Raw genomic sequence first — 57,671 nt, 5'->3', positions numbered from 1 at the left:
AAAGAAGAGGGCAAGAACAAAAATAACAGCCCTTATTTTTTACCAAGTTACTGCTATACTCCCGCCATCGCACGTCCTCCTGATCTGCTCCCTATCGAGACCTATTTTATGTCATTCGCTAAACTTGGACTAAGCACCCCTATTCTTAATGCGGTTGCTGAGTTGGGTTACACCCAACCTACGTCTATCCAAAAACAAGCCATCCCAGCCATTTTACAGGATAGAAACCTGTTAGCAGCGTCTCAAACAGGGACAGGTAAAACCGCCAGTTTTGTCTTACCACTATTAGAAAAGCTTTTCCGTAATCGTCGTTATGCAGGCCAAACTAAGGTCAGAGGAAAACGTGTTCGCATCTTGGTATTAACGCCTACACGAGAACTGGCTACCCAGGTTGAAGAAAGCATCGCTGAGTATGGCAAAGAGTTAGATTTTACCTCAATGGCACTTTATGGCGGTGTTGATGAAGCGCCTCAAAAAGAACGTTTAATTGAAGGTGTCGACTTTTTGGTTGCAACACCTGGCCGCTTGGTTGATATGGTCCACCAGCGCGCACTACATTTTGATGAAATTGAAACCTTAGTACTAGACGAAGCCGATAGAATGCTCGATATGGGCTTTATTGATGACATCTATAATATTATCGATCGTTTACCTGACGATAGACAAAACCTGTTATTTTCCGCGACCTTAAATGACCATGTTCGCAATTTATCTACCACCTTTTCAGGTGTGGGCATGGAAAACAAAGAATTTTATGATGACCTTTTAGAGATCAGCATATCTCCTAAAGAAACCTCAGCATCAAGCATAGATCAATGGTTGATTACCGTAGATAAAGATACCAAGTCTGCCCTTTTGAGCCATTTAATCAAAGAGCAAGAATGGGATCAGGCCCTTATCTTTATTGAGAAAAAACACGGTGCGGCTAAGTTGGTTAGCCAGTTAGAAAAACGCGGTATTAAAGCAGATTGTATCCATGGGGATAGAAGCCAATCAATGCGTGAAAAAGTTCTTGCTGAGTTTAAGTCGGGTGAGCTTAAGTACCTTGTGGCAACCGGTGTTGCAGCACGAGGCATAGACATTGGCGATCTAACTCGCGTGGTTAACTATGATCTACCTTTCAAGCCAGAAGAATACATCCACAGAATTGGCCGTACTGGCCGTGCTGGCGCTGCGGGTGAGGCGATCTCCTTCGTCGCTATGGGAGACTTTAAGAACCTATGTGCGATTGAAAGCCGTTTAGGCCATATTGTGAAGCGTAAAGAAATCGAAGGCTTCCCTGTGCGTAAAACTGTGCCAGTTTCTATCTTGAATTATGTGCGTAAAGCGAACCGTCCTGATGCTGAAGGTAAACAAGCACCTAGCAAGGATACGTCACCAAAAAGAAGCAAAGGTAACAAACTTGTTGGCGACAAAACTGCTAATGCTAAACCTGAGAAAAAAAGAGCCCCAAGGCATAAATAGTTTGTCATGAAAAAAACAGACAAGAAACATGAAAAAGCCATAGTCACAGCCCTTACTAAGGTCTGTGACCAAGCCATGGAGACCTTTGACGGTTTCCAGTGGCTAACGCATCAAGTGGATTTCAATGATATGTCTCGTTCTATCAAGGTGACTTGTGTCTTTGAAACTCGCGCTCAGGTAAGCCGCTTTATAGGCAGCCCGACAGGTGGAGAAAAGCGAAAAGAAATGAGCCAGCTGATTCAGTCTGAATTAAAACCACTCGGTATCCAGTTGCAAGATAGCTTTAAGCAAATTAAATTTGATAGTGAAGAGGCCTGTCTTGAAGAACACCAAGGTAAATGGAACCATAGGCTAGGACCCCTTTAAACGGCTAACAATGGGAGGAACATATGAGTCACGTCACAGATGTTTGGTCAGCCCACTCTCATTTGGATGGCAGTCTGTTAATTTTGCCTGATGGCTGTCGCGATCTCATTATCAAAACCCACCAAGCGAATAATCAAGCTGAGCCAGCTTTGTGGTTTGTTTCCCCTCTATTTGAGCATACTCAAGCGGTTCAAACTCAAGCAAACACTCATAGTCTTGGCTTTCGTTTAAAGCCTGGTATGCAGATAGAGCAAGAGAAGCTCGTCAAATACATGCCACTTTTTAAGTTTGATAATGAAGCCATTAGCCACGATAAAAAAGCCATTAGTCAACTCGAGGACATACTCAATGAAGTCACGTCTATTAAGCCCTGTGTCGAAGAAGCGCTAACATCGTTAGCCAGCGATTTAACCAATATCACTCAAGTAGCAAAACAGCTCGGCATGAGCTCTCGCAGCTTACAACGTATGCTCATCAAGGAAACAGATAAAAGCCCTAGCTATTGGTTTCAGCTAGCCAGAGCACGCAAGGCTGCCAAGCATTTAGGCCAAACAAACGCCATGGCTGACACCGCTGATTTATATGGTTATTCGGATCAATCCCATATGTGTCGAGAGTTTCAACGCTGGTTTAAGCTCAGTCCAACACAACTGCTCAATGACGCTATGCTAATGGCTCAACTAGACAGTACTGGTTATGGTTTTGACCCTTTCTAAACTTATCAGCCAAAATGCACTAAAGAGTAATTGGCGAGCACAACTCCACCAAGAAACCATTTAAATCTTTCACATAAGCGGTCGTTTGACCCCAAGGCATGGTTTCCACATCTTGAACCATACTCGCTCCAGCCGCTAACGCCTTCGTTAAAGCCGCTGGTACATCTGTGGTTTCAAACGCAATTTCAAAACACGCATTTAAGTCTACTTGTGTCCCCGGTTTTTTACCCAGAGAAGTCATCAAGGCTATTGATGAAAATGACAGTTTAGTATTGCCTGTCACTAGCTCGCCATAATCACCGCTTTCATGCAGCATCCCTTTATTAAACCCAAATGCAGCCTCATAAAAAGCCAAGGTTTGCGCCACATTTTGCACATATAAAATCGTATATTTAAAAGTTAGATCTACCATATTCCCACTCCATTAATTTGCTTGATAATTAAGACTCAGCGCTAACAAAATTACAAAAAAATCAGTGTGTTAGTACCTCTTCTTGCCTTTCACTTTTTCTTTAAAGAGTACAGCTTAGCTTGGTGTATTAAGGCTGTCTTGAAGATATGCGACACAGATTATTTTTCATCAGCCTCTTGTTTTTCATTTTAGTTTGCATGTAAACTATTTTTAGTTCATATGCGTACTATTTAATTATTAAGGGTATTTTTAGTTTTGGATAAGCGTCTCTTTTTTCTACTTAACATGGCTCAACGCAAACTTTTTAATCATGTGGATAAGGTCTGTGAGCAAGAGCTTGATACCCCTGTGACTCAGTTAGCCGCACTGCTCTACATAGTGAAACATGAAGGCTGTGTGCAAAAAGAGTTAGCGAAAGCCATATGCCTCAATAAGTCTGCCATTACTGGACTGATTGCCCGTATGGAAAAAAATGATCTAGTCGAACGTATTGTCGACGCTGAGGATGCGAGAGCCATTAGGCTTTATCCAACCTCAAGTGGCTCACAAAAATCTCGAGATCTACTGCCCTATATTGAGCAGTTAAATAACACCTTTAATGATGAATTCAGTGAAGAAGAAATCCAAACCGTGCTGAAGTTTTTAAACTTTATTATCCAGCGCTTTTAACCAATATCGAAAGGAGCAGGCTTTGCTCTGATGAGAGGTCATGATGGAAACAAGAATCTTAGAAACAACGGCAGGACACACAATTACCGCCCAAATATTCTCCCCACTAGGAGAAAGTAAAGGCGTTTGTATTATTGCCACAGCTACGGGTGTAGCTCAGCATTTATATAATGATTTTGCCAACTGGTTAACCGAGCATAATTATACCGCAGTGACCTTTGATTATGATGGTATTGGCCAGTCGATTGACCGCCATGTTAAGTATTCAAAAAGCGATAAGTTAAGTTGGGCCAAACATGATTGCCCTACGGTTTTAAACTTTGTGAAACAAGCCTACCCAGAGCAGAAGATCACTTGGATAGGTCATAGTGTTGGCGCTCATATGCTAGGTTTTATGGAAGATACCAATGCCATAGATAAAGCAATTACTGTTGGTGCAGGTACCGGAACATGGTGGTATAACGCTAAGCCAACTAAACGTGCCGTTTGGTTTTTATGGTATTTTCTTGTGCCAATTGTTGTGCCTCTCATGGGCTACTTCCCTGGAGATAAGCTCAAGGTGATGTGTGACTTACCTAAAGGTGTCATCATGCAATGGCGTCGTTGGTGTTTAAAAGAAGATTACGCCATTGGCTATGAAGGTGATTGGCTAAGAGAGCGTTTTGCCAATACCAAGATGCCAATTACTGCGTTTGCTTTTAGTGATGACGATATGATGTCGATGAAAAACATCACCATGCTACACAGCTTTTTTACTGGCTCGAAACAAAGCATGGTAAAAATCACACCCTCTGATGTCGGGCAAAAACGCATTGGTCATATTGGCTGGCACAAAGAGAGATACCGCACCCTATGGGATAAGTACTTTTTAAATGCGCTAGAGTCTTAGATAAATAATCTCATGCTAATTTGAAAGCGGCTTCAAGAGACTGAGCTGGTCTTGGCTTAAATTCTCTTGAAGTGCTTTTAATCTCTCTAATAAAACACTTTTCTCTATTCTAGACTTTCCAAACTGAGCTTCATTTAATAAGACATAGGTTTCAATTTCTCTGATCAAGAGTTTTGCCTCTAACCCTGTTGCTATTTCTTTGGCGTGGGATAGATACATGGCAGCCTTGTTATTCTGCATTGCCATGGCCAAACGTCCACGAATCAACCAAGCAATGGCAAGGTCATAGGGTTGTTCTAACTCACTGATAATATCGATCGTACGAGCTGCTAAATTGTCTCTTACCACCCAGGTTAAACTAGGTTTGAGACTTTGCTTTAACAAAAGTCGAAACAAGACAGGCTTGTGTCCTTTTAACGTAAGTTCTCTGCTTAAAGCTTCGAACTCAGCATATTCTAGGCTGGTCTGAGGTTTATCTGCTAACAGAGCAATCAGCTTGTCATGATTAAAGAGTGGCACATCTAATAAAGGCCCTTTTAATGATGAAACATCTTCATCAGAAGCGCTCAAAACAATATTGTCTTTGGCCATTAAGCGGTTTGATCGCAACTTATCAATTCTGTGCTGTAACTGGGATCTTAAGCTCTGTACAAGATCTTGCTGATTTGCCACATAAAAGCTCTGACTTGTATCTAGTTCGGCTTGCGCTTGCTCAAGTTCACCTTGTCGATAGTGAATAAGGGCTAACCAAAAATGAGCAGACTCTAAAATTGCGGCTTCTTTATTGTTATTCACAAGTTCTCTAAACACAGCTTCAGCCGCTTGCCATTCCCCTAGTTGGTATTGGCTAATCGCCTGATAAAGTACTGACCAAGTATGGCTTTTATCAATCTGCATTGAGGCTTTGAAATAATACTGAGCTAAAACATAGCCATCCGTTTGTAGTGCCTGAAGACCTCTGGCGAAGTCATGCATGGCACTAGGCACATAGGTATACGCATCTAGTTCGGTAAGTTGGCTATTCGGTCTTATCTCACGGAAGATCTCACTGGCGACATCCGGCATGGCCACCGCAAGATCTAGGCGTTTAATCTGCTTTCCTTCCTGCTCACCCTCTGCAGTAATCAGCTGATAGCTTAAAACTTGCTCTTCTTTCTCGAGTGAAATGGCGGCTGTTAGCACCATATCAGCTTGATACTTTGCCATTAAATCCGCAGACCAAGCGCTGTTGTCTTTAAGATTTAATGGTGTTCTGATTTGAGTCGGTGCGATCACTTCAATGGAATCAATCAAAGATAAATCATAGGTCAGCATCTCGCTTAAGCCATATTCAACCCAGTTCATTACCTGAGTGCCTGTCGCGTTTTTAAAAGGTAAAATGATGACTTTGGTTATGCCATTTCGACTCGCTTTGTACGGTTCCGCACTTGCCTGCAGTTTGGTCTCACCCCTTTTTTCAAACAATACAAAGTAAGCAGTTATCCCAAGCATCACAAGTAAAAGGAAAGCAACCAATATATGAGGGATTCGGATGAAACTAGAGAACCTTAGTGGCTCATCAGTGTCTAGCAAATTGTCTTCATTAGACGTTTCTTTGCTACTAGTAAGACTGACATCGAGTTCAGAGACATCTGCAGCAATCCATTGATAACCCTGATTCGGCAAAGTACGAATGTATTTAGGTTCGCTGGCAGAATCACCCAAGGCTTTGCGTAATTCAAGGATACTTTGAGAGAGGGACTTTTCTCGATATTGACCATGTTCCCACAGAGTGTCCAGCAACTCTTGTTTGGATACCACCCTTTGCTGGTGAGAGTGTAAATGAGCTAATAAGGCCACCAGCTTTTGTCTTAGGTGCACTTCTGTATCTTGTGTCAGATTCTTCAACCTACCCGATTTAGGGTCGAACTCAAAGCCTTCAAACTTCAACATGGTACAGATATCACCTAATTTTCAAAAAGCTTCACTATATAGCACAAGCCTTATAACTCAAGGGATTTGACTTTATTTGACTTGTCATTTGATAAGATTTTATTCCTAATCTGACTTATTTTGTGATGAGCGAAATTATTTGGAGCGATTTGGTTTGTTGCTCTCCCTCAAAGACGCCATGCTGCCGTCATTAATTAATCCATGAGGAAACAGATATGAAAAATATCATAACAAAATTGGCTGGCGCACTTACCTTAAGCATTGGCTTTTCTGGCGCTTTGATGGCGCAATCATCTCCTACGCTTGTCTTTGTACACGGTGCTCATTTTAGTGGTAATTCTTGGGCTAAAGTGCAACAAAAGCTTAATTCTAAAGTGACTAATATTGCTATTGATTTACCTGGGCGCAAGGATAATATCAGCCCAGATAAAGTTTCTCTTGAGCTTTCAGCAGCATCACTTTGTAATAGCTTAGATAAGATTAAAGGCGACAAAGTCATTGTATCTCATAGTCAGGGAGGAGCTGTTACTAATGCCTCTCTTGGTTTATGTCCAAGTGAAGAGATTAGCAAACTTATTTATGTCACTTCTGTTGCACCTCTAGAAGGTGAAGCAGCCTTTGATATGCTGTCAGACCTTGATGGCAAAAACTATTTTAATGGTGTGGTTTATGATGAAAGCAGCACTTTATTAAATATCAGTGATGCCACAAAATTTGCGGATACATTTGCGCCTAAAGCGAATAAAAATCAGCTTAAGTGGCTAAAAAAGCATGCTATTTCTGAGCCTTCTGTATTAGCAGAAAATAAACTGAGTCTAGACTCAGACCGCTATAATACTTTAGAAAAGTATTATGTTTTTGCTAAACAAGATCAGATTATTTCTTTAAGCACGCAAGAAGTCATTGCGAATAAACTTAATCTCACTCGCAGCTTTGAGATTGAAAGTGGCCATCTTCCTATGCTGACACATGCCGATAAATTAGCCATGATAATTGAAGAAATTGTTCAATAATCAACACTTTTCCTTGATGCCCTCTGGCAACGCTAGCAGGGCATCTTTTCACTTATCACGATAAAACTAGCCATTTAATTCGCCAATATTGCTCATACTGATTCTAGCCTTTTCCTCCAACTCAGATACCAATAGGTTCATTTTACGACCCTTTTTGATAGTTTAGATCCACCTTAGCTTTTCTCTATCATTTCTTTTTTCCGTTATGTTATATTGTAACGAATTGTTTAACGATTAAATTTATATCATGCTGACCTTGCCTTCTCATCTTAGAGCTTTTGCTATCCTTGCTCTTCTTTGCACGCTTTTTATAAGTGTGATGGCAGTTGCCCATGAAAGCAGTTTTGATGATGATTATCACCACGAACATCAATGTGAGATGTTTTCTGGTATTCATCAAGGCTTAGTGTCTGATCCTGCTTTACCTAGTATTATTCCAATGAAATCGCCTGCATTTAAGCAGGAAACCCTCATATTCCGTTCTTTTAACCCAGCTAACCTTAGAGCCCGTTCACCGCCATTATTCCTTAGTTAACTCACCTTTTATTACTTTGTTAATTTTAAACTGATGTTTTAGGAATAATTATGATTGTTAAATCTAAATGGGCTGCATTGGCAGGCCTATGTGTTTCTGCTGGCGCATTTGCTGACCACCACGGTGAAGAAGAAAAACGTGACCATAAAGCCCATGTACACGGTGAAGTAAGCTTCAATATCGCACAAGATGGGGAAGACCTTATCCTAGCCATTTCAGCACCAGGTGCTGACATTGTTGGCTTTGAACATGCACCAGAAACGGCGCAAGAAAAAGAAGCCCTAAAACAAGCAATCGCTCGCTTAGAAAACCCTGCAAGCTTATTTGTGTTTGATAAAGGCGCACAATGTAAATTAAGTGACCATTTGATTGAGCAATCCTTATCTGCCCATGATGAGCATGATGAGCATGATGAGCATGATGAAGATCATCACGATGAGCACGACAAAGACCATCATGATGAGCACGAAGAAGGCCATCACGATGAGCACGATGAGCACGATGAGCACGATGAGCACGATGAGCACGATGAGCACGATGAAGACCATCACGATGAGCACGGCGAAGACCATCACGACGAGCATGGTGAAGAAAGCCACGCTGCTTTTGAAATCTCTTACCAGTACGAATGTCACAATGTTGAAAAGTTAACTGAGATTCAAACTAACTGGTTTAAACACTTCCCTAATACGCAAGAAATTCATGTTAATTTGCTAACAGACAATAGCCAAAAAGTGCTTGAGCTGGATGCAAAACACGCTCACATAGACTTTTAATTAATTGCATGAACTCTCATCAAATGGGCTTAGGCCTATTTGGTGAGTATAGGGTAACAGCATGACAGATTTTCAAAGCCAAAATCACACAGACATAGGGGCACTTGAGCCTTCACGGGCAACCCAAGCGACCTTTGCCGTTGAACTTAATAATGTTCAATTTAGTTGGCCTAAAGCCAAACAAGCCATATTAGATATTGCTGACTTTAAGATTCAGGCTCAGCATCATTTGTTTGTTAAGGGACCAAGCGGTTCGGGCAAATCTACCCTATTGAGTTTATTAACGGCGATTAACACACCTCAGCAAGGTAGTATTAATCTGCTGGGAACAGATATCTGTCGTCTAAAACAGGGGCAAAGGGATCAATTTAGAGCGGATAATATTGGCTATATTTTCCAACAGTTTAATCTCTTACCTTACTTAAGCGTGATTGATAATGTATGCCTTGCCTGCGAATTCTCTAAGCAAAGAAAACAAAAGGTATTAGATGAAGGAGCTAGCCACAAAGACGCGGTGCGTATTGAAGCCAAGCGTTTATTAACGGCCCTGAACTTACCAGATGAAATTCAAGACAAAAAAGCCAGCCACTTGAGTATTGGACAACAACAAAGAGTCGCAGCAGCAAGAGCCCTAATGGGCAGCCCAGCGCTAGTCATTGCCGATGAGCCAACCTCTGCATTAGACCATGGTAACCGTGAAGCATTTATACAGTTGCTCATGCAAGAAGTGAGTCGTAATCAGGCCACTTTGATTTTCGTTAGCCATGATCCAACACTAGAACCTTTATTTGAACAAACCATAGACCTTGCCAAGCTTAATCAAAACCCACTAGAGCAAGCTCACTCTAATCAGCAAGGAGAGACGGTATGAAAAACCTCCTACGTCTCGCAATTAACAGCTTATTAAATCGTAAAGCTACCGTTCTACTGAGCTTGTTTACCATCGCCATTTCGGTGTTATTACTATTAGGCGTGGAGCAAGTTAGAACGCAAGCTAAAAATAGTTTTGCGAATACGATTTCGAGCACTGATCTGATTGTAGGCGCTCGCTCAGGTCAAATTAATTTACTGCTTTATTCTGTATTTCGAATAGGGAATGCCACCAATAATATTGATTGGAAAACCTACCAAGAATTTAAAGATCACAAGTCGGTCAAATGGACAGTCCCCTTTTCATTGGGTGACTCCCATCAGGGATTCCGTGTTTTAGGGACTAACCAAGATTATTTTAAACACTATAAGTTTGGTAAGAAGCAGCCCCTTTCTTTTGCTCAAGGCCAACCGTTTAATCAACTTTTTGAAGCGGTTATTGGTGCCGATGTGGCACAAACCTTAGGTTATGAACTAGATAGTCCTATGGTACTTGCCCATGGTATGAAGGACATCGGCTTTAGTAAGCATGATAACGCCCCCTTCAAAGTAATCGGTATTCTTGCTCCAACAGGCACTCCGGTCGATAAAACCATTCATGTGTCCTTAGAAGCCATTGAAGCAATTCATGTTGGTTGGGAGTCTGGCGCATTTTTAGGACATGCTCCCAGCGCAGATAGCTTAGAAGCAAGAGAGTTTGAACCTAAGCAAATTACTGCGTTTTTGATGGGGCTTAAATCTAAGATTCACACCTTTCATGTACAAAGAGAAATCAATGATTATCGCTTAGAGGCGCTCAGCGCCATCGTGCCTGGGATCGCCCTACACGAACTGTGGTCATTGATGTCTGTCGCTGAGCAAGCCCTATTAATTGTCTCAGTCTTTGTTGTGATAGCCGGTTTCTTAGGTATGTTAGCTAGCCTATTAACCAGTTTAAATGAACGTCGCCGTGAAATGGCGATTTTAAGAGCACTCGGGGCGAGACCTCATCATATTTTCAGCTTACTAGTAGTGGAAACCGGCATTATCTGTGGCCTTGGCATTATGCTTGGCATGGGTCTGCTCTATCTAATTCTCGCTATTGCTAGTCCCATCATTCAGCAGAATTTTGGCTTGGCGATTAATATCACAGCGCCGTCCCAGTATGAACTTATGTTAGTTGCTTGCATTCAGCTAAGCGGCCTACTGATCGGAATTATTCCTGCTATTTCAGCTTACCGCCAATCGTTAAGCGATGGCATGACTATAAGGATTTAATAATGAAAAACCGCTTATCGTTAACCCAAATAGGGAAAAACAGATTTCACTCTACCTTCATGGCACTCAGCTTATTGTTAGCTTCTTTTGCTTTTTCAAGCAATGCGACAGCCAGTATCTTAGAGCTTAAATGGCTGGATCTGGTACCTGAGTCTGAACGTATCGCTAGAGAAATGATGTCACAACAACTTGAATACGGTGACGATGCCTATGATGCTGATATGCAGTCAGAATTTGGGGCTGTAAGGCATGAACTCAGTGGCAAGCAAGTTAGAATACCAGGTTTTGTGATTCCTCTTGAAGGCGATGCTGATGAGGTCACTGAATTTTTGTTAGTACCTTATTACGGTTCTTGTATTCACACACCTCCACCACCACCGAACCAAATTATTCATGTCAGCTTTCCAGAGGGAGCACCTGATCAAGAGTTATGGGATGTAATTTATCTAGAAGGTAAGCTGATGACAGAGCAAAACATGGTCGGCATGATACAAACTGGCTATCACATCATAGGGTCGAACATCACTCCTTATGAATAAACCAGACTCAAAAACCTACGATTAGAAAGTTAAAAAGGGGATCAGATTACTGATCCCCTTTTTCGTTTGCCTGATTCGTCTTGAATCCGACTAGCCATGAACCACTTCTATGATACGTTTTTTCTCAGCTAGCTCTCTCACTTCAGCATGCATATGGGCTTTATTATAAATATCTAAACTGGCATCCCATTCATCTAGGTATAAGGTATCAATCTCTTTTACATGATGCAGAGAGTCAAATAACTTGCGCACACTTTCCCCATCTGACGAAGTGTTATCCCTTAAGTTTGAGAACTCAAGGTCTCTAAAGGCACTCGGCACAAAGACATACTTATCTCCTTCTACCAAACGTCTGAGTAAGGTTGATTTACCCGCACCATTCTTCCCTTGTATTGTGTAACGTCCATAGGGCTGGCGCTGAATATAGGCTTTTATCTCATCAATGCTATTAAACTGATTACCATTAATACTGATATCTTCAAGATTGATATATTGGCTTGTATCTTCATTTTTTAATTCAAGATGCTGATCAAGGTTTGACAGTTTGTGGGCGACGCCTTTCCACCTTAAATAATGATTAAAAAACATAAAGGTGTTTTGCATAATCTGCACTTGCCTTGGCAAGGTCACCAAGAATACGGCAACAGCATCAGCACTTGATAAACTCATTAGGTAAAGCGCATTGCCAGCGCAGATAAAAGCGAGTGCGAGCATGGCACTTACACTTGAAACCCCCATCAGAAATAATTCATTTTGAGCCGCTTTTTTCTTCCATACATAGGTGTTTTTTAAATAACTCTGTTGCCAGTTTTGAAACGTTTTAGGACTACCTGAAATCGTATTCACCCACATTCTGGATAGTACAGAAATTACGGCGTTTCGCTTACCTTGTACTAACTTAGCGTTAGCAGCGATTTTATCTTTTGAGAGTATTTTGATGCCTACCACTAAGAAAATAGCGAGGACATACCAGAGTAGGATACTGATATCTAAAATCATACTCACTATGATGATGGAAAGGAGAGTATTTAATACTGTGCCAAAAATACTATAGATAGACTCGGGGGCCTCTCCATAAAGCAACATAGATTCAGTGGTCACCCAGCCTTCATGCTCATCCTTATTTTTTTGCCTATCAAGAGAACGCTTGCCAAAGTTAAGCGAGGCGAAGCCAAGAATAAAACGTTTTTGGGCGCTTACTTTCCATTTTTCTAAATAAATCGATGAAATCGCACTGGGGAAATACACAAGAAACAACGAGACCACAAACAGCATCATATAAAAATAAGTCGTGTCTAAATCCGACTCAATATACTTCATACTTGTGGCAATCAAATAGGTTGATAAAGCAACAATAACTTGCATTATCAATAGCCAAAACAAAGAGATATAAGCATCTCTATTCCATAGAAACCGCATACTGCGTGTCATAATCCCCTCTCCTTCCTTGGTTCAGTCATACCCTATTTTTTAACATTCAAGCTAAAAAACAAGATAAGGGATGGGAATACTACAAACTAAACTGAACCCTGTTAAACAAAGCCATAACAGAATCAAAATCAAGAACTAAAGGTCTCAGTTTTTGAGACTAGATATGGTTTATTTGACACGAAAGTCTCATTTTCTGAGCTTAAGACACAAAAAAGCGAGACTAGGAAAACCTAATCTCGCTTTTTATCCCTTTTGAGTAGAATCAAAAGGCTATGTAAAGCTACTTAGTGAGGTAGTCTGTACCTGCACCTTTGTTAGCAGCCAAAACATATAAGTATTCAAGTGCAAGTGTCGCCCCTGCAAGAGACGTAATATCTGCATGGTCATAAGCGGGTGCGACTTCCACCACATCCATACCAATGAGGTCATGACCTCTTAAGCCTCGAATGACTTTCAAGCAAGTATCAACGGTCAAACCGGCCTGTACAGGCGTGCCTGTACCTGGCGCTACCGCTGGATCTAATCCATCAATATCAAAGCTCACGTAAACTTGCTTATCTCCCACTCGCTGATTAATACGCTCTAGAGTCGCTTTTGCTCCATGCTCATTTACCCAGGCGGCATCTAAGACTTCAAACGGATGGTTTTCATAATCGTAAGCGGTACGAATACCAATTTGAATACTGTGCTCAACGTCTATTAGGCCTTCAGTGACGGCATGGTGAAATAGAGTGCCATGGTCGTATTTAGTACCGCCAGAATAGGTATCCGTATGTGCATCAAAGTGCACCACTGCAAAAGGGCCATATTTTTTGGCGTAAGCACGAAGGATAGGCAAGGTAATAAAATGATCACCACCAAAAGTTAGCGCTGTTTTACCTGCGGCTAGCACCTTATCAATATGGGCTTCTAAATTGTCGACTAAGGTTTGCGGCTCACCATGTTTAAACAAAACATTGCCCGAATCTTCTACCTTAAGGTGATCATCAAGGGCAAACTGCCAAGGCCAACGCGCACCTTCCCACACAAGGTTAATAGAAGCGCTTCGCACACCTTCAGGACCAAAACGAGCACCTGAACGCCCAGAAGTAGACATATCATAAGGGACACCACTGACAATGACTTCAGCTTGGCTATTCTGCCAACTTGAAAGTAAAGGGAATTGCATAAAAGTCATTCCTAGACCGCCATAAATTGGCATATCGGCATCGGCAACCTTGCTTGCAGCTGGCTTATTGTCGGACATGGTGTCTTCCTCTAAATTGTTTTTGTAATTCATTAAGAGAAAGATTAACCTGACTAGCACAATTGTTGAAATGCATATTTCAGGTAAGTATATGCAGCGTATTCATATACTAAGTTTTAAACTTATCTTTTAAGGTGAAAGCCAACATGAGCGCTTTACGTCAATTCGACCTTAACCTTCTTATTATCTTTGAAGCATTGATCTCCGAATGCCATGTGAGCCGTGCAGCAGAGAAGGTTTTTCTGAGCCAATCCGCTATGAGCCACGCTCTCAATCGCCTAAGAACTCAGCTTGATGATCCCTTATTAGTCAAAACAGAGAATGGTTTAACTCCCACTCCTAGGGCATTGGCTATGCTGCCAGATGTTCGCCAAGCATTGAGCCTAGTAGAGCGAACCATAAGCCCAGCTGAAAGTTTTCAAGCCAGTTTGAGTGATAGAACCTTTCGTATTGCCAGCACGGATTTTTTCGAAACGGTCGTTTTTCCTGAATGGTTTAGTCAGCTGCAACTTAGTGCGCCCAATGTGAGAGTTGAGATAGATCTTATTTCAGAAGAAAGCGCTTTACTAAGATTGGAAAAAGGTGAGATAGATCTTATTGTTGGTATGGATAAAGAACAGAAGTTGCCATCACATCTTATCGTTCAAGATTGGCTCACTGAGAAGCAAGTTTGTTTGGCCAGTATTCAGAATCAAAACGCTAAAGGCTCTCTTAGCTTAGAGGCTTATTTGGCATTACCTCATATACGATTTTTTGATCTTGAAGGGAAAACTGATAGCAATGTTGATCGCTGGTTAGCTGATCAGACTTTAGAACGTAATCACATCGCCAGTACAACCAACTATATGGCCGCTGCACGCATTGTCGCAAACACTGAGGCGATTATTACGCTTCCCTATCATATGGCGAAGCTCTTCACCCAAATGATGCCTGTATCTATTGTCACGCCGCCTGATGGATTACCTGCCATTGATATGACCTTGGTTCAGCACCCGCTTTATGCCAAGGACTCAGGCATTATTTGGCTTAAGCAGGCTTTGTGTGAACATGTGCAGTCACTTTAGCGAGCCAAAAACTACTAAAAAAGTTACCAACAAGATCTCCCAGCAATAAAAACTCTCAGTAACAAAAAAGCATGGCCAGCACTTTTACCCAAAGATAAGAATGCCAGCCATGCTTTTTTGATGAGTATTTCTATCAATCATGCCTTAATAGGCAAGACTCGCCTCAAAGCATCATGTATTAGCCTATGCGTATCATGACGTTTTTCAGCTCAGTGTATTTCTCTAGTGCATGTAATGATTTATCACGACCATTACCTGATGCTTTAACGCCACCAAAAGGCACAGTAGTATCACCTTCACCCCAAGTATTAACCCAGACCATGCCGCTTTCTAATTGGCGACTAACTCTGTGCGCACGAGAAAGATTATCCGTCCAAAGAGCAGCACCTAGACCATATTTAGAGTCATTTGCCAATGCTAATGCTTCTTCTTCGGTCGTGAACTCGCTTACAGCTAAAACAGGACCAAAGATTTCCTCTCTTACAAACTCCATTTCGTTATTAGCTTTGTCAATTATGGTTGCTTGAGAAAAGTAACCTTGGCCTTCTTGGTAGTCTTTCACACCACCAAAAACTAGCTCTCCACCTTCTGCTTGTGCTGACTCAATAAAGCGTTTAACCGTATTCATCTGAACAGCATCAACCATAGGCCCCATCTTTGTATTTGGGTCCAGTGGATCACCTGCTTGATATTTGCCAGCCGCTTCAACCAAGGCAGTCATAAACTCAGCCTTGATGGTGTCTTGTACATACAGACGCGAGCATGCGATACACACTTCTCCCTGATTACTGAAAATAGAAGCCGCTGCTGAGGCGGCTGCTTTTTTCACATCGCAATCATCAAAAATCAACATAGGTGATTTACCGCCAGCTTCTAACCAAACTCGCTTCATATTAGATTTGCCTGCGTATTCCATCAGTAGCGCCGCAACACGAGTCGAGCCTGTAAACGCCAAAACGTTAACATCATTATGCATAGCCAAGGCTTTACCTGCCGTGTGTCCAAACCCAGGTAACACATTAAAAACACCGTCAGGTATACCCGCTTCTTTGGTCAATTCTGCTAAACGTAAAACACTTAACGGAGATTTTTCAGAAGGCTTCAAAATAACGCTATTGCCAGCAGCTAAAGCAGGTGCAAGCTTCCAGCTGGCCATCAACATAGGGTAATTCCATGGCGTGATACAAGCGACAACGCCCACTGGCTCATGGCTAATCAGCGCTAGAGTATCTGTCCCCGTTGGTGCAATCTCGCCATAGACCTTATCAATTGATTCAGCTGTCCACTGAAAACAATCTATGACATCTGGCATATCAATATTCACCATCTCACTGATGGATTTACCCATATCTAAGGTATCCAGCAATGCCAGCTCATCTTTATGCTGATCAATCAAAGAGGCTAACTTAAGTAAGATGTTCTTTCTTTTCTTTGGATGCATTTGCGACCAAACACCGGACTTAAATACAGTTTTAGCATTGGCAACAGCAATATCTACATCAGCTTGATCACAGCTGGCGACATTCGTTAAAAGCTGTTCAGTTGCTGGGTTAATACAAGCAAAGGTTTCACCATTTTGTGCTGCTTGGAATTCACCATTGATATAAGCTTGCCCATGAAAGGTCTGACTTTTACTTAACGCTTGCCACTCGGTATAGCTTTTCATTAATAAACTCCTGCTAGTTAATGCAATATTCCCTGATTCTAAAAGAACTAAACCATGAGCGGATATACACCTGAGTAGGTATAAAACGTGGATTTAATCTGTATAACGTTCAAAACAATCCACAGACGCAATGTTTTCATGCCAATCTCGACTGTCTTCCATGTAGATATGATTCTGTGGCCCTATGTTCGGTTCGCCATCTAAGGTACCTGCTGGCACAATTAAAGCGCGGCCACTGCCAGAAACATAAGGCACGGATGAACCGCATTGCGTACAAAAGACATTAGAAATTTGACGACCTGGTACATCAAATCGCTGAATCTTTTCTTCTCCTGATAGCCAGTTTATGGCTTCTTTATTTACAAATAGATTAGAAACATGGGCTGAACCAGAGATTTTCTGACATTGATGGCAATGACATAAATGAAACAATTTAAAATGGTTTTCTACTTCAAACGTCACTGTGCCACAAAGGCAACTACCATTAATTTTCTCAATTTGCTGACTTTCCATTCTTAACTCCTTTCAAAACTTGAAACGTTTCTTATAGTCACTAAAAGAATTCACCGTGACAAACAATATAATGGCCCTAGAGATAAGAAAAACTAATCTATAAATCATTGATTGATAAGAGAATAGGTTTCAAGCAATAATTCTAACCAGAATTCATCAGGCCCTTTGTTTATGCCATATCTCGTTCAAGTCATACTTCTTACCTTAGCTGCTGGTCTTGCCATGCCAGCGGGTGCTCTTATTGCACGTTTTGAACATATACAATCAGACTGGTTAGAACAAGAGTTACGACATTCAGTCGTTGCCTTTGGTGCCGGGACGCTATTATCAGCTGTTGCACTTGTATTAGTACCTGAAGCCATTAAAGAGCTTAGTATGACCAGCAGTGCTCTTTATTTTCTGATGGGAGGATTTGCTTTTATGCTGTTAGATATTCTTCTACAAAAGATAAACACTCCTGCAAGTCAATTAGCCGCCATGTTGACAGATTTTATCCCTGAATCAATAGCCTTGGGAGCCGCCTTTGCCTATGGCTCTAGTTCGGCTTTATTACTGGCATTATTGATTGCATTACAAAATCTGCCTGAAGGTTTTAATGCCTATCGAGAAATGCGAGTCAGTAAACGTCTCAGCAGTAAAATGATCATTTTGATGTTTGGTCTAATGGCCTTATTAGGGCCAATATCAGGCGTAGCTGGCTATTTATGGTTAGCACAGTCACCTATGGTAATTTCAGGCTTAATGATGTTTGCTGCAGGCGGGATTCTCTATTCCATTTTTCAGGACATTGCACCACAAGTGCCTCTGCAAAAACATTGGGCTCCACCTATGGGGGCTTTGTTAGGTTTTTTAATGGGGGTTTTAGGTAGTATGGCTTTGAGTCATTGACTCAAATTAAATTATGCTGATTCAAGCTAGTACCTAGTGTGAATAGAGCAAGCAACTAATCATGCTTACTCATATTCTCATTGCGCTTATGCCGTGGCGAGCGACTCTTGTCGACGATATTTATAAATCAGATAGACAATATAAAGCTGTAGGAGAGAAGTGAAAAGTAGCCCAATAATAGACTGCAACTCATCATATTTTTCGGTATAGGTAAACAAACACACATTACCTATGGCGAAAGACCCCCATGCACCAGGTGAAACACCACCTGCTGATTTTGATTTAAGTAAATGTACTAATTGGATTATGGTCGCTGCTGGAAACACAATAGCAGGCACAAAGCCGATTATTTCGATTAAACTCATATCATTCCTAAAACATTAACACCTAACATGGTTTTTTGAGATTCAAATAGTTATCTCTATTTGAACAACGTAAGCACTAGAAACGAAAAAACCAAAATTCTCTAATGCCAATCACCTAGACTCTTGTCAAAACATTTTCGACAGACGAAAAAAAGCCTGATCAGTGATCAGGCTTTTTGTATTTTAATCTTGATAACGACCTACTCTCACATGGGAACTCCCACACTACCATCGGCGATGCGACTTTTCACTTCTGAGTTCGGGATGGGATCAGGTGGTTCAGACGCTCTGTGATTATCAAGAAATTCTGTTTGTTGGATCTGTAAAATCAGAGACAACGAATTCTTTGAAATGCTCATACATCGATAAATTGATGTAGAATTTAACGCTTAAAATAATAATCTTGATAACGACCTACTCTCACATGGGAACTCCCACACTACCATCGGCGATGCGACTTTTCACTTCTGAGTTCGGGATGGGATCAGGTGGTTCAGACGCTCTGTGATTATCAAGAAATTCTGTTTGTCAGAACAAGCTCTGTTTGTGGCTTATTCATTGACGAATTTGCTTATGCTTTAACAATACTTTTTGAATAGTCTTCTCTTCATTAGAGAAGTTAACGATAACCAAGCCTCAAACCAGCTTGCGATGTTTTACCATCTTTTTAAATCGTAATATAACGCTAAACCATTTTGGCGTTATATGGTCAAGCCTCACGAGCAATTAGTACAGGTTAGCTCAATGCCTCACAGCACTTACACACCCTGCCTATCAACGTCGTAGTCTTCAACGGCTCTTTAGGGAACTTAAAGTTCCAGTGAGATCTCATCTTGAGGGAGGCTTCCCGCTTAGATGCTTTCAGCGGTTATCCCGTCCGAACGTAGCTACCCGGCAATGCCACTGGCGTGACAACCGGAACACCAGAGGTTCGTCCACTCCGGTCCTCTCGTACTAGGAGCAGCTCCTCTCAAATCTCAAACGTCCACGGCAGATAGGGACCGAACTGTCTCACGACGTTCTAAACCCAGCTCGCGTACCACTTTAAATGGCGAACAGCCATACCCTTGGGACCGGCTTCAGCCCCAGGATGTGATGAGCCGACATCGAGGTGCCAAACACCGCCGTCGATGTGAACTCTTGGGCGGTATCAGCCTGTTATCCCCGGAGTACCTTTTATCCGTTGAGCGATGGCCCTTCCATACAGAACCACCGGATCACTAAGACCTACTTTCGTACCTGCTCGACGTGTCTGTCTCGCAGTTAAGCGCGCTTTTGCCTTTACACTCTTCGCATGATTTCCGACCATGCTGAGCACACCTTCGTGCTCCTCCGTTACTCTTTGGGAGGAGACCGCCCCAGTCAAACTACCCACCACACAGTGTCCTCGATCCCGATTAGGGACCTGAGTTAGAACCTCAAACATACCAGGGTGGTATTTCAAGAGTGGCTCCACCAAAACTAGCGTCTTGGTTTCAAAGCCTCCCACCTATCCTACACAAGTAGGTTCAAAGTTCACTGTGAAGCTATAGTAAAGGTTCACGGGGTCTTTCCGTCTAGCCGCGGATACACAGCATCTTCACTGCGATTTCAATTTCACTGAGTCTCTGGTGGAGACAGTGTGGCCATCGTTACGCCATTCGTGCAGGTCGGAACTTACCCGACAAGGAATTTCGCTACCTTAGGACCGTTATAGTTACGGCCGCCGTTTACTTGGGCTTCGATCAAGAGCTTCGCCGAAGCTAACCCCATCAATTAACCTTCAAGCACCGGGCAGGCGTCACACCCTATACGTCCACTTTCGTGTTTGCAGAGTGCTGTGTTTTTAATAAACAGTCGCAGCCACCTGGTATCTTCGACCAATCTCAGCTTAAGCAGCAAGTGCCATCACCAAAATCGGCGTACCTTCTCCCGAAGTTACGGTACCATTTTGCCTAGTTCCTTCACCAGAGTTCTCTCAAGCGCCTTGGTATTCTCTACCTGACCACCTGTGTCGGTTTGGGGTACGGTTCCCATATATCTGAAGCTTAGAAGTTTTTCCTGGAAGCATGGCATCAACCACTTCACCCAAAAGAGGGCTCGTCATCAGTTCTCGGCCTTAAAGGCAACCCGGATTTACCTAAGTCACCAGCCTACCGCCTTAAACACAGACAACCATCGCTGTGCTGGCCTAGCCTTCTCCGTCTCTCCATCGCAATATATGCAAGTACAGGAATATTAACCTGTTTCCCATCGACTACGCATTTCTGCCTCGCCTTAGGGGCCGACTCACCCTGCCCTGATTAACATGGGACAGGAAACCTTGGTCTTCCGGCGGGGGAGTTTTTCACTCCCCTTATCGTTACTCATGTCAACATTCGCACTTCTGATACCTCCAGCCTGCCTTACAGCTTGACCTTCAACGGCTTACAGAACGCTCCTCTACCATGCCTAGTAAACTAAGCATCCGTAGCTTCGGTGTACAGTTTAGCCCCGTTATATCTTCCGCGCAGGCCGACTCGACTAGTGAGCTATTACGCTTTCTTTAAAGGATGGCTGCTTCTAAGCCAACCTCCTAGCTGTCTAAGCCTTCCCACATCGTTTCCCACTTAACTGTAACTTTGGGACCTTAGCTGACGGTCTGGGTTGTTTCCCTTTCCACGACGGACGTTAGCACCCGCCGTGTGTCTCCCGTAATTGCACTCATTGGTATTCGGAGTTTGCATGGGGTTGGTAAGTCGGGATGACCCCCTAGCCCAAACAGTGCTCTACCCCCAATGGTGAGATACGAGGCGCTACCTAAATAGCTTTCGAGGAGAACCAGCTATCTCCGAGCTTGATTAGCCTTTCACTCCTATCCACAAGTCATCCCCGCATTTTTCAACATACGTGGGTTCGGTCCTCCAGTTAGTGTTACCCAACCTTCAACCTGCCCATGGATAGATCGCCCGGTTTCGGGTCTATTCCCAGCAACTATACGCCCTATTAAGACTCGGTTTCCCTACGGCTCCTCTATGCGATTAACCTTGCTACTGAAAATAAGTCGTTGACCCATTATACAAAAGGTACGCAGTCACGGAACAAGTCCGCTCCCACTGCTTGTACGTACACGGTTTCAGGATCTATTTCACTCCCCTCACAGGGGTTCTTTTCGCCTTTCCCTCACGGTACTGGTTCACTATCGGTCAGTCAGGAGTATTTAGCCTTGGAGGATGGTCCCCCCATATTCAGACAGGATACCACGTGTCCCGTCCTACTCGATTTCATTAAAAGGGCATTTTCGTATACGAGGCTTTCACTCTCTACGGCGGCACTTTCCAGAGCCTTCTACTAACACCAATTTAACTTAAGGGCTAATCCCCGTTCGCTCGCCGCTACTTAGGGAATCTCGGTTGATTTCTTTTCCTCCGGGTACTTAGATGTTTCAGTTCCCCGGGTTCGCCTCGTATGGCTATGTATTCACCATACGATACCCGCAAGCGGGTGGGTTTCCCCATTCGGACATCTCGGGATTAACGCTTGTTTATCAACTCCCCCGAGCTTTTCGCAGATTACCACGTCCTTCATCGCCTCTGACTGCCAAGGCATCCACCGTGCACGCTTGGTCACTTGACCATATAACCCAAAAGGGTCTATATACCAACGAGCTTTTGTGTCTCGCTGGATTTACGATTTGAAAATCACTCTAGGTTAAAGAGTGTTTCCACCGGTTTGACGCTTGATTATCGTCTTTGAAACACAACAATAAGATCATATAAATACAATCAGATTCTGTGTTTCGATCTATTCAAAAAGTTAAATTGTTAAAGAGCAATTAGCGCAAAGCGCTAAGTCAGTGATTGTTTGTTTCTTAAAGAAGTAACAACAACTTGCTTAGGGCTTTGAGTAATGAGTCACAGATGAAGTAAGTAATGGTGGAGCTATGCGGGATCGAACCGCAGACCTCCTGCGTGCAAAGCAGGCGCTCTCCCAGCTGAGCTATAGCCCCATATACTACCTAAGTGTTTGGCCAATCAATTTGGGATAATTAATTGGTGGGTCTGGGCCGATTTGAACGGCCGACCTCACCCTTATCAGGGGTGCGCTCTAACCAACTGAGCTACAGACCCAAACACTTCTGTGCGTCTCTATAAATTAGTTACCAGATAATTTGTGTGAACACTCACCAGAGCTTCATATCGTTTAAGGAGGTGATCCAGCCCCAGGTTCCCCTAGGGCTACCTTGTTACGACTTCACCCCAGTCATTGACCACTCCGTGGTAACCGCCCTCCCCGAAGGGTTAAGCTAGCTACTTCTGGAGCAATCAACTCCCATGGTGTGACGGGCGGTGTGTACAAGGCCCGGGAACGTATTCACCGTGACATTCTGATTCACGATTACTAGCGATTCCGACTTCATGGAGTCGAGTTGCAGACTCCAATCCGGACTACGACGCACTTTCTGGGATTCGCTTACTTTCGCAAGTTCGCAGCCCTCTGTATGCGCCATTGTAGCACGTGTGTAGCCCTACTCGTAAGGGCCATGATGACTTGACGTCGTCCCCACCTTCCTCCGGTTTGTCACCGGCAGTCTCCTTAAAGTTCCCGACATTACTCGCTGGCAAATAAGGACAAGGGTTGCGCTCGTTACGGGACTTAACCCAACATTTCACAACACGAGCTGACGACAGCCATGCAGCACCTGTCTCATAGTTCCCGAAGGCACTAAAGCATCTCTGCTAAATTCTATGGATGTCAAGAGTAGGTAAGGTTCTTCGCGTTGCTTCGAATTAAACCACATGCTCCACCGCTTGTGCGGGCCCCCGTCAATTCATTTGAGTTTTAACCTTGCGGCCGTACTCCCCAGGCGGTCTACTTATCGCGTTAGCTTCGCCACTAAGTCATTACAACCCAACGGCTAGTAGACATCGTTTACGGCGTGGACTACCAGGGTATCTAATCCTGTTTGCTCCCCACGCTTTCGCACCTCAGTGTCAGTATCAATCCAGAGTGTCGCCTTCGCCACTGATGTTCCTTCCTATATCTACGCATTTCACCGCTACACAGGAAATTCCACACTCCTCTATCGTACTCTAGCCTGCCAGTATCGGGTGCAATTCCAAGGTTGAGCCCTGGGCTTTCACATCCGACTTAACAAACCACCTACGCGCGCTTTACGCCCAGTAATTCCGATTAACGCTTGCACCCTCTGTATTACCGCGGCTGCTGGCACAGAGTTAGCCGGTGCTTCTTCTGAAGGTAACGTCACAGCTAATGCGTATTAAACATCAACCTTTCCTCCCTTCTGAAAGTGCTTTACAACCCTAAGGCCTTCTTCACACACGCGGTATGGCTGGATCAGGCTTGCGCCCATTGTCCAATATTCCCCACTGCTGCCTCCCGTAGGAGTCTGGGCCGTGTCTCAGTCCCAGTGTGGCTGATCATCCTCTCAGACCAGCTAGAGATCGTCGCCTTGGTGAGCCTTTACCTCACCAACTAGCTAATCTCACGCAGGCTCATCTAATAGCGAAAGGTCCGAAGATCCCCTCCTTTCCCCCTCAGGGATTATGCGGTATTAGCCTGCGTTTCCACAGGTTGTCCCCCACTACTAGGCAGATTCCTACGCGTTACTCACCCGTCCGCCGCTCGACGCCTGTAGCAAGCTACATCGTTTCCGCTCGACTTGCATGTGTTAAGCCTACCGCCAGCGTTCAATCTGAGCCATGATCAAACTCTTCAGTTTAAAATCATTGCTCACTCAAATCTTTACTGCTGACTTTAAAACTCGATCCGAACTAACGAATCAAACATAAAGCGTTTTAGTATCGACTCTCGTAAGACTTCAATTTTTTTGTAGTCATTCGAACATCACTTAAAAAGTAACAACTCGAACAACTTGTTGAAGTCTCTAGCGAGTGCCCACACAAATTATCTGATTAACTATTTTAAAGAGCGTCTGACTTACTAAACGATGTTTCGTTTGTAGTGGCTTACTTGGTAAGCTGTCGGTGTAAGCTTTGTTTGCTACCCCGTGTCAGTGGATGCGTATAATATACATCTCAGATTTTATGGCAAGCGCTTTTTTCAATTTATTTAAAATAATTTAATCCTTTTGAATTCAAGCTGATAAGTCACTTATTCAAAACTTCATTGATCTTTCTTTCACACCAAGTGCAAAGCAAGAAAAAGGCCTTGATGCTAACGCATCAAGGCCTTTTTAAAAGACGGGGTAATCACGCTGATTTGATCAGCCCTATCACCTTATCTCGTTCTTACTAACCAACCCATTTACGAGCGTTTTGGAACAAACGCAACCAAGGTGCTTGTTCGTTCCACTCACTTGGGTGCCAGCTATGCTGAACGGTACGATAAACACGCTCTGGGTGAGGCATCATAATGGTCACTCGACCATTCTCGGAAGTCAGACCTGTCACGCCCGCAGCCGAACCGTTCGGGTTGAAAGGATAACGCTCTGTTGCTTCACCTTTGTTATTTACATAACGTAATGCTAACTGAGCTTTTTCAACTAGCTGATCTAGATCTTCAGCTTGCTTGTACTCGGTTTGACCTTCTCCGTGTGCCACAACAATCGGCATGGTCGAGCCTTGCATTCCAGCAAACAAGATGGAGTTAGATTCTTGCACTTCAACCTGTACTAAACGTGCTTCAAATTGAGCAGATTCGTTACGTACAAATTTAGGCCAGTGATCAGTACCAGGAATCAATTCGCTTAGGTTAGATAACATCTGGCAACCGTTACACACACCAAGCGCAAATGTATCTTCACGACGAAAGAAAGCTTCAAACTCTTGACGTGCTACTGGGTTAAATAGGATAGATTTCGCCCAACCTTCACCAGCCCCCAATACGTCACCGTAAGAGAAACCGCCACAAGCCACTAAACCTTTGAATTCAGATAGCTTAGTGCGACCCGATAAGATGTCACTCATATGCACATCAAAAGGCGCAAAGCCTGCTTGATGGAAAGCAGCCGCCATTTCAACCTGACCATTCACACCCTGCTCACGCAAAACTGCAATCTTAGGTCGGTTTGAAAGATCAATACCAGCTAACACATCTTCTTCAAGGTCAAAGGTAAGTGAAGCAGATAAACCTGGGTCAGCCGCATCTAATAAATTATCAAACTCTTGAGCAGAGGTATTTGGATTATCTCTGAGTGCTTGAATCTCATAACTGGTTTGCGACCAAGTACGTTGCCAATCAATACGCTTACCAGCAACAATTTCTGCACCATTGAAAGAAACTTTAATTTCATCGCTGGCATTTAGCTCAGCCACTTCAACGGCTGTAACACCCGCTTTCGCGTAAGCTGCTTTAACATCAGCAAGATCTGCTGTTGCAATTTGAATGACAGCACCTAGCTCTTCATTGAAAAGTGCGGCAGCCACACCCGCTGTATTTTGAACTAGCTGGGAGACATCAACATTTAAGCCCTTATGGCTTGCGAATGACATTTCAGCCAATGTCGCTAATAAACCACCATCAGATCTATCATGGTAAGCCAGTAGTTTACCTTCTGCATTTAGCGCTTGTGTTGTATCAAAGAAACCAGCTAATACGGCAGCATCATCAACATCAGGCACTTGCTCACCCAGTTTGTTATAAACCTGAGATAAGATAGAGCCTGCTAAACGGTTCTGTTTATTACCCAAGTCCAGCAATACAAGCTTGCTGTCCGTATCTTGTAGTTCTGGCGTCAATGTTTTACGAGCATCTGCAACGGGAGCGAAGGCTGTAATAACCAAAGATAGAGGAGAAGTAACGGCTTTTTCTTCACCTTCTTCTTTCCATACTGTCTTCATAGACATGGAATCTTTACCTACTGGAATAGCAATATCCAGAGCAGGACATAACTCCATGCCAACCGCTTCTACGGTTTTATAAAGTTTCTCATCTTCACCCGCATGACCTGCAGCGGCCATCCAGTTAGCAGAAAGTTTAATATGATTACGCTTAGTAATTTGTGCTGCGGCTAAGTTAGTTAACGCCTCACCTACTGCCATACGTCCAGATGCTGGTGCATCCAACAAAGCTAAAGGTGTTCTTTCACCCATAGTCATCGCTTCGCCAGTATAACTATCAAGTGATGATGTCGTCACAGCAACATCTGCAACAGGCACCTGCCAAGGACCAACCATTTGGTCACGAGCAACCATACCAGTAATGCTTCTATCACCAATGGTGATCAAGAAATTCTTACTTGCCACAGTCGGATGACTCAATACTCTTTGAGTTGCTTCAGCAAGATCAATTTCAGCACCATTAAAGTCATCACCTTGGATATCTGCTTTAACCGCTTCACGGTGCATTTTTGGTGGTTTACCAAACAAGACAGACATAGGAAGATCAACTGGCTCATTGGCAAAGATTTTATCAGCCACTTCTAAGTGTAGCTCTTCAGTCGCTTCACCAACGACAGCAAATGGGCAGCGCTCACGTTCACAAATTTCAGTAAACTCAGCAACACGTTCAGGCGGAACAGCCATCACATAACGCTCTTGAGATTCGTTACACCAGATCTCTAGAGGAGACATGCCTGGCTCGTCATTTAGCACATTACGTAGTTCGAATTTACCACCACGATCGCCATCTTTAACGAGCTCAGGTAAAGCGTTAGACAAACCACCTGCACCCACATCATGAATAAAGCTAATGGGGTTGTTTTCGCCTAGCTGCCAGCAACGGTCAATAACTTCTTGGCAACGACGCTCCATTTCAGGGTTGCCCCTTTGTACTGACGCAAAATCAAGGTCTTCATTACCATCAGCAGAGGCCATAGATGAAGCCGCACCACCACCTAAACCAATCAGCATGGCAGGGCCACCTAATACGATTAGAGAGGCACCCACATGAATTTCATCTTTTTCGACATGATCACGGCGAATATTACCTAAACCACCTGCCAACATAATCGGCTTGTGGTAACCACGCACCTCTTCACCTTGGCTTGAAGTGATTTTTTGCTCGTAAGTACGGAAATAACCTAATAGGTTAGGACGACCAAACTCGTTATTAAATGCCGCGCCACCAATTGGGCCTTCGATCATGATATCAAGCGGAGTCACAATACGGCTTGGCTTACCATATTGGCTTTCCCAAGGTTGTACAAAACCTGGAATTTTCAAATCAGAAACCGTGTAGCCAGATAAACCCGCTTTTGGTTTAGCACCAACACCGGTTGCACCTTCGTCACGAATCTCACCACCAGAACCTGTTGCCGCACCCGAGAAAGGCGCAATCGCAGTTGGGTGGTTATGGGTCTCAACCTTCATCAAGATATCAATAGGCTGTTGGTTAAAACCATATTCTTTCGATGCTGAATCAGGGTAAAAACGCCCTGCTTCATGGCCTTCCATTACTGCAGCGTTATCTACGTAAGCAGATAAGGTGCCGTCAGGATTATGCTCATGGGTATTCTTAATCATTTTGAACAAAGAACGTTCTTGATCTTCACCATCTAGTGTCCAAGACGCATTAAAGATCTTATGACGACAATGTTCAGAGTTTGCTTGAGCAAACATCATCAATTCAATGTCATTTGGATTACGGCCCAATTCAACAAAGGCAGTTACCAAGTAATCAATCTCATCATCGGCAAGCGCTAAACCTAAAGATTGGTTAGCGTCTTCAAGTGCAGCACGACCACCCGCTAAGATATCAACTTGTGATAAAGGGGCAGGCGTTGCTTGTGCAAAAAGTTGCTGAGCTTGCGCTTCACCAGACAAGACACTCTCTGTCATGCGGTCATACAACGCTGGAATAACAAGCGCTAATTCAGCTTCAGTTAAAGGCGCATCACTATGAATAAAGTACTCTACGCCACGTTCAACACGAGCGATATCTTGCAAACCACAATTGTGTAGGATATCCGTTGCTTTCGATGACCAAGGAGAAATAGTGCCTAGACGTGGAACCACCAGCACATTTTGTGAAGACGTATTCACTGTTTCAGACTTAGCACCATAAGTAAGTGCTTTGCTCAATACGGTTTCCTGCTCAGCAGAAAGTGATTGAGCATCTAGAAGTTCGACGAAATGCAAATATTGCGCATCAATATCAATTACGGCTGGTACTGACTTTTGAACATTGGCCAGTAACTTTGTCTTACGAAACGCGGATAGCGCCGAAGAACCTAGCAAGGTAAGCATGACGTTTATTGCCTCGATTTGTGGTTTGAAGTGATGGAGCGTATTCTAAATCAAGCCAGCAAACCTACGCTATAAAAGTCGTGTTTTTTTAACAGTTTTATGACGACTTTTTTTGTTCTTGGGCTAATTTAGTCGCGGTTCTGATCTTTTTCTTTTGATCTCGGCGATATTGAAAAAAATCGCTCAGTTTTTGTGAGGCTAAAGGCGCTAAAACACCCGCCTCAACCTTGACTGAATGGTTAAGAAAATCTTGTTCAAAAAATTGATTCTGAGACTCAATCACACCACTTTTTGGCTCAGTTGCCGCATAAACAACACGCGCAATTCTGGCATGCACAATTGCACCAGCACACATGGAGCAAGGCTCTAAGGTAACGTAAAGTGTCGCCTTTGGTAGACGGTAATTAGCCACATTTTTACAGGCATCTCGAATCGCTTGAATTTCAGCATGAGCGGTAGGGTCACAAGTCGAAATAGGCGAATTATAACCTTCACCAATAATTTCATTGTCTAATACTAAGATAGCGCCAACAGGCACCTCTCCCTCAGTTGCAGCCTTATCAGCTAAAACTAAAGCACGCTCCATCCAGTATTCGTCACTGAACATTGACTTACCTCACGAAAAACTTGATTGTTTACAGGTATAAACTAACTATAAGTTAGGCTTATACAGAATTTTTTATGGAAGGAGTTCACCCTGTGCAGACCGTTTCTGATCTTATGGTTACCAACTTAGTCACTTTGGCTGAGACCGCCTCCCTTGCTGATGCTAAAAAAATCATGCAGGACAAGAATATTCGAAACTTGCCAATTATTGATGATGAAGGAAAATGCATCGGCATGTTAACTCAACGAGAATATTTAAAACATGCTTTTTACCTTGTGAGCCAGTTCGGCACAGGTATGTTGAGCAAAAAAGAAATGCAGACCCCAGTTAGCAAAGCAATGAATACAGATATGCTAACCATAGAGCAAGATACTCACTTAGATACAGCTGCAGAGTTTTTTGTAGAAAACAAATATGGCTGCCTGCCTGTTGTGGATCAAGGCACTTTGGTCGGTATTTTAACACCAATAGATTTTGTGAAATTAGCCCGTAATCTGTTGAGTGAGAAAACAGAAAAATAGTCTAACTAAAAAGGCCTGACTCGTATTCATAAGTCAGGCCTTTTTATTATCAAGATCATTCAGTCGAAGATGTTGCAACCTCTTTAGCGTATAGTGCGACTTCACTCGCTTGCCGTCCAAAATCATTTTCAGTAATAAAAAAGGACACTGTTTGGCCTTTTTTTAGGGTTTTATGCCCCTCACTGACTATCGATTTGTAATGCACAAAAACATCGGTTTCATTGTCTCTTTGAATAAAACCAACGCCTTTGGAGTCGTTAAACCACTTTACTGTACCCTTTAGCTTCTCTGTCATTGATCGCCTCTTTTTATTATTCTCAATCAATTCAACTTACCAGACTTAACCAGCAAGTTTAGCTGTCACCTCGCGCTTTAAGATACACCTCTGTTTCTCAATAACAGAAGCATAAAAAACACCCCACCTATGATGGCGGCCATGGTGCCAGCTGCAAGTTGATTAGGATAAATTACCATTTGACCCAACCAATCTGCAAGTTGAAGGAAACCAGCCCCTAAAAGCGCCGATAACAATATTTGAACAGAAACTTGTCGAGCACCTAACAAGCTCGCTAAATGAGGCGCAACAATACTGACAAAAGCAATGGGACCGAGAATAGAGGTAACTAATGAACACAAGCTAACAGACAGAATTAATAACAATATAAAGGCACGTTTTACATTCACACCACGCGCCGCCGCAACCTCACGCCCCATGGACATTAATGTCAGCCATCTGTGTAAACTCAAACTAATCAGAATAAGTACACTCACCCCTAACATCAAAACCCATGCTTGATCTGGTTTTACCCGATAAGTAGAGCCTGCGAGCCAACGCAAGATGTCATAAACCTCCTCCGTTCCTTTCATCAAAACTCCCTGTACAAGCGTTTCAATAAAAGCAGACAAAGCTACCCCAGTTAAAATCATAGGGGCAGGAGCAAAACGAAAACGCGAACCTAATATAAGTAAAATGAGTAGAATTAAAAAGCTACCAGAAAAAGCAACTAAAGGGCCTAGTTCACCAATACGCCATCCTAAGAAACCACTGGTCGCCACAAGCGCCAAAACCGCCCCAGCCGATACTCCCAATAAATCAGGACTTGCCAGTGGGTTGTGAATTAAGCGCTGCATAATCACGCCAGAGACTGCCATACCAGCACCAGCAGAAAGGCTTGCTAATATTCTTGGCCAACGAATCGGCCAAGCAAACTCATCTGGCCATCGAAAATTTAATCCATCATCCATATGTGTGAGTAAAGCCAGCAATACAATAACAAGCAGTACCAAACCACTCACCAACAATTTAGTAGAGGTGAAAGGCGCTTTGTTATAATTAGTTAAATAGGCGATTTTATCTTGCTGAGAAAGGCGTTTTTGAATTAGCCAAATAAGTAGAGGCGCTCCTAGAAAAGCGGTAGTTAACCCAGTCGGTACCACTTCAAACGTAATCGTATTGAGGAATAAAGCAAGACTGTCGGCAACAACAAGCAATAAAGCACCCAATAAGGTTGAGATATACAGTTCTTTTCCAGCGGCTCTTGCACCTATTAGCCTAGCAAGATTAGGGGCAACCAAACCCAAGAATCCCACAATACCAACCATGGTGATCGCTGCCGAAAGCATCCAAAGCCCAACAAGCATAAGCACCAAAAACAAACCTGCAACATTCAAGCCTCGACCAGAGGCAGCACTTTGACCCATTTTTAAAAGGTCTAACGGCTTACCTGCAAACCCCAGTATTGCTAACCCAAGCAGGCAATGTGGCCATAACCAATGCACCTTATCCCAACCATTTTGACTTAGATCCCCAGCTCCCCAAATAAAGAGGTTCTTGGCATATTGATCATTCATTAAGATCAATGCGATAGCGATAGCACCAAATAACAAGTTCACAGCCATACCTGATAGCACAACAGATAAAACTGTCAGGTTTCGCACCCCACAAATCGTCAATACCAACGCCAAGGCGATACAAGCACCTAACATGGCGGCAAATACTTGATATTGGCTCTGCCCTTCTGGCCAAACCACAGCCAGCACAATTAACCCCAACCAAGCACCACTTGAAGAGCCAAGTGTGGCTGGAGATAACAAGGGGTTACGGGTCAATTGCTGTATGACGCTGCCAATTAACCCCATGCTAGCACCCACTAGAAGCGCCATAACAAGTCTCGGTAGACGCGAATATGCCCAATCTATTTGCTCATAACTTTGATCCAGGTCTTGGCTAATCAGAATCAGCCATTGCTGCCATAAAGAAAGATCACTATCGATTTGCAAAGACAAAACACAGATAAAAGGTAAGCTTGCAAGCAAAAGCAAAAAACGCATCATTGCTGCTTAGAAACCTCTAACAAGGAGTCTGTCATTGCTTGAGCTAAGTATTGTAAAGACATAGCGCCGCCATAAGTCCAAGTAGAGGCAACCGATGCCACGTTCCCTTGCTTTACAAAAGGCATGCTGCGCCAAAGTGGCGACTTAGCGAGCTTTTTCTCGAAGTGGAATGGCTTAAAGTAAAGGACAACACCTTCCTTAATACCTCGAAGAGATTTAAGGCGTTTTTGAGTCACCCCCCATTGTGTACTTGCTAAAGGCATAGCCGTTTGCAAACCTAAACGCTCAAGGGCATATTGCGGCATGGCATTATCACCATAGACATAAGCAGAGGTGGTGCTGGCAAAACGCAAACTGGTTACCTTAGGCAAGCCTGCTGGGAAAGCGGCATTAAGTTGACTTTTTAGCTGCTCAAATACCTCATGCCTAGTGGCTAGTTTCGCTTGGGCATGGCCCTCCTTATCCAAGAGTTTTGCCAAGGTTAGGAATACTTGATCTGCTTTTTCCTGATTATTGTGATCGCGCTGATAAGTATCAAAAAAGACAACTGGGGCGATTCTCTCTAATTTAGCTTGAATATCCTTAAGTGCTGCCCCAATCAGAATAACATCAGGTTTAAGCTGAGCGATTTTTTCAAGATTAGGCTCTGCTCGCCCTCCTATATCCACACTTGATGCAGGTAATACAGGCTGCGCCACCCATTCTTGGTAAGCTTCTCGCTCTGGAATCGCCACAGGCTCAAGGCCTAACTCAATCACATCTTCAACCAGCTCCCAACTCAGTGCAGCAATACGCACAGGTGTTTGAGCAAATACCTTTTCGCCCTGACTATCTTGGATTCTAACCTCTGCCAACCCTGCAAAAGAAAACACTAGAGCAAGACAACTAAGGCCCACCTTGAGCCAGCCAGACACTAAATTAATCATTAACATATAAGAGCCACTTTACTATCGTTTGAAGGGTGATCAATCAAAGACATAGGTACGCCGTACATGGCCTCTAAACGCTCTGATTGCATAAATTGGGCGGGAGTGCCCTGAAAGAAACATTGCCCTTGTCGCATGGCCAATATGTGATCCGCAAAACGAGATGCCAAGTTGATATCATGTAAAACAATAATCATGCCTTGGCCTGTTTCACGGTTTAATTGCTGCAACAAACGCATTAATTCATATTGATGAGAGATATCCAGCGCTGACGTTGGCTCATCTAATAAAAGGACGGGAGATTGCTGAGTAAGCAGCATAGCAACCCAAGCTCGCTGACGCTCACCACCGGATAAATCATCAATAAACTGATCAGCATAATGGGCGATTCCTACCTGCTCAATCGCCTTGTCGACTATGTCGTTATCCTGCTTCGTAAAGCGACCAAACGCCCCATGCCATGGGTAACGCCCCATACAAATTAGCTCTCTCACACTTAAGCCTGCTGCACTGGGCAAGCCCTGCGGCAAATAACCTATTTTTTGTGCTAATTGCCGCTGAGATAAAGTGTGTATATTTTGCTTATTGAGTAGCACCTCACCCTGATCTGGTACTAATTGATTTGCTAAACTTTGAATCAAAGTCGTTTTACCTGATCCATTGTGGCCCAGTACGACACACACTTGGTCACTAGGTAAACTCAGATGAGGAATTGAAAGAATGGTACGTGATGCCCGTTCAACTTTAATATTATTTAATTCGAACATGAGCTCTTCTTTTTTGATTTATGACGAGGACAAGCAACACATAATCCGCCATCCTCTCTTTGGTAATGTAAACAGCAGGTATGACGAATAAAGCGTACTTCACCTTGCTCACACTTAAATCCGCGCATCGCCACTAACGGTAGGTTTAGTGCTTTTGCCCACAAAGGTAGATCGTCAACAATTTGTTGAGAGGTAAGCAAAGAGAAATGAGTCGCCTGCACCAGAGATTCAATAAATTGATCCGCCAGTAAGGCTTGATACATCACAGGCTTTCCACCAAATAAACCTACAAACACATCGGTTAATGACAAAAGAATTTGATTCAATTGCAACCCAGCAAAATAAATTAACTGCCGCTGATTTCCTGCTTGCCACTCACCATCTTCTAATTCATACCCTGCAACATAATCTTGAGTTTGGGCTTGTTGTAGCCGACCCAGGCTGGTTGGCACACGTTTAAGTTGATACACACATATAAGGGCTAAAAAAATAGGCTGCCAATGGACCAACCCCCAACATCTGATGCGCCAATATGATGAACCCGCCTCAGGAAAGCGACGAGCCAACTCAGCATGCAGTGCAACTAAGTTCTGTGCAGATAAAGTCAAAGCCAATGCCTTATCGGCATTAGCTTCTCCTTGTGCTTGAGTGTTTACTCTTGTTTCTTTACCAGCCAATGCGGGGATACATTGACTGGCACTTAGAAACAAACGCTCCACTAATCTAGCCATGCAAACCTCTCAAAGTTTGCACTTCAGAGAACAAACTCCTAGAACTCATAACGCCCACTTAGCTCAAACGCTCTTTCATCACCAAACCAGCAATTACTCGCGTCATAACAGCTATAGTAAGTTTCATTAAGTGCATTTGAGACAGAAAGACGCACACTAGCACCCGCTAAAGAAGCCGAGGTATTTTCTAAATCATAGGCCATAGATAGATCGACTAAAGTAGCACTAGGTACTGTATTTGAGTTGGCTGCATCAAGTTGCATTTTGCCGATATAACGAACACCAGCACCCATTTGCGTACCTTGCATTGCACCTTGGGTTAGCTGATAGTTCAGCCAAGTAGACACTTGTTGTTCAGGCACCCAAATTGGTGTATTACCTTGGATACCACTGTTATCTTTCGTCACTTCCACATCTTGGACAGTAACAGCAACACGCACATCCATTTGTTCAGACAAGGTTTTATGCAGATCTAACTCAACACCACGAGATCGAACCTCACCAACCTGAATCTTGTCATAAGCCGTACCCGCTGGATCTCGCGTTAGTACGTTTTCTTTTAAAATTTGATAAGTCGTTAGGCTTGCTTGAGTACCATTACCTTCATACTTAACTCCAAGCTCTAACTGATTAGCGGTTGAGGTATCATAGGCTTTACCATTTTTGTCGCTACCTGAAACTGGCTCAAAGCTTTGCGCATAGCTAACAAAAGGCGAAAAGCCATTTTCCATTTCATAGAGGGCGCCTACTCGGCCTGTTAGCTGCTCTTGATCAACTTTGGTATTAGTATTGGCGCCATATTTAATTCCCTGCTCTTGCGAGTGGTAATCATCATAACGGGCACCGGCAATCATAACCCATTGGTCTATACGCATCTGATCTTGCAGATAAACACCTGTTTGCTCTTTTTCAATATCAAAGTCACTGGTATAACCAGAGGCTGCAAAATTCAAACTGCCAGCAGAAATCTGGTAGTGATTTGGGTTATATAAATCAATGCTGGGTGCTACGGCATCTTCATACTTGATGTCTGATTCCAATTTAAAGTAATCAACACCAACCAACACATTGTGCTCCACCTCTCCGATATCAAAGGCACCTGAGAATTGGTTATCTAAAGTAATGCCCTTGCTATCTTCATCCGTTAAATAAGCACGACGATTCAACGTTCTTTCATCAGCATTTAGGCTTGTTGAATAGGTATTTTCTTGATAAGCCGAAGCGTCCATCAAACGCACATTCTGCAAGAAACTCCAAGTATCGTTAAACCTATGATCAAACTTATAACCGAGTAATAGCACTTCTTTTTCAAAAGCTTCCCAATTAGCGTCACCAGCATAAGCGTCCGAATCTAGTGGGCCATTAATGTTGCTATAGACAGTCCCCTTAGAAGGCAAGGAACTATAAACGCCCATACTTGGGTCTTTCTGATAGTACATATTAAAGTTAATAAGTGTGTCTTCACTAACCTTCCAATCTAAAAATGGTGCGATAACAATACGCTCTTCTTCTGAGGTAACCGCTTGACCATCTTTACTTCTAACTAGCCCAACAAGGCTATAATTAAGAGAATCACTCAAGGCCCCGCGGCTTTCGAATTCAACTTCTTTTTTACTATCACTTCCAACAGACACTTCAACACTATGGGCGCTCTCTGCTTGCGGTGCTTTACCAATAACATTCACCATACCGCCAGGCGGCATAGCGCCATATAAGGTCGACGTTGGCCCTTTAAAAACTTCCACCTGATCAATCGCAATCGCGTCGATTTGTGGTTGCAAGTTCCAATCATTGAACAATAACTGCAAGCCGTCGTAATAATTTTGGTAGTTGGTGAAACCACGTATATTAAAAAGATCCAAACGAGTTACCGCACCACCACGAAGCTCAGTATTAATCCCTGACACATAGCGCACGGCTTCCGCCACGCTTTCTGTACCACGTACATCGAGTTCTTCTTCTGTGATATGAGAAATTGCCTGTGGCGTTTCAGCGAATTCAAGCTGAGTTTTAGTCGCTGTATTTCGATAGGCCTGCCCTTTAATCACTAAAGGGGACATGACATAGATATCTGATTCATCTGCTTGCACATCATTTGCAGATAACTGAGTGGATGCTAAGGCCACAGAAAAAGCGATTAATGTGGGGGTGAAACGCGCAGAGGTTTTCATTAAAGCTCCAAAGAATAAAAGAAAACATTGATAATGATTCTCATTTTATTAATTTGAGCTTTTAGAAACTTAACTTTTTGGTGCATCTTTATTCACTATATAAATATTATCGTGGCGTAATAGGAAGCCAAAATTCCATATAGCTTGAAGGAGAGTAAGGGTCATATTGGGGTGAGTACATTTCTAATTCATAACCTGTGACACCGTTATAATTAGATTCAGGTAACCAGTGGCGGATAAACCAAGAAACGGCTGATTCCAAAGAAGTCACCTTACCTTGCACAGGGATAACAGCATACTCCTGCGCTGGTACCTGTATAGAAGCATGATCACCAAGATTAAGGCCTTGATAACCTGCCCAGTATTGTAATTGCCCTGGATTTTGAGCATGGTCATGGGTATTGATCACACCAATTGGGTTAGTTTTAGACGCATCACACTCAGAGGGTAATTCAAGTGTTCTCCAGAGGTTAGGGACTCGTTCTAGAAAATTGGGTGTCGCTGAGAAAGGACCATTAATCCAATCAAATACCCCAGACAAGGCAAACGCCTCTTTGCTTTCAATGCGAATTTGCATAAAGCTTTTAGCATCTTGGGGCAGAGTATAAGCATGTTCTCGATATTGAAGCGGCGTACGTAACCCTTGGCGCTTACCCCGTTGTCGGTATTCTCTTGGGGAACAAGCGAACATTTGTTTGAAGGCTCGACTAAAGCTTATTTCAGAATCAAAACCGCATTCTAAGGCAATATCAAGGTGCCTTTGATTAGTTGAAAGAAGCTTCTCTGCAGCCTGACTTAATCTAAGCTCACGAACATATTGTGCGACAGTGAGGCCGGTTTCTTCACCGAAGATCCGCTGCAACTGCCAGCGAGACCAACAACTCTTCTCAGCTAAATTCACCACACTCAAGGATTCATCTAGGTGACAATGGATATAATCCAAAACCGCTTCAATACGTGTCAATCTGTTATGTACTGTTGGAACTGTAGAATAAGTCATGATACTAAATAATAACCCTCAATTGAGAACGATTATCATTTATTTATAAAAATTTGTCAAAACTGAAGCTTATTACACAAAAAAGCCCCTTACTCCTTTTTAAAGAGTAAGGGGCTTTCAATCAACTCAGACGATAAACTAACCTCTTATAGAGATTCGATACTCGCCTTTTGTTCATTTAGCTTAGCAACCGTCAGAGTCAAATCAGCCAGTTTGGCTTGCTCTTTTTCAACTACTGCAGCAGGTGCTTTTGCAACAAAGCTTTCATTGCCAAGTTTACCTTGGATGCGTTGTAGATCTTTGCTGGCTTTATCAATTTCTTTTTGCAAGCGAGCAAGCTCAGCATCTTTGTCGATCAAACCGGCCATAGGTACAAGTACTTCCATATCACCAACAAGTGCTGTTGCAGACATAGGCACTTCATCACCCTCATTTAGCCAAGTAACGCTTTCAAGTTTGGCTAATTTTTGCAAGAAGTTCATATTGCTTTGTAAGCGCGATTTATCTTGCTCACTACCATTACGCATAAGTACATTCAGGGCTTTCGATGGTGCTATATCCATTTCGCCGCGAATGTTACGAATACCAACGATGACATTTTTGATCCACTCAACATCCGCTTCTGCAGATTCGTCTTGCTTAGCCGCTTCCGCTTGTGGGTAAGCTGCCATCATGACGGTATCACCTTCAACACCCGCCATAGGCGCAATCTTCTGCCAAATTTCTTCGGTCAAGAAAGGCATCATAGGGTGTGCTAAACGTAAGAATGACTCAAGCACTCGAACCAAGGTACGACGTGTTCCTAGAAGCTGTGCTGGTGTTGCATTCTCATCCCAAAGTACAGGCTTAGAAAGCTCTAGGTACCAATCACAGTATTCATGCCACATGAACTCATAAAGCGCCTGTGAAGCAAGGTCATATCTATGGGTATCAAAGGCTTGGTTAACAGCGACTTCAGCTTTTTGTAAACGAGAAATAATCCATTTATCCGCTAAAGACAGTTCTGCATCACCACCATTCTGGCCACAATCATGTTCTTCTGTATTCATCAGAACATAACGTGTTGCGTTCCAAATCTTATTACAGAAATTACGGTAACCTTCCAAACGGTTCAGGTCGAACTTGATGTCACGACCACCAGACGCAAGCGAGCACAAGGTAAAGCGCAAAGCATCCGTACCATAAGCTTGAATACCCTCTGGGTAAGTTTCACGAGTGGCTTTTTCAACCTTAGCGGCTAGTCGTGGTTGCATCATACCTGAGGTACGCTTGCTCACTAGACTTTCAAGATCAATACCACCAATCAAATCCAATGGGTCAATAACATTACCCTTGGACTTAGACATCTTATCACCGCGCTCATCACGAATAAGACCCGTAATATAAACCGTTTTAAAAGGTACTTTGTTAGTAAACTTCAAGGTCATCATTATCATTCTGGCAACCCAGAAGAAAATAATATCGAAGCCAGTTACCAAAACATCTGATTCACTAAAAGCTTTAAAGTCTTCCGTTTCTTCGGGCCAACCTTGGGTAGCAAAAGTCCAAAGCGCGGAAGAGAACCAAGTATCTAGTACATCGTTATCACGATTCAAAGTAACATCAGCCGCCAAGTCATATTTAGCACGTACTTCTTCTTCCGTGTTGGCAACATATACTTTGCCTTCGGCATCATACCAAGCAGGAATCTGGTGGCCCCACCAAAGTTGACGAGAAATACACCAATCTTGTAGGTCACGCATCCAAGAAAAATAGGTGTTTTCCCATTGCTTAGGAACAAATTGAATGTCACCGTTTTCAACCGCTTCAATTGCTGGCTTAGCTAGCGTCTCAACCGCAACATACCACTGATTAGTTAGGTAAGGCTCAATAACCGCATTACCACGCTCACCACGAGGCACTTTTAGTTTGTGATCATCCACTTTTTCTAACAGACCTAAAGCATCGAAATCTGCAACAATCACCTTACGGGCTTCGAATCTATCCATGCCACGATATTTCTCAGGTGCAATATCATTAAGCGCAGCGTCATCAGTAAAGACATTAGTTAAAGGCAGGTCATGACGCTTACCGACTTCATTGTCGTTAAAGTCATGGGCAGGCGTAATCTTCACGCAACCTGTACCAAAGTCTTTATCAACATAAGAGTCAGCAATAATAGGGATACGACGATCAACCAATGGCAACATAATTTCTTTGCCAACTAAATCAATGTAACGCTCATCTTCAGGGTCAACAGCAACCGCTTCATCACCTATCATGGTTTCTGGACGTGTTGTTGCCACAACGATGTAATCTTTACCATCAGCCGTTTTAGCACCATCAGCCAGTGGGTAGCGGAAATACCACATGAAGCCATTTTCTTCTTCAGAAATAACTTCCAGATCAGAAATCGCCGTGTGCAATACTGGATCCCAGTTAACCAAACGCTGACCGCGGTAAATAATGCCTTCATCAAACAAGCGTACAAATACTTCTTGTACGGCAGCAGACATGCCTGGGTCCATAGTAAAGCGCTCTTTATCCCATGCAACAGAGTCACCCATGACCCGCATTTGATCAGAGATGGTTCCACCTGACTGCGCTTTCCAATCCCATACTTTTTCAAGGAATTTCTCACGCCCTAGATCATGACGTGTAACATTATTAGCAGCCAATTGTCTTTCAACAACCATTTGTGTTGCGATGCCCGCATGGTCAGTGCCTGGCTGCCACAAGGTACGCTTACCTTGCATTCTTTCACGACGAATCATGGCATCCATTAAGGTATGCTGGAATGCATGCCCCATGTGCAAGGTACCCGTCACATTCGGTGGCGGAATCATAATAGAGAAAGGATCACCCTCGCCCTGAGGTGTGAAATAGCCATTTTCTTCCCAGCGCTGGTAAATTGGCTGTTCAATGCTTTGCGGTTGGTAGGTCTTTTCCATTGTGATGTCTTAAACTTTTTTAAATTGCGTGAATTTGATATGAAACTTAATTGCCGACTAGTATAACGCGACAGACGTTGATAAAGAATATCCACGACTAATCGATGTTCAATGTTGCTAATAAATTAACGGATTTATTCGGACTTATTGTTTCTTAGGAGTCGTTGAAAGCTCTAATTCATTAACCACTTCTTCAATCAAGCTAGGCAGTAATTTAGCAAAGGCTTTTTCAATGGCCTGCTGCAACTTTGCTGGATCTATTTCTAGTGGTTCATCAGAGGGAGATTGAGGCTCTATGACACTCTCTGCTGCAGTTGAAGATGCTGCAATGAGTTCCTCCTTCTCTTGGGGATCGTCTAGCTCGGCATCAGAACCTTGCGCTAAAACTTGGGACAGGTGTCCTTCTTGGCTAACTTTTGGTGCTAACCCTTCACCAACCACGTCCATCAAGATAGGAATATCGTCTTGATTCCTAAGTGCTGACATGAGAACACTCTCATCCGGCTCAGGAATAAATTCTTCTTCTCTTGTGTGGTTAGACATAAAAGCACCCAAAAACGCTAACAAAAAATACATGTTAATAAACAAGCAAGCTGCGTTTCGCTCAAACTTGATGCATTTATCAACAGTGAACTAACACTTTCTCATTGGAGCAAGTAAATGTCTAGGTCAAGAAAATGAAAATGCGATATTTGTTAAAAATAACAAAGGTTCAGATTCTATAAGTACCTAAAAAGCAAAAAGGCCGCAATCAATGCGACCTTTTTATAATACGCTTGCCACTAATCCATATTAGATTAACAATAACAGTGACTAGTTTGCCTTAGACAACAAGTACTGAGTTAGCAAGGCAACTGGACGTCCACTTGCGCCTTTCTTAGCACCACCTGTCCATGCCGTTCCTGCAATGTCCAAATGTGCCCAAGGGTACGACTTAGTAAAACGAGACAAGAAACATGCCGCTGTAACAGAACCCGCTTCTTTACCACCGATGTTAGCAATATCGGCAAAGTTACTGTCTAGCTGCTGCTGATATTCATCATCAAGTGGCATTGGCCATACTTTATCTGCAGACACTTTACTCGCACCACGAAGATCGTCATGCAAGGCTTCATTGTTAGTATACATAGCAGAGTTCACGCCACCTAAAGCAACGACACAAGCACCTGTTAGCGTCGCAACATCAATAACGGATTTAGGTTCAAAACGCTCGATATACGTCAGGGCATCACATAAAACCAAACGCCCTTCGGCATCCGTATTCAGAATCTCAACGGTCTGACCCGACATAGTTTTAACGATATCACCCGGTTTTGAGGCATTGCCATTTGGCATATTCTCAGCAGCAGCAACCACAGCGGTAAAGTTTACCTTAGGCTTAAGCTCACAAATGGCTTTCATAGTACCGAATACACTGGCAGCACCACACATATCATATTTCATTTCATCCATGCCTGGGCCTGGCTTTAGCGAAATACCACCTGTATCAAAAGTAATACCTTTACCCAGCATGACATAAGGTGCATCACCTTCATCACCGCCCTTATAAGACATGACAATTAAATAACTTGGTTGATCACTACCGCGACCAACAGACAATAGGCAATCCATACCCAACTCAGACATGCGACTTTCGTCAACTAGCTCTACATCGATACCGTAATCTTCACCTAGCGTTTGCGCTTTAGAGGCTAGATAACTTGGCGTACAAACGTTACCTGGCAAATCACCTAGGCGACGAGCCACAGCAGAACCAGCAGCCGTTGCAACACCAACATCCAGGGCACCTTGGTCTGTGCCTTCAAACAAGATGCTTTCAATTGTTAACGCCTGATCGTCTTGCTTAAAACCAGTAAATTGATAAAAACCTTCATGTAGCCATTGTGATGTAAGGCTAAGTGCCTGAGCTTGAGAATGCCCTGCAATTGCCAGTTCAGCACCCGCAAACGCAATACTTGCGTATGGCAAGCTTTTTGCTTTTGCAGCAACAGCGGCCATCACTTTACGAGCGCTAGCATCCGATAGGGTTTCGTCTTTACCAATACCAACAAGCAAAACCGCTTGTGCATAGTCTTGACTAGCAACGGGTAGCAAAAGGGTTTCAGCTAACTTACCAGAAAACACTTTTGACTCGCGTAGTTGCGAAATAAGTCCAGCTGTATTTTCATCGACCCAACTGGTTGATTGGGGTAACGCTGCTTCAGTTGGTACTAGGGTAACGACCAAATCAGCTTGGACCGCAGATAGGCGATCGAATAACGCTGTATTCATGAGTGTTTCCTTTAAAAATTATTATAAAAAAACTGGATAAAGCCCTTATTACCAAGGGATAATGGGTACAAAGCTTCAACAATCAACCCCAAGCACTATACAAAATACTTAATGAGGTACGTTTGAAATTATTCAGATACTTGGCGAAAGAAGTGTTGGTGTCAACCATGGCCGTCAGTTTTATTCTTTTATTAATTATAGCCAGTGGTCGTTTCGTCAGTTATTTAGGCCGTGCAGCTGAAGGAAAAATGTCATTTGAATTTCTTTTCATCATTCTTGGGTTCCATATTCCGAGCTTTTTACAAATTATCATCCCTCTCTCCTTTTTCTTATCTTTGCTACTCGCGTATGGCAGACTTTATATAGAAAACGAGATGTCTATTTTATTCGCCTGTGGCATCAGTAAAGTCAAACTCATGCTTTACACCTTAGGTATCGCTTTTATTGCGACACTATTGAATGGCTTTATTAGCCTTTGGCTCGCCCCTACCAGTGAGTATCAATCAAAGCTTGCTGAGCAAGAGCAAAATCAATTGACTGTTTTTGACTTTATCCAACCCGGTCGGTTTCAAGGAAAAGGTTTCAATACCACCTATGTAGCTGAATTAACGCAAGAGGAAGGCTGGATGAAGGATGTATTCATTTCCAATACAGCTGTGGTAGACGGTAAAAGAGTTCCCACTCAAACTTTAGCAACCCACGCAGAACAACTTAAGCTAGAAGATGGCAGTACTTACCTTGTCTTTAAAAATGGTAGCCGTTTTGAAGGCACCCCAGGTGAAAAAGATTACAAGGTGACTCTGTTTGACACTTATGCGGTCTTAATGGACGAAAGTGATACGTTTGCCATCAATAATCCAAGCACAAAACCCTCCCATGAAATTTGGGCCAGTGATGATCTTAAGGACCAAGCCGAGTGGCAATGGCGCATCAGCCTTATCATCATGATTCCTATTTTAGCGATTATTGGTACCGCCTTGAGTCAGGTAAACCCAAGACAAGGCCGCTTCTTTAAAATGTTACCTGCAATTATTCTCATGATCCTTTATCTAGGCATGATGATTTGGGGTCGAACTGCCCTAGAAAAAGGCAGGATTCCGAGTGAAATTGGCCTTTGGTGGATTCATGGTATCTTTGGTTTTATCGCCGCCTTTTTATTCTTAAATTTTAATGAGGTTAAACTCTTCCAGAAAAAAAAGGTCACAAGCCCTAAATCAAACCTCTCTGGCACAGGTAAACAATCAGCATGAAGCAACTTGACTCTTATATAGGCAAAGGCGTTGTCTGGTCTTTTTTTGCTGTCGCATTTGTTTTATTAGGCCTAGATTACGCCCTAACCTTTATCGAACAAGTCAAAAAAATTAATGAGTTTTACACCATATCAAACTTATTAGAGGTACTTGTTCTAAGGCTGCCAGGCAAGTTCGCCGAATACATACCTATCGCTTCATTGATAGGCACTCTAGTTGGCCTAGGAGCGCTTGCTACCACATCTGAGCTTACCGTTATTCGAGCTGCCGGCATTCCTATTTGGCGTATTGGCTGGTCTGCCATTAAACCTATCTTAATCATCTCGTTAGTTGGCGTAGGCATTTCAGAGTTTGTCGCACCCGATGCAGATCAAAAAGCAGACCTTATTGAAAAACTGAGAAAACAGCGCACCTCAGAGAACATTATCGCAGGTGGGGTTTGGTTAAGGTCCGATAATAGCTACATTTACATTGGAGCAGCAGATAAAGAAGGCACGCTTTATGATATGCAAATATTCACATCTGAAGAGCAAATGCTAACGAACACACAATTTGCTAAAACGGTTCATTATGCCGATGGAGATAACTGGATATTAAACTCAGTTAAAAGCACCTTATTCTTTGAGGATAGAGTTGAATCCGTTGAGCTAGAGCAGAAAGACTGGAAGATGGAATTCAAGCCAGAGCACTTATATTTAGCCACACAAGAACCCGAGACCTTATCCTTAAGTCAATCTCTATCTTATCAAACCTACCTTGAAGATCAGGAACTTAACACTTCCCGTTATCAGTTAGAGTTTTGGACCAAAGCCCTTAGACCTCTTGCTTCAATTGCCTTGGTTATTATTGCTTTATCAAGTGTATTCGGCCCACTACGTTCATCGACCATGGGCAGCCGTATTTTCTCAGGTGTCATTATAGGCATCGTATTCCAGAATGGCCTTAACCTCTTTGGTCGCATGAGCTTAGCTGCGGATTTCCAGCCACTACTGGGTGTACTCATCCCTATCGCTATCTGTCTTATCATAGGGACAATTCAACTCAAGCGAGCTAAGTAACAAGCACAAAAAAGGGCCACATAAATCAATGTGGTCCTTACTAAAATTCGACACTCTGCCGGCTAGATTTTACCTAAAAGATTCGCTATTAGCCGTTCTTCTGTTTTTTATGATCGATAAAGACAAGTCGACTTTGACTTAACTTATCGTGCCAAGTCAGGCCTTCTTTATCAAACAATGACCATAAAAACCCCAAACCAAATACTGCCCAAGACAAAATAGCAAACACCATGCGAGCACTGGCTTGTTTAGCCGTTAAAGGGCCACCTCTTTCATTGACGACTTTAACTTTCCAAACTTGCATCCCCAAGGTCTGACCTGGTGCGCACCAAAACTTCACAAAAAATGCCCAACTGATAAATAGCAGCACCCAAAAAAAGATCGGACCTTCTACTGCTTCACCATCATTCAACATGACAGCAGCAAGAGTCGCCACAAAATAAAGCGCTAATAAAATAATACTATCGTAAACAGCCGCTGCGAGACGACGCCACAAAACCACTTGCACTTGATTCATTAACTCATTTTTCCTAATTTAAACTAGCTCAAATTGAGAGAGGGGCAATAATGCCCGCTCCCCCTCAAACCATTCAAGCTATTTTCTTGTATTCACCTGAATTTAATTCTTATTGTGACCCAATAGACATAAATCGCTTGATTCTAGCCAAGGCCTCTTTCAGTCGGTCTAAATCACAGGTATAAGCAAAACGAACATATTTATGTGCTTCTTCAACGCCAAAATCAGCGCCGGGTGTCAGTGCAACGCCTTCCGCTTCTAATAAAGCAAGACACCAGTCCATTGCATTATCTGTAATAGATGAGACATCAACGTAAATATAAAAAGCCCCTTGAGCAGGCACAGCTGGTGTCAATCCCATTTCACTTAAGCCTGTCAGCAGTAGCTGACGCCTTAAATCTAACTCACCTCGACGTCTTTCAAACTCTTGCATTGATGTGTCGGAAAAAGCATCTAGTGCGGCATATTGAGAAACAGTAGGCGCTGAAATAAAGAAGTTCTGCGCCAGTTTAGTTGCGCCCTCAATAGCCCATTCAGGTACGACAACCCAACCCAAACGCCAACCCGTCATGGCAAAATATTTTGAAAAGCTATTAATAACAAAAATATCATCAGATAAGGACAAGGCGGTAAAGTCTTCTCCTTGATATACCAAACCTTGGTAAATCTCATCCACCATTAGGTGGCCACCTAATTGATTCACTTCATCAAGCGCCGCTTGCAAATAGTTTTTAGAAAGCACCGCCCCTGTAGGGTTGGCAGGTGAAGCCAACCAAAGACCAGCACTTTGATCATTCCAATGAGTTTTAATATCTTCAATGGGAATTTCAAAATCGTGTTGAGGCTGGGTCGCTATCAAGTTTGCCTTCGCCCCCACTTGAATCAAGAAATGCCGATTACAAGGATAGCAAGGGTCAGGCATAAGCACATTTTTACCCGCATCTACCATGAGACTAGCAAGCAGCTGTAATGCCCCTGACGCACCTGGGGTAACAATAATACGGTTAGGATTAACCTCAATTTGATACTTATTCAAATAATGCCGAGCAATCTTTTGCTTTAACTGCGGCAACCCTGTCGCAGAAGTGTAGCCCGTTAATCCTTGCTCAATCGCACCTACACCGGCCTTTTTTACCGCCTCAGACGCCACAAAATCAGGCTCTCCCACCTCTAAATGAATTACATCAACGCCTTGGGCTTGAATTTCTTTTGCACGTCCCAATATAGCCATGACTTGAAAGGGAGAAATTTGCTCAACACGGTTCGCCAATTGATTCATCTATACTCTCTTAACATAATTAATAAACTTAACTGGTTGCTTTATTGCATTCACTTACTAAAAAAGCCATTAAATAAGTGGTTTCATTGCAAATAATTTGGTAAGTTTCCGGCCGCAATAAACACCACCCAAAAAATATATGTACAGGTTACCACACGGATTACCTGCGAAGTGAGGCGCTGCATATGCCAGATATGAGTTCTGAGTCGTTAATGAAAGACTTCACCCCTTACGAAGCGAAGGAAGGTGAAGAGTACATGAACGAGCAACAGTTAGACCATTTTAGAAATATTTTGCTTAACTGGAAGCAAAATCTAATGGAAGAAGTGGATCGTACTGTTAGCCATCTAAAAGAAGAAGCGGTTAACTACGCTGACCCTAATGATAGAGCCAGCCAAGAAGAAGAGTTTAGTCTTGAGCTACGTACTCGCGATCGCGAACGTAAGCTAGTGAAAAAAATCAATCAGACTATCGAGCTAATTGATGAAGATGACTATGGTTTCTGTAATCACTGCGGCATCGAAATAGGCATACGACGCCTAGAAGCAAGACCAACAGCGACTCTTTGCATCGACTGCAAAACGTTAGCTGAGATCAAAGAAAAACAGACTGGTAGCTAATTTCTTCTAGCTACTAGCTCTATATTTGATTATGCACTCTTCGTATGTAGGCCGGTTTGCACCTTCACCATCCGGCCCACTGCATCTTGGCTCACTCGTTAGTGCGTTAGCCAGTTATCTTGACGCCAAGCACAATGGCGGCAAATGGCTTTTACGTATCGAAGATGTCGACAGCCAACGCTGTAAACCTGCTCACAGCCAGGACATTATAGATACCCTCTCTAGCTACCATATGAGTAGTGATGAAACCGTCATATATCAAAGCCAGCAAACTGACATTTATCAAAAGCACCTATCCCATCTAATCGAAGCCAATAAAGCCTTTCCTTGCCAATGCACTCGACAAGCGTTAAAACAAACCCAAGGCAAGCACACCAAGATTTGCAACTCAAATACCGAGCAAGCACACTCATGGCGCTTTCTATCAACTTCAGATGACATATCTTTTGTTGATCGGCTTATGGGCCAACAAACTCAAAATCCACTCAAGCAAATTGGACACAGTATCATTAGGCGCAAAGATCTTGATTATGCTTATTTACTGGCAGTTGTCATAGATGACCATATTCAAGGGGTAAATCAGATAGTCAGAGGGACAGATTTGCTTGAGACAACAGCGGCCCAGATAGATTTATTGCAAACCTTTGGTTGGACGCTACCAGATTACTGCCATATTCCATTAGTCAAAAATGAGCACGACTTGAAGCTCAGCAAGCAAAACCATGCGCCTGCAATAAAAAAAGCCGATATCACCACATTTAAATTAGCACTCAAACATTTAAACCAAACCATCCCGACCTCAAACAACCTCACTGAAGCAATGCATTTCGCCATTCAAAACTGGTCCCTTAAAGCTGTTTTTCAAGCTCAAACCTAAACCCGAAAAGCCAGCTAGCCCAGCGTCAAGCTGTGTGTATAATGGTGACATCAGTAGTTAATGGTGATACTCAATGAAACACATCCTGTTCATTCATAACAATACTCCCTATTTCAACGACATAGCCAATTGGCTGCAACAGAGTGACTTTCTTATTTCTGAAGCCAATTCGATTGAACAAGCCAAAAGTTATTACCAAGTATCCAGCTTTGATGCTGCTTTCATTATTCAAGATTGTCTAAATTCAGACTATCAGCACGAAGCGAATACACTTGCACCTTGCCCTATCATAGTGCTTGATGACAAACCTAGCTTGAATAAAGCGGTAAGCCTGATGGCAGCGGACATCAAATATTACCTACCACTGCCTACGGACCCAGAAACCTTATTAGAGAAAACACTCGCGACCATCAATAAACAGGTGCAAGCAAACCTTTTAACACCGAATACATCCGTTAATACAAAATCAAAAAAACAAAGTGGCAAACCTCAAGCAGCCCCTTTTAGGCGCCTCATAGGTAACAGCCCACCGATGAAACAACTATTTAAAGACCTAGAAAAAATTGCTTGTACGGATGTCACCGTACTGGTGCGAGGAGAATCAGGCACAGGTAAAGAATTAGTCGCACAGGCAATTCATGACTTAAGTGAGCGCAGCAATGAAGACATGATCAGTGTTAACTGTGCAGCCATCCCAGAAAGCCTAATAGAATCAGAGTTATTTGGTCATGAAAAAGGCGCATTTACCGGAGCAGCTTCAACTAGGGATGGCCTCATTGCAGCTGCTGATAACGGTACGCTATTCTTGGACGAAATAGGTGAACTACCCATAGAAGCACAAGCTCGACTTTTGAGGGTGCTACAAGAAGGAGAAATAAGACGTGTAGGTGCAACGCAATCATCTAAGGTAGACATAAGATTAGTAACAGCAACCCACAGAGACCTGCGCCAAATGGTTGCTGACGGCCTCTTCCGAGAAGATTTATATTACCGCCTTTATGTAATGGAAGTACTTTTACCGCCTTTAAGAGACAGAGGGCGAGATATCAGTTTAATCTGCCAGTCTTTAGTAACTAAAGTTTGCCAAAGACACAACAAATCCGAATTCACTTACACAGAAGCATTTGATCAAGCCATCGTAGCTCATAACTGGCCAGGTAATGTTAGGGAGTTAGAAAATGCCATTGAGAGGGCCGTTATTCTCAGTGACGACTTTCTCGATCCAGATGCCCTAAAACTTCACAAGAGCCAAGCAAACCCTTTGCTTCCTAACGCTCAAAACACTGCAGAAAGCATAGCAAACACCAACCCAGAAACTCAGTTCTCACTCAAAGGAACCAGTCTTGACGACTATTTGAGAAGCTTTGTTTCTCATAATCAAGGCAAAATGACAGAAACTCAACTAGCCTTAAGTTTGGGGATTTCTCGAAAAAGTTTATGGGAAAGAAGGCAAAAACTTGGAATACAAAGAAAAGTAACACCTTAAGTAACACTTGATACCAAAAGAAACATGAAAAAATCTTTAAAAAATCACTTTTTTGCCCTTTAAAAATAAAAATCGTTACTTTTCAACAAGATATAAAAACTGGCACAACAAATGCCTTATAGTGATCACAACGATAATAAGATTGACCCATAATAATAATAAGTTAATCATCGAGTGTAGGTTCCTAAAATAAAAATAAAATCTTGGAACACTCTGACCTCTTAAAACAAAAATAAAACCTGAGGTCAGGGAAAGAAAAATTGCTTTGGATAATTGATTTTTTTTGATATGTCAGCCTTCGGGCAATGAAAACATTGCAAAAATAAAAATAAAACTTGAGTAGAACTGCAGCAGCAGCACCAACTTTGTTTTCGGAATTAATATCTTCATGTATCCAAAGCAATTATTTTGTTTTAACAAATCCCCTCTAGCAAGCCTGTGTAATAAATTCGTTTTCCCGTGTAGAATACTCACTTTCTTTAATTGAATAATTTGTACTCTAATGCTGACAAGTTTTAAGTCTCTGGTTCGAAAGGCAACTGACCTTTTCACCCCCAAAAACGCGCAAGAATATCCTTTAATCATAGCTCGTTCAGATCATACTCTGTCACGAAAGAACCTAAGCCCTAATGCGGTAAAAGTACTTTATCGCCTAAATAAAGCTGGCTTTGATGCATTTTTAGTTGGCGGTTGTATTCGAGATCACCTTATTGATTTAGCGCCGAAAGATTTTGATGTGGTTACCAATGCCACACCAGAAGAAGTGCATGCTTTATTCTCAAACTCTCGCTTAATTGGTCGACGATTCCGCCTTGTTCATGTCACATTCGGTCGAGAAATAATCGAAGTATCTACTTTTAGAGCAACGGCAAACCAAGATCAAAGCGCGAACACCAATGACAAGCAGAATGATTCTGCACGTTCGGCTCATGGCATGATTTTGCGTGATAATATCTTTGGCGACATAGAACAAGATGCTGAACGTCGCGACTTTACCTTCAACGCACTTTATTACGATATCAGTGATTTTAGCATTCACGACTATTGCGGAGGTTTAGAAGATATTGCTGCGCAGCAGGTACGTATCATTGGTGATGCTAGATTAAGATACCAAGAAGATCCTGTTCGTATGCTTAGAGCAATCCGCTTTGCTGCTAAGTTGGGCTTTGAAATTGAAGCGGAAACAGCTGCCCCAATTAAAGAAATGGCACACTTGCTCGATCACATTCCTCCTGCTCGTTTATTTGAAGAAGTTCTCAAGTTGCTCGGCAGTGGCAATGGTGAAACCACCTATAAGTTACTACGTGAATATGGTTTATTCCGTTACCTATTCCCTGAAACAGATGAATTACTGGTTAGTAAATGGCGTCGAAATGATATCGATCCAGAAAAGTTCATTCTGCAGGGTCTTATCAATACAGACAAACGTATTGCGGAAGGTAAAACGACAGCGCCTTATTTCTTATACGCCTTCTTACTCTGGCCTAAAGTACTCTTTCGCCATGAAGAATTTATGGCTCAAGGGTTACCTGCAACACCTGCATTACATCAAGCGGCGTCTTTAGTCTTAGATAATCAAGTAACAGCAACGTCCATTCCTCGCCGCTTCTCTACTCCTATGCGTGAAATATGGGATCTGCAGTATCGTTTACCTAAACGCTTTGGCAAACGAGCTTACATTTTAGAACAACACGCTCGTTTTAGAGCGGCATTTGACTTTTTATTGATACGAGAAGAAAGCGGCTACGAAAGTGGTAATCTAGGCGAATGGTGGCAAGCTTTCCAAGACGCGAGTGAAAAGCAACGCCGTGATCTGATCACGCTTGCTGATACCAAGAAAACTGACGAAAAAGGCCCAAGAAAGCGCCGCCCTAAACGTCGCACAAAAAGCAAAACGGACAATGCTAAGCCGAGGAAGGAAATTGACAATGAATGAGGCTTTTATTGGTTTGGGTAGTAATCTCAACACTCCAATGGAGCAACTTCAACAAGCCATCACTCAGCTAGAGCAACATGCAGAGATTACTAAAGTAACACTGTCAGAGTTTTACTCTAGTAAGCCTGTTGGCCCTCAAGACCAACCAGATTATGTTAATGCCGTTGCAATTATCACAACGTCATTAGCACCTATTCCATTGCTGGATGCTTTACAAGCCATTGAGAATAGTCAGCATAGGGTGCGCGAGCGCCATTGGGGGCCCAGAACCCTTGATCTGGATTTATTAAAATACAATAACGATAAAATAGACATGGATAGACTAACCGTGCCTCACCCTTTCATGCTTGAGCGCGGATTCGTCATTAAACCTATGGCAGATTTAGTGCCAGAAATGCTATTACATAACGGCTGCACTGTGACCGAGCAGCTCTCAAGTTTAGATACTTCTGACCTTATCTCGCTGTAAAAATGTTATTTAGGAAGAGCACATATGTATTCTGATACCTCGAAAAAATCATTGTCGCGTCCAGTTACCCTGAGTCGTTTGCAAGAGATGAAACAAAACGGTGAGAAGTTCAGCTGTCTAACATCCTACGATGCCACGTTTACCCACGTGATGAATGAAGCTGGTGTAGAAACCATCTTAGTTGGCGACTCACTTGGCATGGTTATTCAAGGTCAAGATAGCACCCTACCCGTTTCTATGGACGATATGTGTTATCACATTGCGGCAGTAAAACGCGGCAATACTAATGCCTTCATTCTTAGCGACATGCCATTCATGAGTTACAGTAAGCCAGAGCAAGCGCTTGATAATGCCGCACGCTTGATGCAGGCAGGTGCCAGCATGGTAAAACTAGAAGGTGGCAGCTGGTTATGCGACACAGTCCGCTTGCTTTCCCAGCGTGGTATTCCAGTTTGTGCTCATCTAGGTTTAACACCTCAATCCGTACATAAGTTTGGTGGTTACAAAGTACAGGGCCGTGGTGACAGTGCTGCGCAAACAATCAAACAAGAATCCATTGAACTAGTAGAAGCTGGCGCTGATATTTTATTATATGAGTGCATTCCGACAGACCTCGCCAAAGATATTACAGAAACCGTAGATGTACCAACTATCGGTATAGGCGCAGGCCCACATACAGACGGACAAGTACTTGTACTACATGACATGCTAGGCATTAACCTAGGTCGTCGTCCTCGCTTTGTTAAGAACTTTTTAATTGGTGAACGCTCTATCCAAATGGCTTTTGAAGCCTATGTAGATGAAGTTAAAAACCAAATTTTCCCAGCCCAAGAGCATAGTTTCGAATAATGAAAACCATACACACAGTTGCCGAACTTAGAAGCGCATTAAAAAGCATTAGATTAGCCGACAAGAAAATTGCTTTTGTACCCACAATGGGCAATTTACATGACGGTCATATGAGCCTAATTCGCCGTGCGACTAAAGAAGCAGATGTGGTGGTGTCTTCCATCTTTGTAAATCCTATGCAGTTTTCTGCCAATGAAGATTTAGAAAGATACCCAAAAACGTTAAAAGAAGATCAAGCTTTATTAGAAGCAAATGGCTGTGACTTTTTATTCGCACCCGATGCGTTAGAAATGTACCCTGATGGTCGTCGCAGTCAAACTCAAATAGAAGTATCAGGTATTTCCGATATTTTATGTGGTGCTAGCCGTCCAGGACACTTTGTGGGCGTGGCAACCGTTGTAACCAAATTATTCAATATGGTTCACCCTGATTGCGCTATTTTTGGCACCAAAGATTTTCAGCAACTCATGGTCATCGAAAACATGACGCGTGATTTGAGCTCAAGCATACGTATCATAGGCGAAGAAATTGCCCGTGCAGATGACGGTCTCGCCTTGAGCTCTCGCAATGGCTACCTTTCCACAGAAGAAAGACGTATTGCACCTGTCTTGTATCAAACCGCTTTGTGGGCAGTAGGCGCTCTCAAACAAAAGAAAATATCCGTCGAAGATATTCGTGAACAAGCACAGCAAAAGCTCGAAGCAGCAGGATTCATACGTGATTATTTTGAAATCCGCTCACGAGCGAACTTATTGACACCCTCAGAGGAAGAAAGCAAGTTGGTCATTTTAATCGCAGCTTACCTTGGTAGTGCGCGTTTGATCGACAATATTCAAATCGACTTAGATAACTAATACCTTTGTCATCTAGTTGGTATTTAATCTTAATAGGGTTTTCAGAATTCAATACCAACAGGATAACTGGGTATAGCTTATCCACTTATAAAGTAGGAGATTAGCATGGGGTCACCGGTTCGTTTGCCAGCTTGGCAAGCACTTACAAGTCATCACAACACTTTGACAGAACTCAATATGTCAAACTTGTTTCAAGAAAATCCAAATAGAGCAAAAGAATTTTGCGCAACAGGCGCAGGTTGGACTTTGGACTTTTCTAAAAACAGAGCCACCCAAGAAACACTTTCATTACTAACAAAATTAGCTGAAGAAGCCGGTCTAAAAGAAGCAACCGAAGCGCTTTTCAGCGGTGCTGAGATAAACAACACAGAAAACCGTTCTGTGCTTCACACCGCTTTGCGTGCAAGCCATAAGCAAACCAGTCTTATGGTTAATGGCACAAATGTATTGGATGAAGTTCGTGCGACTTTGGCTCAAATGAAAGACTTTGTTGCCCAACTAACGTCTGAGCAATGGCACGGTTTTAGTGACAAGGCAATTACCGATGTTGTTTCTATTGGCATTGGTGGATCTTATCTTGGCCCTAAAGTGGTTACTGAAGCATTAACACCTTATGCTGATACAGGTCTTAAAGTGCATTTTGTTGCTAACATTGATGGTTCAGACATCACTGGGAAGCTCGCACAGCTAAACCCTGAAACCACCTTATTTCTGATTTCATCTAAATCCTTTGGTACTTTAGAAACCCTTTACAATGCCAACGCAGCCCGAGCATGGTTCTTAGAGAATGGCGGTCCAGAGTCTGAAGTGCATCGTCATTTTGCTGCAGTTAGCTCTAACGTTAAAAAAGCCGTTGCCTTTGGTATTGCTGAAGAGAACATCTTCCCTATGTGGGATTGGGTGGGGGGTCGCTACTCACTTTGGTCGGCAATCGGTTTACCTATTGCTCTCGCTGTGGGCATGGACAACTTTGAGCAATTGCTTGAAGGAGCCAATGACATGGACGAACACTTTCAAAGTGCCCCATACGAACAAAACCTTCCTGTTATCATGGGCTTATTAGGTGTTTGGTATAGCAATTTTTATGATGCTCAATCCCATGCCTTAATTCCATATGACCACTACCTAAGAGCACTACCTGCGCATATTCAGCAACTGGATATGGAAAGTAATGGTAAGGCTAACTTCTTAAATGGTGACAAGGTAGATATTAATACTGGCCCGATTATTTGGGGTGGTGCAGGCACTAACGGCCAGCATGCTTATCATCAGCTATTACATCAAGGCACTCGCCTTATTCCTGTTGATTTTATTGCACCGCTAACAAGCCATAACCCTGTTGCAGACCACCATGCTCAACTATTTGCTAATTGCTTAAGTCAATCTCAAGCACTTATGTTAGGTAAAAGCTTAAACCAAGCTGAGCAAGAGTTAAAAGAGTCCGGCTGTAATGATGCGGATATTGCTAAGATCGCCCCTCATAAGGTGATTCAAGGTAATCGCCCTAGCAATACCTTACTGACTGAAAAAATGACGCCAAAAACGGTTGGTGCTTTGATTGCTCTTTATGAGCAAAAAACCTTTGTTCAAGGCACAATCTGGGGAATTAACTCATTTGATCAGTGGGGTGTCGAGCTAGGTAAAGTACTAGGTACTGATATCTACAACCGTCTAGCTTCCGATCAAGCTAACGATTCTCTAGACAGCTCGACTCAAGCCTTGATAGCTGCGTTTAAAGCTAATCAGAAATAAGTTAAGTTAGAGTGTCAAAAAGCCAGCTTTATGCTGGCTTTTTTATTTCCAAATCAATTAAATAATACAAATTTACACGATTTAACCTATTCCCAAATGCTCACTTAACTTCTATCTTTAAAAGAAAAGGAGAGAGGTATGAAGGGCGTCATTTTTAATATTCTCGAAGAAATGGTTGAAGATAACTACGGCATGGAAGTCTGGAATGAGATTTTAGACGCCGCCGACAAGCATGAGGGCATCTTTATTGCTGGCCAAAGTTATGCTGACGAAACTATTTTTCAATTTGTTCAGATTATTTGTGAGAAGTTACAACAACCCAGTGAAGTCGTTGTGGCTGCTTTTGGTGAATACCTATTTACTAAGTTAGTGAATCGCCATAAGGTACTGATGGAGAATCAAACAACGCTAGATAGTTTTCTTAAAAGTATCGACTCTATTATTCACGTTGAGGTCAGCAAACTCTATGTTGACCCTAACCTTCCACATATTGAGTGCTTCGATCATGATTCTGGCAAGATGACCATGCGCTATCGCTCACCAAGAAAGCTATGTCCATTAGCTGAGGGGCTCATCAGAGGTGCATCAAGCTACTTTGAACAGCCGATTAAGATCAAACATGAAACCTGTATGCATGAAGGTTCAGACTTCTGCGACTTAGAGATTGAATACTTATGAGTGATGATGCTTATAAAAGAGCCTATACCCGAGAAAAGATGGCTCGCTTAGAAGCCGAACAGCTGCTTGAGAATAAATCAAGAGAGCTGTACCTGAGTAATCAGCAACTCTCTGATGCTAACAATGAGCTAAAAGCAAAACATGAAGAACTGATTACCCAGCAAAGTGCCATGGTAAAAAATGAAAAGCTGGCTTCTATTGGCTTACTTTCAGCAGGTGTCGCCCACGAAATCAACAACCCTTTAGCCTTTGTAAATAGTAATTTGGAGATGCTTGAAAGCTACTGGCAAGCCATGTTTTGCCTTTATAAAGCAGTTGAAAGCAATTTACAGGGATCAGGTATCTCTGATGAAAAGCGCCTTTTACTAACAAAGCTTATTGATGAAAAAGATCTAGATTATATTTCATCTGATTTTAAAAATTTATTTGAAGATACCCATGATGGCTTAGAAAGGGTTACCAATATTGTTCAGAACCTACAACACTTTTCGAGAATACATGACGAAGATTGGGACCATGTTGATATCAATAGCAGCCTAGAAAGCACACTTAAAATCATCAACCATCAAGTTAAAAATTCCAATTGTCAGGTCTATTTTGATTTACAAGCTAAACAGCCTGTTTGGTGTAATTTAGGAGAGTTGAATCAAGTATTCCTCAACTTACTTCAAAACGCTATTCATGCAATGGAAGCAAGAGAAGAAAAAGTATTAAGTATCAGCACAACACAAGACGCTAAGACCACTTACATCAAAATCAAAGACACGGGCAAAGGTATTAAGCCTGAGCACTTTGAAAAAATTTTCGACCCTTTCTTCACTACTAAAACCGTTGGCCAAGGCACTGGACTTGGGCTATATATCAGTTACAAAATTGTTAAAGATCATAAAGGCGATATAAACATTAGCAGCGATTTAGGTAAAGGAACTGAATTCATACTCGAATTACCCACATCTAAAGAATAAAAAGAAAGTAAACTTTACCAACTGATTATTTTTTCTGGCATAACAAAGAGAAGATTAATTTCTCAGTTAGTAACAACATCAAGAC

General features: G+C 42.7%; 47 protein-coding genes, 2 tRNA genes and 4 rRNA genes. 26 read left to right on the top strand and 27 right to left on the bottom strand.

Annotation, left to right across the window (positions count from 1 at the left end; translation table 11 throughout):
- Positions 1 to 108 precede the first annotated feature (108 nt).
- Genes Q0A08_RS18230 through Q0A08_RS18220 form a run of 3 tightly spaced genes read left to right on the top strand, consistent with a single transcriptional unit; the run spans position 109 to position 2,546 of the window.
- The gene (locus Q0A08_RS18230) at positions 109 to 1,464 is read left to right on the top strand and encodes a DEAD/DEAH box helicase (RefSeq protein ID WP_438462891.1); all 1,356 of its coding nucleotides are present in this window, start codon (positions 109 to 111) and stop codon (positions 1,462 to 1,464) included.
- Between the two features lie 6 nt (positions 1,465 to 1,470).
- Positions 1,471 to 1,830, top strand: coding sequence for a Fis family transcriptional regulator (locus tag Q0A08_RS18225; RefSeq protein WP_438462890.1), 360 nt, complete (start codon positions 1,471 to 1,473; stop codon positions 1,828 to 1,830).
- 23 nt (positions 1,831 to 1,853) lie between these two features.
- Positions 1,854 to 2,546, top strand: a complete 693-nt coding sequence (locus tag Q0A08_RS18220) for a helix-turn-helix transcriptional regulator (RefSeq protein ID WP_438462889.1) — start codon at positions 1,854 to 1,856, stop codon at positions 2,544 to 2,546.
- Between the two features lie 19 nt (positions 2,547 to 2,565).
- On the opposite strand, the gene Q0A08_RS18215 is transcribed toward Q0A08_RS18220, so the two are convergent.
- Positions 2,566 to 2,958 (bottom strand): VOC family protein, encoded by a 393-nt coding sequence (locus Q0A08_RS18215; protein WP_438462888.1) that lies wholly within the window; start codon positions 2,956 to 2,958, stop codon positions 2,566 to 2,568.
- Positions 2,959 to 3,213: 255 nt separating this feature from the next.
- On the opposite strand from Q0A08_RS18215, the gene Q0A08_RS18210 reads away from it, so the two are divergent.
- Positions 3,214 to 3,627: a MarR family winged helix-turn-helix transcriptional regulator gene (locus tag Q0A08_RS18210; protein ID WP_438462887.1), complete on the top strand. Its 414-nt coding sequence runs from the start codon at positions 3,214 to 3,216 to the stop codon at positions 3,625 to 3,627.
- 43 nt (positions 3,628 to 3,670) lie between these two features.
- Complete coding sequence (locus Q0A08_RS18205; protein WP_063336479.1) at positions 3,671 to 4,516, top strand: alpha/beta hydrolase family protein; 846 nt, start codon at positions 3,671 to 3,673, stop codon at positions 4,514 to 4,516.
- Between the two features lie 15 nt (positions 4,517 to 4,531).
- On the opposite strand, the gene Q0A08_RS18200 is transcribed toward Q0A08_RS18205, so the two are convergent.
- Positions 4,532 to 6,448: a winged helix-turn-helix domain-containing protein gene (locus tag Q0A08_RS18200; RefSeq protein ID WP_438462886.1), complete on the bottom strand. Its 1,917-nt coding sequence runs from the start codon at positions 6,446 to 6,448 to the stop codon at positions 4,532 to 4,534.
- A gap of 215 nt (positions 6,449 to 6,663) precedes the next feature.
- On the opposite strand from Q0A08_RS18200, the gene Q0A08_RS18195 reads away from it, so the two are divergent.
- The 6 genes from Q0A08_RS18195 (at position 6,664) to Q0A08_RS18170 (ending at position 11,438) form a co-directional block, all read left to right on the top strand.
- Positions 6,664 to 7,461 (top strand): alpha/beta hydrolase, encoded by a 798-nt coding sequence (locus Q0A08_RS18195; protein ID WP_438462885.1) that lies wholly within the window; start codon positions 6,664 to 6,666, stop codon positions 7,459 to 7,461.
- Between the two features lie 247 nt (positions 7,462 to 7,708).
- Positions 7,709 to 7,996 (top strand): DUF2607 family protein, encoded by a 288-nt coding sequence (locus tag Q0A08_RS18190; protein ID WP_438462884.1) that lies wholly within the window; start codon positions 7,709 to 7,711, stop codon positions 7,994 to 7,996.
- 50 nt (positions 7,997 to 8,046) lie between these two features.
- Complete coding sequence (gene zrgA, locus Q0A08_RS18185; protein WP_438462883.1) at positions 8,047 to 8,772, top strand: zinc uptake protein ZrgA; 726 nt, start codon at positions 8,047 to 8,049, stop codon at positions 8,770 to 8,772.
- A 61-nt stretch (positions 8,773 to 8,833) separates the two neighbouring features.
- The gene (locus Q0A08_RS18180) at positions 8,834 to 9,643 is read left to right on the top strand and encodes an ABC transporter ATP-binding protein (RefSeq protein ID WP_438462882.1); all 810 of its coding nucleotides are present in this window, start codon (positions 8,834 to 8,836) and stop codon (positions 9,641 to 9,643) included.
- A complete protein-coding gene (locus Q0A08_RS18175) occupies positions 9,640 to 10,899 on the top strand; it encodes an ABC transporter permease (RefSeq protein ID WP_438462881.1) in 1,260 nt (419 codons plus the stop codon). Before Q0A08_RS18180 ends, Q0A08_RS18175 begins: the two co-directional genes overlap by 4 nt.
- 2 nt (positions 10,900 to 10,901) lie before the next feature.
- Positions 10,902 to 11,438: a DUF3299 domain-containing protein gene (locus tag Q0A08_RS18170; protein WP_438462880.1), complete on the top strand. Its 537-nt coding sequence runs from the start codon at positions 10,902 to 10,904 to the stop codon at positions 11,436 to 11,438.
- 90 nt (positions 11,439 to 11,528) lie between these two features.
- Here Q0A08_RS18170 and Q0A08_RS18165 read toward each other — a convergent pair whose 3' ends face one another.
- Together Q0A08_RS18165 and speB are read right to left on the bottom strand one after the other, a co-directional pair.
- Positions 11,529 to 12,869, bottom strand: coding sequence for an ATP-binding cassette domain-containing protein (locus Q0A08_RS18165; RefSeq protein ID WP_438462879.1), 1,341 nt, complete (start codon positions 12,867 to 12,869; stop codon positions 11,529 to 11,531).
- A gap of 280 nt (positions 12,870 to 13,149) precedes the next feature.
- A complete protein-coding gene (gene speB / locus Q0A08_RS18160) occupies positions 13,150 to 14,115 on the bottom strand; it encodes an agmatinase (protein ID WP_438462878.1) in 966 nt (321 codons plus the stop codon).
- 146 nt (positions 14,116 to 14,261) lie between these two features.
- Here speB and Q0A08_RS18155 point away from each other — a divergent pair, with 146 nt between their 5' ends.
- A complete protein-coding gene (locus Q0A08_RS18155; protein ID WP_438462877.1) occupies positions 14,262 to 15,179 on the top strand; it encodes a LysR family transcriptional regulator in 918 nt (305 codons plus the stop codon).
- Positions 15,180 to 15,357: 178 nt separating this feature from the next.
- On the opposite strand, the gene Q0A08_RS18150 is transcribed toward Q0A08_RS18155, so the two are convergent.
- Entirely contained in the window at positions 15,358 to 16,845 is a 1,488-nt protein-coding gene (locus Q0A08_RS18150) for an aldehyde dehydrogenase (RefSeq protein ID WP_438462876.1), read from the bottom strand.
- 93 nt (positions 16,846 to 16,938) lie between these two features.
- Positions 16,939 to 17,358 (bottom strand): GFA family protein, encoded by a 420-nt coding sequence (locus tag Q0A08_RS18145; protein WP_438462875.1) that lies wholly within the window; start codon positions 17,356 to 17,358, stop codon positions 16,939 to 16,941.
- Between the two features lie 171 nt (positions 17,359 to 17,529).
- Between Q0A08_RS18145 and Q0A08_RS18140 the strand changes: the two genes are divergently transcribed.
- Positions 17,530 to 18,246 (top strand): ZIP family metal transporter, encoded by a 717-nt coding sequence (locus Q0A08_RS18140; protein WP_438462874.1) that lies wholly within the window; start codon positions 17,530 to 17,532, stop codon positions 18,244 to 18,246.
- Positions 18,247 to 18,332: 86 nt separating this feature from the next.
- Here the strand turns inward: Q0A08_RS18140 and Q0A08_RS18135 are convergent, their stop codons facing one another.
- From Q0A08_RS18135 to tadA, 9 genes are all read right to left on the bottom strand, one after another.
- Positions 18,333 to 18,611 (bottom strand): hypothetical protein, encoded by a 279-nt coding sequence (locus Q0A08_RS18135; protein ID WP_063336466.1) that lies wholly within the window; start codon positions 18,609 to 18,611, stop codon positions 18,333 to 18,335.
- A 187-nt stretch (positions 18,612 to 18,798) separates the two neighbouring features.
- Positions 18,799 to 18,913, bottom strand: a 5S ribosomal RNA gene (rrf, locus tag Q0A08_RS18130).
- Between the two features lie 99 nt (positions 18,914 to 19,012).
- A 5S ribosomal RNA gene (rrf, locus tag Q0A08_RS18125) occupies positions 19,013 to 19,127 on the bottom strand.
- Positions 19,128 to 19,316: 189 nt separating this feature from the next.
- Positions 19,317 to 22,205, bottom strand: a 23S ribosomal RNA gene (locus Q0A08_RS18120).
- A gap of 297 nt (positions 22,206 to 22,502) precedes the next feature.
- Positions 22,503 to 22,578, bottom strand: a tRNA-Ala gene (locus Q0A08_RS18115).
- A gap of 44 nt (positions 22,579 to 22,622) precedes the next feature.
- A tRNA-Ile gene (locus tag Q0A08_RS18110) sits at positions 22,623 to 22,699 on the bottom strand.
- A 74-nt stretch (positions 22,700 to 22,773) separates the two neighbouring features.
- Positions 22,774 to 24,312: ribosomal RNA gene (locus Q0A08_RS18105) — 16S ribosomal RNA — on the bottom strand.
- Together the 16S, 23S and 5S rRNA genes with 2 tRNA genes alongside form the textbook arrangement of a ribosomal RNA operon.
- A 532-nt stretch (positions 24,313 to 24,844) precedes the next feature.
- Positions 24,845 to 28,738 (bottom strand): phosphoribosylformylglycinamidine synthase, encoded by a 3,894-nt coding sequence (gene purL, locus Q0A08_RS18100; protein WP_438462873.1) that lies wholly within the window; start codon positions 28,736 to 28,738, stop codon positions 24,845 to 24,847.
- Positions 28,739 to 28,835: 97 nt separating this feature from the next.
- The gene (gene tadA, locus Q0A08_RS18095; RefSeq protein ID WP_438462872.1) at positions 28,836 to 29,345 is read right to left on the bottom strand and encodes a tRNA adenosine(34) deaminase TadA; all 510 of its coding nucleotides are present in this window, start codon (positions 29,343 to 29,345) and stop codon (positions 28,836 to 28,838) included.
- A gap of 92 nt (positions 29,346 to 29,437) precedes the next feature.
- Between tadA and Q0A08_RS18090 the strand changes: the two genes are divergently transcribed.
- A complete protein-coding gene (locus Q0A08_RS18090) occupies positions 29,438 to 29,866 on the top strand; it encodes a CBS domain-containing protein (protein WP_438462871.1) in 429 nt (142 codons plus the stop codon).
- 55 nt (positions 29,867 to 29,921) lie between these two features.
- On the opposite strand, the gene Q0A08_RS18085 is transcribed toward Q0A08_RS18090, so the two are convergent.
- The 10 genes from Q0A08_RS18085 to Q0A08_RS18040 form a co-directional block, all read right to left on the bottom strand.
- Entirely contained in the window at positions 29,922 to 30,161 is a 240-nt protein-coding gene (locus tag Q0A08_RS18085) for a cold-shock protein (RefSeq protein ID WP_438462870.1), read from the bottom strand.
- Positions 30,162 to 30,238: 77 nt separating this feature from the next.
- Positions 30,239 to 32,200, bottom strand: coding sequence for a Fe(3+)-hydroxamate ABC transporter permease FhuB (fhuB, locus tag Q0A08_RS18080; RefSeq protein WP_438462869.1), 1,962 nt, complete (start codon positions 32,198 to 32,200; stop codon positions 30,239 to 30,241).
- Complete coding sequence (locus Q0A08_RS18075) at positions 32,197 to 33,132, bottom strand: iron-siderophore ABC transporter substrate-binding protein (RefSeq protein WP_438462868.1); 936 nt, start codon at positions 33,130 to 33,132, stop codon at positions 32,197 to 32,199. The genes fhuB and Q0A08_RS18075 overlap by 4 nt, the downstream gene beginning before the upstream one ends.
- Positions 33,126 to 33,893 carry an ABC transporter ATP-binding protein gene (locus tag Q0A08_RS18070; RefSeq protein ID WP_438462867.1) on the bottom strand — a complete coding sequence of 256 codons (768 nt, stop codon included), beginning with the start codon at positions 33,891 to 33,893 and terminating at the stop codon, positions 33,126 to 33,128. Before Q0A08_RS18070 ends, Q0A08_RS18075 begins: the two co-directional genes overlap by 7 nt.
- A complete protein-coding gene (locus tag Q0A08_RS18065; protein ID WP_438462866.1) occupies positions 33,881 to 34,624 on the bottom strand; it encodes a siderophore ferric iron reductase in 744 nt (247 codons plus the stop codon). Before Q0A08_RS18065 ends, Q0A08_RS18070 begins: the two co-directional genes overlap by 13 nt.
- 38 nt (positions 34,625 to 34,662) lie before the next feature.
- Positions 34,663 to 36,795, bottom strand: a complete 2,133-nt coding sequence (locus Q0A08_RS18060) for a TonB-dependent siderophore receptor (protein WP_438462865.1) — start codon at positions 36,793 to 36,795, stop codon at positions 34,663 to 34,665.
- A 106-nt stretch (positions 36,796 to 36,901) separates the two neighbouring features.
- Positions 36,902 to 37,795: a helix-turn-helix domain-containing protein gene (locus tag Q0A08_RS18055; RefSeq protein ID WP_438462864.1), complete on the bottom strand. Its 894-nt coding sequence runs from the start codon at positions 37,793 to 37,795 to the stop codon at positions 36,902 to 36,904.
- A 146-nt stretch (positions 37,796 to 37,941) separates the two neighbouring features.
- Positions 37,942 to 40,725 (bottom strand): valine--tRNA ligase, encoded by a 2,784-nt coding sequence (locus Q0A08_RS18050; protein ID WP_438462863.1) that lies wholly within the window; start codon positions 40,723 to 40,725, stop codon positions 37,942 to 37,944.
- A 144-nt stretch (positions 40,726 to 40,869) separates the two neighbouring features.
- The gene (locus Q0A08_RS18045; protein ID WP_438462861.1) at positions 40,870 to 41,268 is read right to left on the bottom strand and encodes a hypothetical protein; all 399 of its coding nucleotides are present in this window, start codon (positions 41,266 to 41,268) and stop codon (positions 40,870 to 40,872) included.
- Positions 41,269 to 41,538: 270 nt separating this feature from the next.
- Entirely contained in the window at positions 41,539 to 42,996 is a 1,458-nt protein-coding gene (locus tag Q0A08_RS18040) for a leucyl aminopeptidase (RefSeq protein WP_438462860.1), read from the bottom strand.
- Between the two features lie 122 nt (positions 42,997 to 43,118).
- On the opposite strand from Q0A08_RS18040, the gene lptF reads away from it, so the two are divergent.
- Together lptF and lptG are read left to right on the top strand one after the other, a co-directional pair.
- Positions 43,119 to 44,246, top strand: a complete 1,128-nt coding sequence (gene lptF, locus Q0A08_RS18035) for an LPS export ABC transporter permease LptF (protein WP_438462859.1) — start codon at positions 43,119 to 43,121, stop codon at positions 44,244 to 44,246.
- Positions 44,243 to 45,304, top strand: a complete 1,062-nt coding sequence (lptG, locus tag Q0A08_RS18030) for an LPS export ABC transporter permease LptG (protein WP_438462857.1) — start codon at positions 44,243 to 44,245, stop codon at positions 45,302 to 45,304. The genes lptF and lptG overlap by 4 nt, the downstream gene beginning before the upstream one ends.
- An 88-nt stretch (positions 45,305 to 45,392) precedes the next feature.
- Here the strand turns inward: lptG and Q0A08_RS18025 are convergent, their stop codons facing one another.
- Both Q0A08_RS18025 and Q0A08_RS18020 read right to left on the bottom strand, forming a co-directional pair.
- Positions 45,393 to 45,821, bottom strand: a complete 429-nt coding sequence (locus Q0A08_RS18025; RefSeq protein ID WP_438462856.1) for an RDD family protein — start codon at positions 45,819 to 45,821, stop codon at positions 45,393 to 45,395.
- Positions 45,822 to 45,930: 109 nt separating this feature from the next.
- Positions 45,931 to 47,100 (bottom strand): aminotransferase class I/II-fold pyridoxal phosphate-dependent enzyme, encoded by a 1,170-nt coding sequence (locus Q0A08_RS18020; RefSeq protein WP_438462855.1) that lies wholly within the window; start codon positions 47,098 to 47,100, stop codon positions 45,931 to 45,933.
- Positions 47,101 to 47,285: 185 nt separating this feature from the next.
- On the opposite strand from Q0A08_RS18020, the gene dksA reads away from it, so the two are divergent.
- The 10 genes from dksA (at position 47,286) to Q0A08_RS17970 (ending at position 57,586) form a co-directional block, all read left to right on the top strand.
- Positions 47,286 to 47,720 (top strand): RNA polymerase-binding protein DksA, encoded by a 435-nt coding sequence (gene dksA, locus Q0A08_RS18015; RefSeq protein ID WP_438462854.1) that lies wholly within the window; start codon positions 47,286 to 47,288, stop codon positions 47,718 to 47,720.
- Positions 47,721 to 47,751: 31 nt separating this feature from the next.
- Positions 47,752 to 48,597, top strand: a complete 846-nt coding sequence (gluQRS, locus tag Q0A08_RS18010) for a tRNA glutamyl-Q(34) synthetase GluQRS (RefSeq protein WP_438462853.1) — start codon at positions 47,752 to 47,754, stop codon at positions 48,595 to 48,597.
- Between the two features lie 73 nt (positions 48,598 to 48,670).
- A complete protein-coding gene (locus Q0A08_RS18005) occupies positions 48,671 to 50,083 on the top strand; it encodes a sigma-54 interaction domain-containing protein (protein ID WP_438462852.1) in 1,413 nt (470 codons plus the stop codon).
- A 502-nt stretch (positions 50,084 to 50,585) separates the two neighbouring features.
- Positions 50,586 to 52,019 carry a polynucleotide adenylyltransferase PcnB gene (gene pcnB, locus Q0A08_RS18000; RefSeq protein WP_438462851.1) on the top strand — a complete coding sequence of 478 codons (1,434 nt, stop codon included), beginning with the start codon at positions 50,586 to 50,588 and terminating at the stop codon, positions 52,017 to 52,019.
- Positions 52,012 to 52,488 carry a 2-amino-4-hydroxy-6-hydroxymethyldihydropteridine diphosphokinase gene (gene folK / locus Q0A08_RS17995; protein ID WP_438462850.1) on the top strand — a complete coding sequence of 159 codons (477 nt, stop codon included), beginning with the start codon at positions 52,012 to 52,014 and terminating at the stop codon, positions 52,486 to 52,488. Before pcnB ends, folK begins: the two co-directional genes overlap by 8 nt.
- 24 nt (positions 52,489 to 52,512) lie before the next feature.
- A complete protein-coding gene (panB, locus tag Q0A08_RS17990; protein ID WP_438462849.1) occupies positions 52,513 to 53,337 on the top strand; it encodes a 3-methyl-2-oxobutanoate hydroxymethyltransferase in 825 nt (274 codons plus the stop codon).
- Positions 53,337 to 54,191, top strand: a complete 855-nt coding sequence (gene panC, locus Q0A08_RS17985) for a pantoate--beta-alanine ligase (protein ID WP_438462848.1) — start codon at positions 53,337 to 53,339, stop codon at positions 54,189 to 54,191. The genes panB and panC overlap by 1 nt, the downstream gene beginning before the upstream one ends.
- A 105-nt stretch (positions 54,192 to 54,296) precedes the next feature.
- Positions 54,297 to 55,943: a glucose-6-phosphate isomerase gene (pgi, locus tag Q0A08_RS17980; protein WP_438462847.1), complete on the top strand. Its 1,647-nt coding sequence runs from the start codon at positions 54,297 to 54,299 to the stop codon at positions 55,941 to 55,943.
- A 138-nt stretch (positions 55,944 to 56,081) separates the two neighbouring features.
- Positions 56,082 to 56,621: a heme NO-binding domain-containing protein gene (locus tag Q0A08_RS17975; RefSeq protein WP_438462846.1), complete on the top strand. Its 540-nt coding sequence runs from the start codon at positions 56,082 to 56,084 to the stop codon at positions 56,619 to 56,621.
- Positions 56,618 to 57,586: a sensor histidine kinase gene (locus Q0A08_RS17970; protein WP_438462845.1), complete on the top strand. Its 969-nt coding sequence runs from the start codon at positions 56,618 to 56,620 to the stop codon at positions 57,584 to 57,586. Before Q0A08_RS17975 ends, Q0A08_RS17970 begins: the two co-directional genes overlap by 4 nt.
- Positions 57,587 to 57,671 lie beyond the last annotated feature (85 nt).

Origin of the sequence: Marinomonas sp. PE14-40 (assembly GCF_051623805.1) — a bacterium.
Classification (GTDB): domain Bacteria; phylum Pseudomonadota; class Gammaproteobacteria; order Pseudomonadales; family Marinomonadaceae; genus Marinomonas.
Note: the sequence above shows the minus strand (reverse complement) of the source record. Positions and strands in the feature narration are given on the sequence as shown.

What these genes read in the sequence shown, in the direction of transcription:
- Q0A08_RS18135 (WP_063336466.1), bottom strand. Translation starts at nt 18,611, where the DNA reads ATGAGTTTAATCGAAATAATCGGCTTTGTGCCTGCTATTGTGTTTCCA.
- Q0A08_RS18230 (WP_438462891.1), top strand. Translation starts at nt 109, where the DNA reads ATGTCATTCGCTAAACTTGGACTAAGCACCCCTATTCTTAATGCGGTT.
- Q0A08_RS18070 (WP_438462867.1), bottom strand. Translation starts at nt 33,893, where the DNA reads ATGTTCGAATTAAATAATATTAAAGTTGAACGGGCATCACGTACCATT.
- pgi (WP_438462847.1), top strand. Translation starts at nt 54,297, where the DNA reads ATGGGGTCACCGGTTCGTTTGCCAGCTTGGCAAGCACTTACAAGTCAT.
- Q0A08_RS18190 (WP_438462884.1), top strand. Translation starts at nt 7,709, where the DNA reads ATGCTGACCTTGCCTTCTCATCTTAGAGCTTTTGCTATCCTTGCTCTT.
- folK (WP_438462850.1), top strand. Translation starts at nt 52,012, where the DNA reads ATGAATGAGGCTTTTATTGGTTTGGGTAGTAATCTCAACACTCCAATG.
- Q0A08_RS18225 (WP_438462890.1), top strand. Translation starts at nt 1,471, where the DNA reads ATGAAAAAAACAGACAAGAAACATGAAAAAGCCATAGTCACAGCCCTT.
- Q0A08_RS18025 (WP_438462856.1), bottom strand. Translation starts at nt 45,821, where the DNA reads ATGAATCAAGTGCAAGTGGTTTTGTGGCGTCGTCTCGCAGCGGCTGTT.
- Q0A08_RS18200 (WP_438462886.1), bottom strand. Translation starts at nt 6,448, where the DNA reads ATGTTGAAGTTTGAAGGCTTTGAGTTCGACCCTAAATCGGGTAGGTTG.
- Q0A08_RS18045 (WP_438462861.1), bottom strand. Translation starts at nt 41,268, where the DNA reads ATGTCTAACCACACAAGAGAAGAAGAATTTATTCCTGAGCCGGATGAG.
- purL (WP_438462873.1), bottom strand. Translation starts at nt 28,738, where the DNA reads ATGCTTACCTTGCTAGGTTCTTCGGCGCTATCCGCGTTTCGTAAGACA.
- Q0A08_RS18145 (WP_438462875.1), bottom strand. Translation starts at nt 17,358, where the DNA reads ATGGAAAGTCAGCAAATTGAGAAAATTAATGGTAGTTGCCTTTGTGGC.
- panC (WP_438462848.1), top strand. Translation starts at nt 53,337, where the DNA reads ATGAAAACCATACACACAGTTGCCGAACTTAGAAGCGCATTAAAAAGC.
- Q0A08_RS18020 (WP_438462855.1), bottom strand. Translation starts at nt 47,100, where the DNA reads ATGAATCAATTGGCGAACCGTGTTGAGCAAATTTCTCCCTTTCAAGTC.
- Q0A08_RS18155 (WP_438462877.1), top strand. Translation starts at nt 14,262, where the DNA reads ATGAGCGCTTTACGTCAATTCGACCTTAACCTTCTTATTATCTTTGAA.
- Q0A08_RS18140 (WP_438462874.1), top strand. Translation starts at nt 17,530, where the DNA reads ATGCCATATCTCGTTCAAGTCATACTTCTTACCTTAGCTGCTGGTCTT.
- pcnB (WP_438462851.1), top strand. Translation starts at nt 50,586, where the DNA reads ATGCTGACAAGTTTTAAGTCTCTGGTTCGAAAGGCAACTGACCTTTTC.
- Q0A08_RS18150 (WP_438462876.1), bottom strand. Translation starts at nt 16,845, where the DNA reads ATGAAAAGCTATACCGAGTGGCAAGCGTTAAGTAAAAGTCAGACCTTT.
- Q0A08_RS18060 (WP_438462865.1), bottom strand. Translation starts at nt 36,795, where the DNA reads ATGAAAACCTCTGCGCGTTTCACCCCCACATTAATCGCTTTTTCTGTG.
- lptG (WP_438462857.1), top strand. Translation starts at nt 44,243, where the DNA reads ATGAAGCAACTTGACTCTTATATAGGCAAAGGCGTTGTCTGGTCTTTT.
- Q0A08_RS17975 (WP_438462846.1), top strand. Translation starts at nt 56,082, where the DNA reads ATGAAGGGCGTCATTTTTAATATTCTCGAAGAAATGGTTGAAGATAAC.
- fhuB (WP_438462869.1), bottom strand. Translation starts at nt 32,200, where the DNA reads ATGATGCGTTTTTTGCTTTTGCTTGCAAGCTTACCTTTTATCTGTGTT.
- Q0A08_RS18050 (WP_438462863.1), bottom strand. Translation starts at nt 40,725, where the DNA reads ATGGAAAAGACCTACCAACCGCAAAGCATTGAACAGCCAATTTACCAG.
- Q0A08_RS18175 (WP_438462881.1), top strand. Translation starts at nt 9,640, where the DNA reads ATGAAAAACCTCCTACGTCTCGCAATTAACAGCTTATTAAATCGTAAA.
- Q0A08_RS18005 (WP_438462852.1), top strand. Translation starts at nt 48,671, where the DNA reads ATGAAACACATCCTGTTCATTCATAACAATACTCCCTATTTCAACGAC.
- Q0A08_RS18075 (WP_438462868.1), bottom strand. Translation starts at nt 33,132, where the DNA reads ATGTTAATGATTAATTTAGTGTCTGGCTGGCTCAAGGTGGGCCTTAGT.
- Q0A08_RS18065 (WP_438462866.1), bottom strand. Translation starts at nt 34,624, where the DNA reads ATGGCTAGATTAGTGGAGCGTTTGTTTCTAAGTGCCAGTCAATGTATC.
- Q0A08_RS18055 (WP_438462864.1), bottom strand. Translation starts at nt 37,795, where the DNA reads ATGACTTATTCTACAGTTCCAACAGTACATAACAGATTGACACGTATT.
- Q0A08_RS18040 (WP_438462860.1), bottom strand. Translation starts at nt 42,996, where the DNA reads ATGAATACAGCGTTATTCGATCGCCTATCTGCGGTCCAAGCTGATTTG.
- dksA (WP_438462854.1), top strand. Translation starts at nt 47,286, where the DNA reads ATGCCAGATATGAGTTCTGAGTCGTTAATGAAAGACTTCACCCCTTAC.
- gluQRS (WP_438462853.1), top strand. Translation starts at nt 47,752, where the DNA reads ATGCACTCTTCGTATGTAGGCCGGTTTGCACCTTCACCATCCGGCCCA.
- zrgA (WP_438462883.1), top strand. Translation starts at nt 8,047, where the DNA reads ATGATTGTTAAATCTAAATGGGCTGCATTGGCAGGCCTATGTGTTTCT.
- tadA (WP_438462872.1), bottom strand. Translation starts at nt 29,345, where the DNA reads ATGTTCAGTGACGAATACTGGATGGAGCGTGCTTTAGTTTTAGCTGAT.
- speB (WP_438462878.1), bottom strand. Translation starts at nt 14,115, where the DNA reads ATGTCCGACAATAAGCCAGCTGCAAGCAAGGTTGCCGATGCCGATATG.
- Q0A08_RS18195 (WP_438462885.1), top strand. Translation starts at nt 6,664, where the DNA reads ATGAAAAATATCATAACAAAATTGGCTGGCGCACTTACCTTAAGCATT.
- Q0A08_RS18165 (WP_438462879.1), bottom strand. Translation starts at nt 12,869, where the DNA reads ATGACACGCAGTATGCGGTTTCTATGGAATAGAGATGCTTATATCTCT.
- Q0A08_RS18170 (WP_438462880.1), top strand. Translation starts at nt 10,902, where the DNA reads ATGAAAAACCGCTTATCGTTAACCCAAATAGGGAAAAACAGATTTCAC.
- panB (WP_438462849.1), top strand. Translation starts at nt 52,513, where the DNA reads ATGTATTCTGATACCTCGAAAAAATCATTGTCGCGTCCAGTTACCCTG.
- Q0A08_RS18085 (WP_438462870.1), bottom strand. Translation starts at nt 30,161, where the DNA reads ATGACAGAGAAGCTAAAGGGTACAGTAAAGTGGTTTAACGACTCCAAA.
- Q0A08_RS17970 (WP_438462845.1), top strand. Translation starts at nt 56,618, where the DNA reads ATGAGTGATGATGCTTATAAAAGAGCCTATACCCGAGAAAAGATGGCT.
- Q0A08_RS18220 (WP_438462889.1), top strand. Translation starts at nt 1,854, where the DNA reads ATGAGTCACGTCACAGATGTTTGGTCAGCCCACTCTCATTTGGATGGC.
- Q0A08_RS18180 (WP_438462882.1), top strand. Translation starts at nt 8,834, where the DNA reads ATGACAGATTTTCAAAGCCAAAATCACACAGACATAGGGGCACTTGAG.
- Q0A08_RS18205 (WP_063336479.1), top strand. Translation starts at nt 3,671, where the DNA reads ATGGAAACAAGAATCTTAGAAACAACGGCAGGACACACAATTACCGCC.
- Q0A08_RS18215 (WP_438462888.1), bottom strand. Translation starts at nt 2,958, where the DNA reads ATGGTAGATCTAACTTTTAAATATACGATTTTATATGTGCAAAATGTG.